A 57280-nucleotide genomic window follows, 5' to 3' on the forward strand; every position below is an offset into this window, starting at 1 on the left:
GAAGTCGTCGGCACCGGGCCCGAGCCGAAGGCCGGCCAGAAGGTGACCGTGCAGTACACCGGCTGGCTCGACGACGCCGGCAAGAAGGGCAAGAAGTTCGATTCCTCACGGGATCGCAACCAGCCCTTCACCTTCACCCTCGGCGCCGGCCAGGTCATCCAGGGCTGGGACCTCGGCGTCGCCACGATGAAGCAGGGCGGCAAGCGCACCCTGGTGATCCCGGCCGAGCTCGGCTACGGCGCCCGCGGCGCCGGCGGCATCATCCCGCCCGGCGCGACGCTGATCTTCGACGTCGAGCTTCTCGGCGCGAAGTAACGCGGACGGCTGCGCGAACGCGGGAGTTCGAGACGATGCTGTTCGCGCAGCTTCCCGACGACCTGTTCCGGCCGCTGGCCTCGCCGAGCCGGGCCTTCAACGCCGCGCTGCTGCTGCACCTGCACCGCAAGGTGATGGGCACCAGCCCCGACCCGGTGCGCAAGGCGGAGCTGCTGGCCGCCATCGGCGACTTCTCCGCCGACTGGGCGCTCGACCAGCAATCCGACGACGAGCTGGTGCCGGTCGATCCGATCGAGCGGCGCTCGGCGCTGTTCCGGCGCTTTCTCGAGACCGGCTGGCTGATCGAGCGGCGCGAGCGCTACGTGCCGGTGGTCGATTTCGACCCCGAGGCGCGGCTGCTGCTCGAGGAGCTGTCGCGGATGGAGCGCGGCGAGACCCGCTCCTACGGTGCCGCGATCCTCGACGTGCTCGGAAGCCTGGAGAGCGCGATCGCCAACCCGGCCGACCGCTCCGAGGCGCTCGGCAATGCGGCCCGCGCGGCGCAGGCCTTCCTCGGGCACGTCCGCGGGCTGGCCGGCGCGATGCGCAAGATCGAGGAGCGCATTCTCCACGAGGAGGATATGCGCGCCGCCTTCCGCCTCTACTTCGAGGACTTCGTCGAGCGCCACCTGATCAGCGACTACCGGACGCTGCACACGCGCTACAACCCGTTCCGCTTCCGCTCGGCGATCGTGCGCGAGGCGGGCCGCGCGCTGCGCGATCCGCTGCTGATCCGCGCGCTCGCCGAGGCGATCCTGCGCGAGGGAAGGGCGGCGGAACTCCGCGTCGCCGAGCGCGGCGTGCGCGCCGACCTCACCCAGATCCTGTCGATCTTCGAAGGGCTCGACCGGCACCTCGACGCCGTCGACGACGTGGTCGCGCGGATGGAGCGACGGATCGCGGCCGCCGTCCGCTACATGGACCGGCCGGATTCGGCGGGGATCGAGCGCACGGCGGCGGCCCTGCGCGCGGTCGGCGCCGCGGCGGCCGCACCGGACGTGGCACCGGCGATCTCGCTGCTGCGCCCGCCGATCGGGACGCCGCACCTCGCGATCCCGCGCGGGCGAAAAGTCCCGATCGAGACCGAGGCGCTGCCGGATTTCGAGATCGATCCCGCGATCGAGGCCTTCGTCGAGGCGAAGGCGGCCTATCGCCGGCGCACCACCGTGACGGCGGAGACGATGACCGCCTTCCTCGACCGCCACCTCGGGCCCGACGGCACCCTGCGCGGCTCGGCGATCGCGGTCGCCGACGTCGACGCCTTCGTCGTGTTCCAGCGCCTGCGCGAGATCGACGTGCTGTTCGAGGGCGCGCTCGGCACGCGCTACACGATCGCCCGCGTGGAGGGCCGGCTCGCGAACGGCTGGCTCGACTGCCCGGACTTCGTCATCCGCCGCATCTCGGGCGACCGGCATGCTTGAGCCGTTCCGCGCCATCGTCGACGGCGAGGAGCCGCCCCCGCCCGGCGCCCGCGCGCCCGACGTGGAGGAGCTGACCCGCGCGCTCGCGGTGCTGTTGAAGGGCCAGGTGATCTACGCCAACACTCCCGGCATCGGCCGCAGCTACGAGCTCGCGCGCCACTACGCCCCGTTCTTTACCGACTACTTCGCCTGCCTCGGCTACGCGCTGACCGTGTCGCACCGCGACCAGATGGTCTCGCTCACGCTGGCCCAGGACGGCCCGCGTCACGACATCGTCGCCGAGCGCCTGCGCAAGGACGAGACTCTGGTGCTGCTGGCGCTTCGCCTGATCTACGAGGAAGGCTTGCGCGATCACCGCGTCTCCACCGACGGGCTCGTCGAGTGCACCACCGACGACGTCACCGAGCGCATCCGCACCGCCGCCCGCAGCGATCCGCCCGAGGAGACGCGGCTGATCGAGATCCTGCGCCTGATCGCCCGCCGCGGCGGGCTGCGGCTCGGCGAGCGCGACAGGGCCGAGCGCGTCACCCCGGTGAGCGTGCTGCCCGGCATCCTGGTGCTCGCCTCGGACGCCTGGCTCGACCGCCTGCGGGCGTGGTCCGAGGCGGCCGAGGGCTGAGTCAGGGCTTCGCCGCGCGTGGCGCGGGCAGCAGCGTGCGTAAAGCCTCGAAATAGCGCCGACCGAGGATGCGCTGCGAGGCCGCGTCAAAATGGATCTTGTCGCCGGGGTTTCCGGTCAGCCCGTCGGCCGAGACGTCGACCGTCCGCGGCACCGTGTCGGCGAGGTGCGCGAGCGCGTCGAGGATCGCGGTCTGCGCGGGCGTCGGCTTCACCCATTCCGGCTCGAAGCCCCCCGTCACGAACGGCGCGTTCCGCGCGCCGCCGATGCGGGCGCGGAACGCGGCGACGGTGCGCGTGAGCCGCGCGGCGTAATCCGAGCCGGACAGCGCGCCGACGTCGGCCTCGCCCTGGTGCCAGAGGATCGCGGCGAGGCAGGCGTTCGGCGCGGCGGCGAGCGCCGCGCTGGTGCGCTTCACCGCAGCCTCGAACAGGTCGTCGCCGGGGTTCCAGCGGCCGTTGGCGAAGCCGGTGCCGCCGACGGCCGCGGGCACGAGCAGGATCCGGCGGCCCGGCGGCCGCGCGGCGATGTAGGCGCGGGCGAAGCTCAAGCCGAGGCCGACCCGCCCCGCGGCGGCCCCCGGATGCAGGAGCGGATCGATCGCGGCCACGATCCGGCCACGGCCGCCGGCCTGGCTCCACTGCCCGATGCGCGGATCGGGCGTCCCGTCGAGCGCGGCGTCGAAGCCCAGGCCGAACCCGACCATGTTCGACTGCCCGGCGAGCAGCACCACGTCGGTGCCCCGCCCCCGATCGGTCGGCCTGCAAACCCCCGCCGTCGCGGGCGACGCCAGCGCGAGGCCGACGAGGGCCGAAACGCCGAGCCTCCTGGCCCGGCGAGGACCCGTGCGCTGCGTTCTCAAGATCATGGCTGCCGTGCCCGCGCCCCCGGGATCGAGGGGCTTCCGGCCCCCCTCTACACCGAAAACCCGCGGCGCCGCCGCCGTCCGTGCTCTGCGCGCCCTTGCGTCTGCCCGCGCGGTTGGCCAACTGGGCGCCCCCGCCTCACCCGGATCGGACCCGCCCCCGGTGTACCGCCTCACCGACATCGCCCTTTCGAATTGGTACCTCATCCGGCGCGAGCAGATTCGGATTCGGGGCGCGGCGGCGCTCGTCGGGCCGACGGGGGCCGGCAAGTCGACGATCTTCGATGCGGTCGGCACCGTGCTGGCCGGCAACAATGCCAGCCGGCTGGCGCTGAACGCCTCGGCCTCGGGCCGCAGCGCACGCACCGTGCGCGACTACTGCCTCGGCTGGATCAGCGACCCGGCCGAGGGCGGGCGCCCGACGCGCGAGGCCTGCGAGACCGTCATCGCCCTGGTGTTCGAGAACGCCGAGAGCGGGCGCACGGTCTCCTTCGGGCTGGCGCTCGCCGCGCGGGCGACCGACCAGAAGGAGGAGGTGCTCTCCCGCTTCATCGCCACCGGGCACCGCTTCGAGATCGGCGACTACCTGCGCACCAATGCCGAGGGCAGCTTCACCGCGCCGTGGACCGAGATCGCCAAGGACCTGCGGCTGCGGGCCGAGCGCTTCGAGGAGTTCCGCTCCTCCGGCGAGCGCTTCACGGCGGAAGTGCTGGCGACCCTGCGCGAGGGTGCGCCGGCGCCGGACCCGCGCCACTTCCTGCGCACCTTCTCGAACGCGGTTGCGTTCAAGCCGATCTTCGATTCGAGCGCCTTCGTGCGCAGCTTCGTCCTCGACCCCGAGCCGCTCGACGTCGCGCGCGTCCGGCAATCGGTCGAGAATTGGCGCCGGCTGCTGGAGACGATCGAGGAGCTGGAGGTCAAGCTCGCGCGGCTGAAGCGTCTCGCCGGGCGCTACGAATCCTGGGCCGATGCGGTGCTCGCCTCCGGCATCCACGAGGCCCGGGCGGCCAGCGCCGAGCTGCGCCGCCGCTGCCACGATCTCGTGGCGGTGCGGGCCAAGCTCCGCGCCGGCGCCGAGCCGCTGCGGATCGCCCGCGAGAGCGTCGCCACGAGCCGCGGCTTCGTGCGCGACATCGACGGGGAGATCGCCGAGAAGAAGGCCCTCGTCGTCGGCGGCGCCACGGACGGGCGCCTGGCCGCCTCGACCATCGGCCTGTCGATGCTGGAGCGCGACCGGCGGGACCTGGCGGCCCGGGTCGCCGACCTCGTCGGCCTCGTCGGGCAGATGGGCAAGCTCCAGGCGGTCGCGCCGGTGCTGCGCCAGGTGGCGCCGCAGGCCGCGCGGCTCGCCGAGGCCTGCGCCCGCTCGGGGCTGCGCCGCGAGGCCCCGCCGGAGGAGACCCTGCGCCACGACGGGCCCCTCCCCGACCTGATCGAGGGCCTGCTGCGGCTGCCCGAGTTCGACGAGGCCCTGGACCGGGCCGCCGAGGACACGGCGCTGAAGGCCCGCGCGCAGGAGAGCGAGGCCGAGCGCTCGGCCCCTGCCCCGGCCGCAGGGCACGGCGCGCGGCTCTCCTCCGACACGGTCGCCTTCCGCGCCGAGCTGGCCCGGCGCAACATCGATGCCGTGCCGGTCTGCGAGCTCGCCGAGATCGTCGATCCGCATTGGGGGCCGGCGCTCGAGGGCCTGCTCGGCCGGGCGCGCGAAGCCCTCGTGGTCGCGCCCGACCGGCTCGAGGAGGCGCTCGGCGTGCTCCAGGGCAACCGCGACCGCTTCAGCCGCTGCATCCTGGTGAAGACGACCGACACCGCCGGCCAGCGGGCGCGCCGCTTCGACGACGGCCCGCTCTCGGTGATCGAGACCGACGACCCGCACGCCGCCGCCTTCCTCGGCGTGCGGCTCGGCGGCTACGATCTCGCCCGCGACGACGCCGAGCTGCGCCGGATGAGCCGCGCCGTGGCGCCGAGCGGGCGCACCACCGCCGGCATGGCCTACTCGGTGACCCGCTCGGTCGACCTGCTGATGACGCGCGGCCAGCGCGGCCCCACCGCCGAAGGCCGGCGCAACCACGAGGTCGCGGTGGCGGAGGCCAAGCGCCTGCGCGGCGAGGCCGTGGTCCTGCGCGAGGCCGCGCGGACGGCGGCGGCGATCCGCGCGCGCATCGCCCGCGGCGTCGAGGATTGCGACGCCCTGCGCGAGGAGATCGACGGGATCGAGGGCCGCAAGCGCACGCTCGCCACCGAGCGCGAGGCGATCGAGAAGCGCGACACCGCCGGCCTCGCCGAGGAGATCAAGGCGCTCACCGCCGAGCGCATCGCCTATCTGCGCGAGCTCTCCGAGGTGCTGGAACCGAAGCTCGACGGCCTGCTCGCCGAGGAGGCCGGGCTCAAGGCGCGGCTCGGGGCCGGGCGCGAGGCGGCGCGCGCCGCCTTCGCCGCCCGCCGCAGCGCCCTGCATAGGCTCGCCAGCGGGGATTGCCTGCGCATCCGCATGGTGCGCGGGCAGGTGTTCTCGGCCGCCCCCGTCCACGCGATCCGCGCGGAATTGGCCGGGCTGGAGGCGAAGGTGATCTCGGCTGCGGCATCGGCCGAGCGCAGCCTCGCGCAGGAGGCGGCCGAGAGCGCGCGCTCGCACGGCCGCGCGGCCGAGCGCGACCTCGCCGAGTATTGCGCCCAGTGGCGGATCGACAACCCGCTCGGCCGCGGCGACGGCAACCGCGGCGACCAGCCGGCGACCTTGGGCTATGCCTGGGTCCGGCGCGAGCACGACGAGGTCGAGGGGCACGAGCTGCGCCGCTACCGCGCCCAGGCCGAGCGGGCGACGGACGAGATGCGCCGCCTGATGACGGAGGACCTGCTGACGCGGCTCGCCGACAAGTTCGAGCGGGTGCGCGCGCGGCTCGACGCGCTCAACGAGCGGCTCTCGACCCAGCGCTTCACCGGCCAGACCTACGCCTTCGAGGCCGTGGTCGACCGCCGCTACGCCGCCGTCCACGCGCTGGCGACCGAGGTGGCGCGCTCGCCCGACGCGGCCCAGGCGCTGCTGCCGGACGACGGCGAGGGCCCGATGGCCGCTGCGCTTGCCGAGGTCACCGCCCTGATCTCCGGCGCCGAGGACGCGGCACGCCTGGCCGACTACCGCAACTACTTCGTCTACGAGATCGGGATGCGGGACGGGGCGGGAAACCGCACCACGATGTCGAGCCGGGCGCTGCGTGGATCGGGCGGCGAGGCGCAGGCACCGTTCTACGTGGCGATCGCGGCCTCGCTTGCCAGCGCCTACTATCCGGGCGACCGGCCGGGCGACGAGAATCCGGGCTTCGGCCTGTGCCTGCTCGACGAGGCGTTCTCGAAGCTCGACGTGCGCAACAGCCAGGCGCTGGTCGATCTCTACGCGGCGTGGGGGCTGCAGCTGCTCATCGCCGCCCCGGAGGACAAGCGCACCACGCTGACCGAGGTGATGGACACCATCGTCACCGTCTACAAGAGCCCGGATCTCGCCTCGGTGCGGATCGAGTCCGAGCACCCGCTGGAGGCGGCCAAGCGTGCGCTGCACGCGATCAATCCGGAGCGGTACGACGACGATCGCGATGCGGCCGAGTAGGCTGCGCGATCGCAATTAGGCACCGCCGGCGCGAGAACGATCGGGAGAACGTCCGGCCAGCGGTGCCAGCCAGACGAGAGGGGGGAACTCATCGAGCCGATTACACCCTAGGGTTTGCTCGGCCGATCGCCATTCACATTTGTGAAAGTGCCGACGACAAAACTCCGGCGCGTTGGACTTATGCACCGTCGCGCATTGTGGGCGGCCGGCGGTCGGCAGCGCGACCGCGCCGCCGCATCGGGCCGGGCGCGGTCGCGTCGCGGAAGCGCCGCCCGTCCGGGGGGCCGGCGCGACGTCTCAGTTCAGGTAGGTGCGGATCCAGTTCGGGGACAGGATCTCGCCCTCGTCCGTGATGATCCAGGGCTGCTTGGCCGGGTCGGTCAGCGCGCCGGCGGCGGCGGCGATCGCCTCGCGCAGGGTGCCGTAGCGCTTGGGCTGCGCCAGCGGCGAGCTTGCCGGCAGGGTGCGCCAGATCGTCAGATCGGCGGGTCGTTCGAGGGCCTCGGTTTCCATCTCACTCTTTTCCTTCCGAAACGGTATCGTCCGTTCAGGCGTCCACGGCCGGCACCAGGGCTGGCCGATCAGGAACGCAGCGTATTTGCCCAGACATCGAAGCATCTCTAAGGCAGCTTCACGATCATTGCGGCACCCTCGTCAGGAACCGGTCATGATTGCGTCGCAAATCGCCCGCGTCGGATTGCCGACCACCGGTGGCAGATCGGGCGCGAACACCTCAGGACTTCGTTTCGTCTTGTCGAAACTGTGGTCTTGAGGAATGACCATTCCGTTAGCGTCTCCGCCGCAGCGCGACGGTGCGGCGCCGCACCTTGACCATTCCCGTGCGAGAACGTTGAAGCGGGCAGGCTGAATGCCACGTTAAGGGTCGACGGATCGCGGGTCGGCCGCGTCGTCGTGCCCGTCGGTCGGAGATCGCGTCATCGTGCCGGATCGTTTCGCGCGCCTCGTGCTGGCCGCCATCCTGGTGCTGCTGGCGCTGTTCGTCGCACAGCCCTACGTCACCGCGTTCCTGTTCTCGCGGGAGGTCCCGCGCGCGGTGACCGCCCGCGGCGACCTCGCACCGGCGGAGGCGACCACCGTCGCGCTGTTCGAGCGGGCGAGCCCTTCGGTGGTGCACGTCTTCGCGCAAGGCGCGGCGCGCGGCGCCGACCTGATGAGCCTCGACGACGAATCCGAGCAGGGCCAGGAGGGCGGCCGGTCGGGCAACACCCAGACCGGAACCGGCTTCGTCTGGGATGCCGGCGGCCACGTCGTCACCAACAACCACGTCGTCCAGGCGGCGATCCAGTCGGGCGGGTCGATCTCGGTGCGCCTGTCCTCGGGCGAGGTGGTCTCCGCGACCGTGGTCGGCGCCGCGCCGGCCTACGACCTCGCGGTGCTGCGGCTCGGCCGGGTGGCGAAGGCGCCGCCGCCGCTCGCCATCGGCACCTCGGCCGACCTGAAGGTCGGGCAGTCCACCTTCGCCATCGGCAACCCGTTCGGGCTCGACCACACCCTCACCACCGGCGTGATCAGCGCGCTCCAGCGGCGCCTGCCGACGAGCGAGGGCCGCGAATTGTCCGGCGTGATCCAGACCGATGCGGCGATCAACCCCGGCAATTCCGGCGGGCCGCTGCTCGATTCCGCCGGCCGGCTGATCGGCGTCAACACCGCGATCTTCTCGCCGTCCGGGGCGAGCGCCGGCATCGGCTTCGCGGTGCCGGTGGACGTGGTCAACCGCGTGGTGCCCGATCTCATCCGCAACGGGCGCGTGCGCAACCCCGGCATCGGCATCATCGCCGGCCAGGAGGCGACCGCCGCCCGGCTCGGCATCGACGGCGTCGTGGTGCTCCGCGTCCTGCGCGGATCGCCGGCCGCCGGCGCGGGCCTGCGCGGGGTCGACCCGCAGACGGGGGCGATCGGCGACGTCGTCGTCGGCGTCGGCGACCGCCCGGTCCACCGCCTGGCCGACCTCACCGCGGCGCTCGAGGCGGCGGGTCTCGGCCAGCCCATCGACCTCGCGGTCGAGCGGGACGGGCGCACCCGCCGCGTGCGCATCACGACGGCGGACGTCGCGGAGAACCGGCCATGATCCCCACCCTCGCCGTGCTGATCGGCCTCGCCGCCGGCCTCTCGATCGCCGCCCCCCTCCCCGCGCCAGCCGCCGAGAAGCCGGCGCGCCCGCGGCTCTGTCCCGAGGACGCGCCGGAGGGCGTGCGCCTGCCGCCGCAGCCGGGCTGCGGATCGCGCGAGATCCCGACGCCGCGGCGCGATTCCGGGTTCCACGAGATCCTTCCGGGCACGGGCATCCGCATCAGCGGGCGCGCGAGTTCCAGCTTCGACACGCGGCGCTAGGCCGATGCTGCTCGTCCTCGGCTTCGCGGCGTGTTTCGGCCTGTGGTGGCTCGGCCGGAACGGCGGCCGGCTCGGGCCCAGGCTCACCCCGCGGTCGATCCGGCGTGCCGGCGCCTGGATCGCGATCGGGCTCGCCGCCATCCTGCTGCTGCGCGGCCAGCTCGGCCCGGCCCTGGTCGTCGGGCTCGGCGGCGTCTGGCTGCTCGAAGGGCCGGAGACGCTGGGTTCCCGGCTCAAGCGGCTGCTGGCGTCGATGAAGCCGTCGCCGAGACGGCACCGGACGGCGCGGGTGGATTTCGTCCTGCGCGACGACGGCAGCGTCGGCGACGGCATCCTGCGCGGCGGCCCGCTCGGCGGCCGGCGTCTCGAGAGCCTCGGGCTCGCCGACCTCCGCGCGGTGCTGGCGGTCTGCCGGACGCAGGACCCCGCGGCGGTGGTGCCGCTAGAGGCGTATCTCGACCGCCGGCACGCCGGCTGGCGTGTAGACGCTGAGCGCGATCGCGACGCGGGGCCGCGCCGTCCGGCGCAGCCAGGGACGATGACGCAGGACGAGGCCTATCAGATCCTGGGGCTTGAGCGCGGGGCGACCCCAGAGGCCGTCCGCACGGCTCACCGGACCTTGATGAAGCGCGCCCACCCCGACCAGGGGGGAAGCGCCGAAGGGGCGGCCCGCGTCAACGCGGCCCGCGACAGGCTGACGAACCGACATCGCTGAGACTCCACGCGCGTTGCCAGGGGTGCAGGACGACGTTCGCCGAGGGCGGCGTCCGCCGTCGGCGTCGATGGCGACCGGGACGGCGAAGGCCGCCGGTCGCTGAACGCCACGGTCGAACGGACCGCGGCGCGACGTGAGGGGGATCAGCTGCGGGTGGCGAAGCAGCTGAAGCCGCTGCGCTTCAGGGCGGAGCAGGCATCCTGCGCCGCGTCCTGCTCCTGGAAGCCGGAGAAGCGTGCGCGGTAGAGGGTGGCGCCGCTGTGCTCGACCTTCACCGTGTAGGGCGCGGCCTTCGAGAGGCTGCCGCCGCCCTTCGCCTTGGCGTCGGCCAGCATCGCCTTGGCCTTGCCCTCGTCGTCCATGGCGCCGAGCTGGATCACCCAGGCCGTCGGCACGATCTTCGGGCCGGCGATGGGCTTCGGCGCCTCGGCGCGCGCGATCGGGCCGTCGGCCGACGCGATGCGCTGATCGGATTTGCGTGCGCTGCCCGGGAACGCGGCCTGTCCCGTCGCGGGTGCGGCGTAGGCCTGCGCCGCCTTCGGCAGGGGCTGCGCGCCGGCCTTGAAGGCGCCGGCGCTGCCGGGGGTCGCGGTCGAGCGCCGCGGCGCGATGTCGAGGGGCTGGCCGGCATCGGTCGAGTTCGTGGTCTCGACCTCGTCGTCCTCGGCCGAAGCCAGCTGCGTCCGGGTCCGCGAGACCGCGTCGGCGACGACCGCCGGCCGGGCGCGCTCGGCGACCTCGACGGTCGGCGGCGCCTGGCGGGCGCCGGCATAGGCACGCGGCAGGCTGGCGCGGACGAGGTCGGCCATGATCCGGTCGCGGCTGGCGCCCGACTTGCCGCCGAGCACGATCGCGACGATCTGGCGGTCGTCGGACTTGGCCGCCGTCATCAGATTGAAGCCGGAATCGCGGGTGTAGCCGGTCTTGATGCCGTCGACGCCCTCGACGTTGCCGAGCAGGTGGTTGTGGTTGCCGATCGTCCGGCCGCGGAAGGCGAAGGACCGGGTCTGGAAGTAGCGGTAGTAGCGCGGGAAGCGGTCCTGGATCGCGCGCGCCAGAACGGTGAGGTCGCGGGCCGTCGTCACCTGCTCGGAATCGGGAAGGCCCGAGGCGTTGGCGTAGTGCGTGCGGCTCATGCCGAGCGCGTGCGCCTTGGCGGTCATCAGCTCGGCGAACCGCTCCTCGGAGCCGGCGATGTTCTCGCCGATGGCGCAGGCCACGTCGTTGGCCGACTTGGTGACGATCGCCTTGATCGCGTCCTCGACGGCGATGGTCTGCCCGGGCCGCAGGCCGAGCTTCGACGGCGCCTGGGCTGCGGCATGGGCCGAGATCGTCAGCTCGGAATCGAGGGCGAAGCGCCCCTTCTCCATCTGCTCGAACAGCATGTAGAGGGTCATCACCTTGGTGATCGAGGCCGGGTGCCGGATCGCGTCCTCGTTCACCGCGTGCAGCGTGCGGCCGGACTTCACGTCGACCACCATCGCGGCGTAGGGCGGATTGTAGCCGCCGCCGGGGCGGACGTGGCGCCCGTGGCGGCGCGCCTCGGCGGGAGACGCCAGCGCGGTCAGGACCGCGGCGGCGGCGAGCGCGGCCGAGATCGTGGGCACGGTCCGGGAGCGACGGGAAACGCTACGCATCACGACTCATTGCCCTCGACAGACCGGCCACGGCCGGTTTGCATCGCACCATTCAGCTCGGACATGCCCTGCGGCGTGGCCCGATCACGTCTGTCAAACACGCTACGGCGATGCAGTTACGGCGCGGTTAATGGAGCCGACGACATTCGAGGCATGACTTTCGCGGCGCAGCACGGATTGACGGCGGATGCTGCAGTGCACAAATGTGGCGGGCTGTAGTCGTTCGGGCCGGACGACGGCGGTACCCCGATTATTCGCGGGCGCGCGGTCGAGGCCGTGGCGCCGCAGGAGATCCTTCATGACCCCATCCTACGCCCCGGCCGCCGACGCGGTCCGCAACGGCCTCGACGGCGCGAAAGCCGGCGCCGCGGCGCTGAGCCAGAGCGTCGGCGCCGCCGCCCGCACCAGCCAGACCATCGGCATCGAGTGGATGGACTTCCTCAAGCAGGTCAGCGCCGAGGTCGCCGCGACCACGGAAAAGGTCGTGAAGGCCGGCAGCCCGGCCAAGGCGATCGAGATCCAGAGCGCGTTCGTGAAGACCTCCGGCGAGCTCTGGATGGCGCGCGCGGCGACCTTCCGCGACCTCTACGCCACGCTGGCCCAGGACATGGCGAAGCCGTTCACGACGCTGGCCGGCCGGTCCGCCACGGCGGCAGCGGCGCGGACCGCCGCCTGATCCGCTTGCGGGTGCGGCGGCCCGCTCCCGGACAGTTGCGCGCAGACGACTGGCGAAACCGAATCCCGCCGCCTAGATTGGCTCAGACGCGGCCGGGCCCGTCGCAGCGACGCGACAAGCCCCGGCCGGCACGAAGGAGCCGGTTCCATCACGATGACAGACGTCCCGATGCGGGGCACCGCTCATCCCCACGACTCGACAGGCCGGCCTTCGCTCGAGGCGGTGCGATTCACGACGACCGCCTCGGACCCCGGGGACCCGGGCGGCGACGATCGCTCGAATACGGCGATCATCACCCGTACCAAGCCGAAGACCAAGCGGCCGAGCCTGTATCGGGTGCTTTTGCTCAACGACGACTACACGCCACAGGATTTCGTCGTGCTGGTGGTCGAGCGTTTCTTCAACAAGACCCACGAAGACGCCTACCAGATCATGATGCACGTGCATCATAACGGCGTCGGAGAATGCGGGGTGTTCACCTACGAGGTCGCGGAGACCAAGGTGACGCAGGTCATGGACTTTGCGCGCAAACACCAACATCCTCTGCAGTGCGTTATGGAAAAAAAGTAGGCTCACGCAGCACAAAGGCTCGAGCATTGCCCAGCTTCTCACGCAGCCTTGAACAAGCTCTCCACCGCGCCCTGGCGCTGGCCGGCGAGCGCCGGCACGAATACGCCACGCTGGAGCATCTGCTCCTGGCGTTGGTCGACGACCAGGACGCCGCCGCCGTCATGCGGGCCTGCAACGTCGAGATCGACACGCTGAAGCGCAGCCTCGTCGAGTACGTCGACACCGAGCTTTCCAACCTCACCGGCGACGGACGCCAGGACGCCAAGCCCACGGCCGGCTTCCAGCGCGTGATCCAGCGCGCGGTGATCCACGTGCAGTCCTCGGGCCGCGAGGAGGTCACCGGCGCCAACGTGCTGGTGGCGATCTTCGCCGAGCGCGAGAGCCACGCCGCCTACTTCCTGCAGGAGCAGGACATGACCCGTTACGACGCGGTCAACTACATCAGCCACGGCATCGCCAAGCGCCCCGGCGCCTCCGAGGCGAAGCCGGTGCGCGGGGCAGACGACGAGGGCTCGAACGAGCGCCCGAGCGACGACGGCGAGAACCGCACGAAGAAGAAGGGCGACGCCCTCGACGCCTACTGCGTCAACCTCAACAAGAAGGCTCGCGACGGCAAGGTCGACCCGCTGATCGGCCGCGAGAGCGAGGTCCAGCGCACGATCCAGGTGCTGTGCCGCCGGCAGAAGAACAACCCGCTGCTGGTCGGCGATCCCGGCGTCGGCAAGACCGCGATAGCGGAAGGGCTCGCCCGCAAGATCGTGCAGAAGGAGGTGCCGGAGGTCCTGGCCGACGCCACCGTGTTCTCCCTCGACATGGGAACGCTGCTCGCCGGCACGCGCTACCGCGGCGACTTCGAGGAGCGCCTGAAGCAGGTGATGAAGGAGATCGAGGCGCACCCGAACGCGGTGCTCTTCATCGACGAGATCCACACCGTGATCGGCGCCGGCGCCACCTCCGGCGGCGCGATGGACGCCTCGAACCTGCTCAAGCCCGCGCTCGCCGCCGGGACCCTGCGCTGCATCGGCTCGACCACCTACAAGGAGTACCGCCAGTACTTCGAGAAGGACCGCGCCCTGGTGCGTCGCTTCCAGAAGATCGACGTCGCCGAGCCGTCGATCCCGGACGCGATCGAGATCGTGAAGGGCCTGCGGCCCTATTACGAGGAGTTCCACAAGCTCAAGTTCACCACCGAGGCCGTGAAGGCCGCGGTCGAGCTGTCCGCACGCTACATCAACGACCGCAAGCTGCCCGACAAGGCGATCGACGTGATCGACGAGACCGGCGCGTCGCAGATGCTGGTGCCGGAGGCGCGCCGCAAGCGCGTGATCGGCATCAAGGAGATCGAGGCGACGATCGCCACGATGGCGCGCATCCCCCCGAAGACCGTGTCGAAGGACGACGCGGTGGTGCTCCAGCACCTCACCGAGAACCTGAAGCGCGTCGTCTACGGCCAGCCCAACGCCATCGATGCGCTGACCTCGGCGATCAAGCTGGCGCGCGCCGGCCTGCGCGACCCGGACAAGCCGATCGGCTCCTACCTGTTCGCGGGACCGACCGGCGTCGGCAAGACCGAGGCCGCCAAGCAGCTGGCGTCGTCGCTCGGCGTCGAGATGCTGCGGTTCGACATGTCGGAATACATGGAGCGCCACACGGTCTCACGCCTGATCGGCGCACCGCCCGGCTATGTCGGCTTCGACCAGGGCGGCCTGCTCACCGACGGGATCGACCAGCACCCGCACTGCGTGCTGCTGCTCGACGAGATCGAGAAGGCGCACCCGGACCTGTTCAACATCCTGTTGCAGGTGATGGACCACGGCAAGCTCACCGACCACAACGGCAAGCAGGTCGATTTCCGCAACGTGATCATCATCATGACCACGAACGCGGGCGCGTCCGACCTCGCGAAGTCGGCCTACGGCTTCACCCAGGCCAAGCGCACGGGCGATGACGTCGAGGCGATCAACAAGCTGTTCGCGCCGGAATTCCGCAACCGGCTCGATGCCATCATCTCGTTCGGCCACCTGCCGAAGGAGGTCGTGGCCAAGGTCGTCGACAAGTTCGTGCTCCAGCTCGAGGCGCAGCTCGCCGATCGCAACGTCACGATCGAGCTGTCGGACGAGGCGCGCGCGTGGCTGGTCGAGCACGGCTACGACGATGCGATGGGCGCCCGCCCGATGGCGCGGCTGATCCAGTCGAGCATCAAGACGCAGCTCGCCGACGAGGTGCTGTTCGGCAAGCTGAAGAGCGGCGGCGCGGTCCGCGTCATCGTGCGCAAGCCCGAGGATGCGGAGGCGAAGGCCGGCGGCAAGGAGACGCTGGGCTTCGAGTTCCCAGCCGGCCCCGTGGTGCCGAAGCCCGAGGCGGACGTGACCAACGCGGTCAAGAAGCACAAGCGCGCCAAGCCCCGGGCCGCGGCCCGCAAGAAGACGCCCAAGGACGACAAGGGCGGCAATTCGGGTGGCGGCGGCGTCCGCACGGTGCCGAAAGTCCCCCTCGTCCGGGCTTGACGCCGGAGCGACGTGAGCCCGATCGACCTGGCCCCGGAGCGCGCCTCGCGCTCCGGGGCCTTGCGCATGACGGCGAATGCGGCTTTCAGGTTCGCGGACGATTGCACCATGGACGCGGCGGCCGACCGCCGCCGCGAAGGATCGAGCGGGCGTGACGATGAGCGAACTGCATGAGGGCCCCCTCCTGCCCGTCGATCAGCCCACGGCGGCGCCCGCCCGACCGAAGCCCGTCACCCGACGCGAGGAGCGCCGCCGCCGCCGGACCCGCCGCCGCCGCGGCGAGGAGATCCTGGCCTGGGTGCTGGTGCCGCTGATCTGCCTCGGGATCTACTGGGGCATCAATGCCGGCTTCGAGTTCATGGGAACCTCGCCGGGCCAGGTCTGGGACCAGCTGATGCAGGTCAAGGCGATGATGGAGAAGCGCGCCTGATCGCGCCGCTCCGGTCGCCGCACGCACTCGCGCGAACGGAGCCGTCATGTCCCTCACCCGTCGCGCCGCGCTGATCGGCGCCCTCCTCGCGGCTCCGGCCGTGAGGGCGGCCGGTCGCGACGGTCCGGTGATCGTCGTCGGCGCCGGCGCGGCCGGGCTCGCGGCCGCCGACATCCTGCGGCAGGCCGGGCGTCCCTTCACCGTGATCGAGGCGCGCGACCGCATCGGCGGTCGCGCCCATACCGAGTTCGGGCTCGGGCCGGACTGTCCCTTCGATGCCGGTGCCGAGTACGTTCACTGGGCCGAGCGCAATCCCTGGCGCGCCGTCGCCGAACGCGAGAACGTGCGGATCGCCGGGCAGGAAGGCTGGGCGCGGATCCTGTTCGTCGACGGGCGCCCGGCGACCGTGACCGAGCGCAACCGACGCCGCGCCGCCTTCTCCGGCCTCGACGCCGCCCTGAAGCCGGTGGACGGCCCCGACCGGTCGCTTGCCGAAGCCGCGGCCGCGGCCGGGCCGGACATGGCGCAGGCGGCGGCGGGCCTTGCCCGGCTGTCGCTCGGCGAGGAGCCCGAGCGCGTCTCGGTGCTCGACTACGACCGGCTGTGGTCCGGCACCGACCTGTGGCTCGACGGCTACGGCAGCCTGGTCCGGCGCCGCTTCGCGACGATGCCGGTCTCCCTCGGCACGGCCGCGACCGCCATCGATTGGACCGGCGAGGGCGTGCGGGTGACGACCCCCGGCGGCACGCTCGACGCCGCGGCGGTGATCCTCACCGTTCCGGTCGGCGTGCTGGCCGCGGGCACGATCCGCTTCACGCCGGACCTGCCGGCCCCGACGCGGGATGCGCTCGGCGGCCTCGGCATGGGCGCCTACAGCAAGGTCGGCCTCCGGCTCGATCCCGCCCGGATCGACCTGAAGGCGGTGGGGGACGCAGTGTCCGTGGCGCACCGCGGCGACCAGGACCGGACGATCTACTTCGAGGTCTCGCCGTTCGACCGACCGCTCGCGGTGGCCAACATCGGCGGCGACGGATCCCGTGCCCTGTGCGAGCTCGGCGAAGCGGCGGCCGTCGCCGAGGTCACGGACCGGCTGGTGGCGATCCTCGGCACGCAGGCGCGCGGCGCCGTGACGGCAGGCAAGCTTGCCGGCTGGTGGACCGATCCGCATGCGCGCGGCAGCTACGCGATCGCCCATCCCGGCCATGCCGACGCCCGGACCGCCCTGCAGGCGGCGATCGGCGACCGCATCTTCCTCGCCGGCGAAGCCTATGCCGGCGGCGGCGCCATGACGGTCGGCGGCGCGACCCTCGACGGCGAACGCGCCGCGCGGGCCGTCCTGCGGATGCTGGGCTGAGGGGGATCGGACGCGGATCTCGCGTGCGGATCGGGGTGCAGGCCCTTTCCCATGCGGGAGAGGGGGTCGTGACGTGCGACGCTCTCGCGAGAACCGTCGAGCCGCCCCCTATCCCAAGCGCAGGGCATGCACCGAGAACAACCTCTCGGGGTCGGTCCACACCGTGACCGGCGACCACCCGGCCTCCGCCGCCAAGGCGCGAAAACCGTCGAGCGTGTACTTGTAGCTGTTCTCGGTGTGGATCGTCTCGCCCTCGGCGAAGGCGAAGGCGTGTCCGGCCACCGTCACCGTCTGGTCGGCGCGGCTCACGAGATGCATCTCGATCCGCGAGGCCGCGCGGTTGAACACCGCCCGGTGCGCGAACGCGGCGGCGGCGAAGGTGCCGGACAGGTCGCGATCGATCCGGGTCAGCAGATTGAGGTTGAACGCAGCGGTCACGCCGGCCGCGTCGTCGTAGGCCGCCTCGAGCACCGCGGCGTCCTTGACGAGGTCGACGCCGACAACGAGCGTCGCGCCCTCCCCTAGCACGTCGCCGAACTGGCGCAGCAGGCGGGCGGCCTCCGCGGGCTCGAAGTTGCCGATGGTCGAGCCCGGGAAGAACCCGGCGCGCGGGGCGTCGCCGAGGTCGTGCGGAAGGGCGAAGGGCTGGGTGAAGTCGGCGGCGATCGGCGCGATGCGCAGGGCGGGATGATCACCCTGGAGCGCGGCCGCCTCGCTGCGCAGGAACGTCTCCGACACGTCGACCGGGACGTAGGCCGCGAGGTCCGGCATGTGCCGGAGCAGGCGACGGACCTTCACGGTCGAGCCGCTGCCGAACTCCACCAGCGCGGCGCCGCACGGCAGGGCGGCGGCGATCTCGGCGCCTCGCATGTCGAGGATGCCGAGCTCGGTCCGGGTCGGGTAGTATTCCGGCAGCCGCGTGATCTGCTCGAACAGGTCGGACCCGACGGCGTCGTAGAAGTACTTCGCCGGCAGGGTCTTCTGCGGCTTCGCGAACCCGGCCAGCACGTCTTCGAGGAACGCCCGGTCGTCGGGCAAGTGGGCGAGCGGCGTCGCGTCTGCGAAGACGGGCTTGATGGTCACGCGCGGTACTCCGGGATGCGACGTCAGGCGCGGGACTGCGCCAGGCGCAGGCCCGTGAATTGCCAGCGCTGATGCGGATAGAAGAAGTTGCGGTACGGCAGCCGCGCATGACCCTCCGGCGTCGCCACCGACGAGCCGCGCAGCACGAACTGGTTCGACATGAACTTGCCGTTGTACTCGCCGAGTGCGCCCGGCAGCGGGCGGTATCCCGGGTAGGCGGTGTAGGCGCTGCGGGTCCATTGCCAGACGAGGCCGAACGCGTCGTCGAGTCTGCCGTCGCGGGCGGCGACCTCCCATTCGAACTCGGTCGGCAGGTCGCGCCCGGCCCAGCGGGCGTAGGCATCCGCCTCGTAGTAGCTGACGTGGGTGACGGGCTGCGCCGGATCGATCGGGCGCCGGCCGCCGAGCGTCATGCAGGTCCAGCCCGGCTCGCCCGGCTGCCAGTAGCCCGGCGCCTCCCAGCCCTCGGCCTGCGCCGCGAGCCAGCCGTCGGACAACCACAGGTCGGGGCGGGTATAGCCGCCATCCTCCATGAAGCGCAGCCAGTCGCCGGTCGTGACGAGCGCCCGGTCGATCGACACGGGCAGGACCAGGCTGTCGTGCCGGGGATGCTCGTTGTCGAACGAGAACCCGTCGCCGGCATGGCCGACCTGATGGATGACGTGGGCCAGGTCGATCGTGCCAGAACGATTGGCCGCCTTCGGAAAACGCCATTCGGCGTCGTAGACTGGATGCAGCGGGTTCTGCGCGAAGGCGTGCAGGATGTCGGTGATCAGCAGTTCCTGGTGCTGCTGCTCGTGGAACAGCCCGATCTCGAGGATCGGCAGGATCGCCTCGAGCGCGCCCGCCGCGGCCTGCGCCAGCAACGTCTCGACCGCGCGGTCGATGTGCGCGCGGTAGCCGGCGATCTCCTCGGTGGTCGGCCGGGTGATCAGCCCGCGCATCACCCGCGGCTGACGTGGGCCGGCGGCGACATAGTACGAGTTGAAGAGGTAGTGCAGGCGCTCGTCATGGATGCGGTAGCCCGGCAGGTGCTCGCGCAGCAGGAACTGCTCGAAGAACCATGTCGTGTGCGCGCGATGCCACTTGGTCGGGCTGGCATCGGCCATCGATTGGACCTGCTGATCCTCCGGCGACAGCGGCGCGGCACGGCGCTCGGTCTCGGCACGGACGAAGCGGAAGGCGGCGATCCAGGCGTCCCGGTCCACCGGCCGGGCGGAGACGGGCGGCGGCGGGAAGGCCTGAGCGGGCGCGTCCGTCTCGCGAAGTGTCGCCGTCGCAGCCATGCTGGTCCTCCCGTCGTCCGTTGATCCGCCGGTCGCGGTTGATGGAGATATGGCCGAAGGCGCAGCCGACAACGGCAGCGCGACGATTCAGTTCGCAATAGGCTCACCGACGCCGGCCGACGCGCCGCAAGTCTGTGTAGAGCGGGGCCGCTCGACGCGGTTGATCGATCCCCGAGCCTTTTTGCAGCCGCAGTGAGATGGCCTTAACCCTCTCGTCTAAGACTGCGGGGCTCTGATGCTGGGGTACGCGTTCTGATGCGGATCGATCTGATGGCCGGAGCGAGCCTGTCGGCGGCGGCTTTGCGCGCGGCGCCCGAGCCCACCATCCTGGTGTTCGACTCGGGCCTCGGCGGCCTGACGGTGCTGGAGCAGGTGCGCCGAGCCCGGCCCGACGCGCGCTACGTCTACGCTGCGGACGACGCGGCCTTCCCCTACGGCCGGCTCTCGGAATCGGTCCTGGTCCAGCGCGTGCTCGACGTGATGGCGCGCCTGATCGCGACGCACCGGCCCGACCTCGTCGTCATCGCCTGCAACACCGCCTCGACGCTGGTGTTGCCGGCCCTGCGCCAGCGCTTCCCGACGCCGTTCGTCGGCGTGGTGCCGCCGATCAAGCCGGCGGCCGAGACCAGCCGCTCACGCCTCGTCACCCTGCTGGCGACCCCGGGCACCGTCGCGCGCTCCTACACGCGCGACCTGATCATGACCTATGCCGAGGCCTGCTCGGTGACCTCGGTCGGCTCGGCGAACCTCGCCAACTACGCCGAGGCGGAACTCGCCGGCACGCCGGTGGACGACGCGGCGATCGCCGCCGAGATCGCACCGTGCTTCGTCACGGCCGAGGACGGCCGGCGCACCGATGTCGTCTGCCTCGCCTGCACCCATTACCCGCTGCTGCGCACCCGCTTCGAGCGGCTCGCGCCCTGGCCCGTCACCTGGATCGATCCGGCGCCCGCCATCGCGCGCCGGGTGACGCAGCTCCTCGGCAGCACCCCGCGCGATGCGCGCTCGGACGAGGGCCCGGTGCTCGGCGCCTTCACCGGCGGCGCGACGCTCACGGATGCGCTGCGCGCCTCGCTCGACCGGCGCGGCATCCCGTCGATCGGCGTCGACCCGATGCCGCTGACGCTGCAGTAGCGCCGCGCCGTCCGGCCGGCGAGACCGGCGGGGCGCGCGACCGCAAGAAATCCGTCGATCAGTGCTGGGCCGCCACGGCGCCGGGCCGCGGTCGCTCGGCGAGCGGTCGCCGGCGCAGCCCCGCCGCCTTGCAGGCCGCGAAGGCGAAGGCGGCGCCGAGCCCGAGCAGCGCGAGATCGAACCCGTAGAACGCCGCGTCGCCGGCCCGCAGGCTCGCGAGCAGGTGGCGCCCGGTGGCGAGCCCGCCGACGACCGGCACGGCGGCGAGCAGCGCGGCCGCGGTCGCGAGCATCGCGGTCCATCCGGTTCGCGGCGGCAGGGCCAGCGGCACCAGCGTGGCCAGGATCCAGGCGCCGAAGAAGACCGTCACCTCGGCCTCCTTGCGCTCCGCCATCCCGAGCGGGAGCAGGCGGTTGGCCAGGAAGTAGCCGGCGATGGCGATCGGCAGCCCGGCGATGGTGCCGACGTTGAGCGTCTGCACCAGCCGCATCCCGAGATGCGCCCGCGTCGCGGTGCCGGGCTTGGGCACCCGCGCCACCGTCCAGAGGATCAGCCCGGTCGCCACCATGGCCGCGCCCATCGCGCCGCTGAGGAAGAACAGCACGCGCAGGGCCGGCCCGGCGAAATGCGCCTCGTGCAGGCCGACCATCGCGGTGAAGGTGCCGGCGGCGGGCTTCATCGCGCCCAAGGTCTCGATCACCGCGCCGCTGGTGCCGTCGAACGCCACCTGCGGATGGCGGTGCCTCAGGCCATGCGGCTCCTCGAACACCGCCACGACCGTCGCGTTGGCGTCGCCCGGGTTCTGCACGGTGATCCGCTCCAGCGGCTCGGCGTTCATCGCGAGCGCGCGCTCGACCATCGGGCCGAACGGGGCGAGCGGCGCGGGGCGTCCGGCGGGCGGGCGGGCGGCGGTGATCTGGCCGGATTCGGCGAAGAAGGCCTGCGCGTCGCCGCGATAGGCGGTGGTGACGCCCCAGGGCATGTACATCAGCGCCAGCGTCACGATCCCCGTATAGGTGATCATCAGGTGGAACGGCAGCGCCAGCACCCCGGTCACGTTGTGCGCGTCGAGCCAGCCGCGCTGCGCCGACTTGGCGTGACGGCGGAAGGTGAACAGGTCGACGAAGATCCGCCGGTGGGTGACGATTCCGGAGACCAGCGCGACGAGCATGATCATCGCGCAGATTCCGACGATCCAGCGGCCCCAGAGCGGCGCCATGCTGAGCTCGAAGTGGAAGCGGTAGAGGAAGTCGCCGCCGCGGGTGTCGCGGACGGCGACCGCGGCGCCGGTCGCGGGATCGAGCATCGCCTGGCCCGGCGGGGTGCCGGGCTTGCGGCGCCAGAACAGGTCGAGGGTCGGCCGGTCCGGGCTCGGCAGGGTGATGAACCAGCTGCGCGCGCCCTTCGCCTGCGCCTCGAGATGGGCGCGGGCGAGGTCGGCGGCGTGCCCGAGGGCGGCCGGGCTCAGCGGAGCCCCGGCCCTCAGTTCCGGCCGCATCCATTGCGAGATCTCCGAGCGGTAGTAGCTCGCCGTGCCGGTGACGAAGACGGAGAACAGCACCCAGCCGACGACGAGGCCGGACCAGGCGTGCAGCCACGCCATCGATTGCCGGAAGCCGTTGCGCATGGTTTCGCGTCCTACCAGCGGTAGCGGAGCGTGGCGTAGACCGTGCGCGGCAGCCCGTAATAGCAGCTGGTGTAGCCGTTGCAGCCGCTGACGTAGGTGTCGTCGAGCAGGTTGTTGGCGTTCAGCTGCATCGAGAAGCCGGCCAATGTCGGGTCGAAGTTCTTCAGGTCGTAGGAGACCACGGCGTCGACCAGCACGCTTTCCGGCACCTTGAAGGTGTTGGCCGCGTCGCCCCAGGACGGGCCGAGATAGCGGACGCCGCCGCCGACCTCGAGGCCGAGCATCGGCCCGTCGAGGAAGCGGTAGGTCGCCAGAAGCGAGGCGGTCGAATCCGGCACCAGCACCGGGCGGCGCCCCTGCAGCGGCACCGTCTGGCCGGGCGCGAGGTCGTTGGCGGTCCGGCCGTCGTCGCGGACGTTGCGGATGTCGAGGAGCGAGAAGCCGCCGATCAGGGTCACGCCTTCGGTGAGGTTCGCCCGCGCCTCGAACTCGACGCCCTGCACGCCGACCTCGCCGGTCTGCAGCACGAAGCCGGTGGGGCGGCCGAGCGTGGTGTCGGCCGTCGTCCGGTTCGACTGGCGGATGTCGAAGAATGCGGCGGTGAGGAGGATGTCGGTGCCCGGCGGCTGGTACTTGATGCCGGCCTCGTACTGGTCGCTGAGTTGCGGGTCGGGCACGCGCCCGACGGTGCCGAAGGCGGTGTCGAACACCCGGCCGGCGACGATCGGCTCGAAGGCCTGGCTGTAGGACACGTACGGCGCGACGCCGGACTGGAACAGGTAGAGCAGGCTCGCCCGGCCCGTGAAGGCGTCGGAGGCCGCGTCCTGCAGCGTCAGCGTGCTTCCCGTCGCGGTGAACGACCGGGTCGGGCCGGTCTGGCGGGCGACGTCGTAGCGGCCGCCCAAAGTCAGGATCAGGCCGTCGACCTTCATCTGGTCCTGGAAGTAGACGCCGGTCTGCTGCGCGTCGACGCGCGAGGTCGTGTTGATGGCCGGGAACGGGATGTTCATTTCGTAGTTCGGCGCGAGCGCGTTTAGGTCCGGCGCGTTCGGGAACGGCGTCCCGCTGGCGCGCGTGCTGAAGGTGCGGTGGTCGACGCCGAGGAGCGCCGTGTGGGCGATGGGGCCGGTGTCGAAGTTGGCCACGACGTTCGAATCCATCGTGTAGGCTTCGGCCGCGACGATGTTGCCGATGACGGCGCGCGGCAGCAGCGGGCCGGTGGCGAACGGGCCGTTGCGGGGGCTGAACGCGCTGTAGACGCTGCGGTAATCGCCCTGCGTCCGCAGGTAGCGCCCGGCCGAGTGGAAGCGCAGGTTCTCGTTGAAGCGGTGGTCGAAGAGGTACTCGATCGACGCTTGGGTCCGGTCCGAGCGCTCGATGTTGCGGTCGCCGTCGTAGAAGTTCACCGGCAGTCGCCCGATCACGCCGCTGCCGAAGTTGCGCGGAAACACGGTGCCCACCGCCGGGAAGCCGCCGTAGAAGCCGGAGAACGGATCGCGCTGGTAGTTGCCGATGATCGTCAGCTGGGTGTCGGTGGAGGGCCGCCAGGTGACGCTCGGGTTGATCAGGGCGCGCTCGACCCGCGTCGTGTCCACCGGGCCGTCCCCGTTCCAGCCCGCGCCGACGAGGCGGTAGGCGAACTGGTCGGCGAGCCAGGGCACCTCGGACTGGATCGGGCCGCCGACGTCGATGCCGCCGCGCACCTCGTTGAAGCCGCCGCCCTGGACGAAGACCTCGCCGTGGCGGACGAATTGCGGGACCTTCGAGACGAGGTTGACGATGCCGCCCGGCCCCGACTGCCCGTAGAGCACCGAGGCGGGCCCCTTGATCACGTCGACCCGCTCGAGGCGGTAAGGATCGATCGTCGCGTTGGCGTCGCGGCTGGCGATCAGCGCCATGCCGTCGAGGAAGACCGGCGCGTTGAAGCCGCGGATCAGGAACTGCTCGAGCCGGGTCGAGCCGGCGCCGCCGCGCTGCTCGGTGGTGACGCCGGGCGTGTAACGCAGGGCCTGGTTGATGGTGAGCGCGTTCTGATCCTCGATCTGCTTGCGCCCGATCACCGAGATCGACTGCGCCGTCTCGACGATCGGCGTGTCGGTCTTGGTGGCGACGGTGCTGCGGCTGGCGACGTAGCCGGGCACGGCACCGGACGCGCCGCCGGGACCGTAGAGCGATCCGCCGAGGCTGCGGGCGGCGCCCTCGCCGGTGACGCTCAGCTCGCCGAGCTCGATGTCGGTCGTCTGCGCGGGCTGGGCCGAGGCGGAGGACGCGACCGAAATCGCGCATGTCGTCGACAGAACAGCGACGATCAGAGCGCTGCGGCACCGACGTGCGGACGCGGACCGCACGTCGGACGGACAGTAATGAATCATCTTGCCGACCCTAGACGCGACACGAAACAGCAGAGACCCGCCGCGTGGACTTGCGCATCACGGCGGCGTGATCGGGTTATCGGTAAGTTCTCGCGGCAACACAATTTCTATCTTATGGAAACATTCTAGGGTAACTTCGAAACGTTCCAGGCTGGAACGGGGTGTCGGGCGGCGGCCAGCATCACGCCCCTAGGGGAACAGCCCGTTTCGGCACCGTTTCCATGGAGGAGACCAGCGGCACCGCGCCACAACTCACGATGAAAACCGAGCGGCCGTTGTGACCGATCGGTAACACCCCACGGTTGCGACGCCGCGAAGGATCGTGTCAGGCCGGGACCGTCATCCGGCTCGGATCGACCCAGGCGCCGAGCGTCTCGGTCCGGTCCTGCGACAGGATCTCGGGGGGCACGTCGGAGACCGGCACCGCTTCGGGGCGTTCGGCGCCGAAGGCCGCGAGCGCCGCGCGGGTCTCCGGATCGTGGCAGGCGCGGTCGAACGCGGCGCGGTCGAGGCAGGCGAGGCGCCCCGCCTCGAAACGGGCATAGACCCGGCCCGAGCCGGCCTCGGCGAAGCGGACCGAGCGCAGCCGCCGGGCGCATTGGCGCAGGAAGCCGGTGTTCCGTTCCGGCGCCAGGGCTGCGGCGTCGGGATAGACCTCCGCCGGCGAGAGCGCGTCGATGTTGATCTTGGTGTAGCGCGCGATGTCGATGAGGCAGCCGGCATCGAGCACGGTGAGGTCGCCGTTCTCGCCGAAGGCGACCGTGCGCGGGCGCTCGCCCTGCGGCACGCTGTTGTCGAGGAACTCGTAATGCACCTGCTTGCCGGCCTTGGCCGCCCAGGTGAAGAACAGCTCCGGCATCCCGGTGAACGCCTCGACGTTGTGGGCGAGAAGATCGTCCACCGCCTTGTAGCGGCCGAAGATCCGCCCGCGGATCCAGGCGCGCTCGACGGTGGCGTCGGGCGGCGTGATCATGAACAGCATGAAGACGCGGTGGCCGAAGCGGGTCAGCAACTGGCTGCCGTCCTGCGTGCGCGAATCCGCGTTGAAGCTGTCGAACCGGAACCGGTCGATCAGCAGGTGCGACATCCGCCCCTCGCGGGCCTTGCGCGCCATGTAGCGATCGAGCTTGCGGTCGACGATCTCGACCTCGTGGCCCGTGAGCGTGCCGGCATAGCCGATCGCATCGCCGATCGAATCGTAGTCGAGCAGGAACTTGCGCCAGATGTCGGGGGTGATCACCGCGAAATCCGACCAGGATTCGCCGAGCCGCCGGGCCAGCGCCCGCTGGAGCGGACGCATCGTGCTCTTGCCCGAGGCGGAGGCGCCCTTGACGTTCATCACGATCGGCGCGGCCTGCGCACGGACCGGAACGTAGCCCTCCCGCGCCACGGCCTCGGCGAACCACGGCTCGATCAGGCAGCCGATCCGGCGGCTGCCCTCGTCGTTGGCGACGAGCGTCGTCGCGAGGTTCGCAAGCAGGGCGCGGTCGCCGACGAGCTTGCCGCGATGCCGGACGATCCCCGACGCGACCTTGTGCAGGGCGGCGCTCGCCGCAAGCTCGAGCGCGTTTTCGCTGGCCGCGGCGCGGACGCACCATGCGGCGCAATGGGCGAGCGCGCGCTCCTCCGGGGATCGCGCGTCGTCGGCGACGGGGGCCGGCGGCGCCGCGAGGCCGAGCACGTGCCGCCAGGTTCTCGGCGGAGGGGGCGGCGGCGCGGGCGGCGCGAAAGCCGCGTCGAGTTCCGCGGCGATCCGGGCGCGCGCCTCGTCCGCCACGGCGCGAAGGGTCTCGGCGATCCGGTCCGCATGCGGCGCGATCGCGGTCGCGAGGATGTGGGCGACGATCGCGCGGAAGTTGACGCCGAGATCGCCGTAGGTCTCGCCGACGGGGACCGAGAGGTCGGCCATCACCCGGATCAGCAGCTCGTGTACGACGAGGCGATCCGGCCGGAAGGCGACGATCTCCGGCATCGGCAGGCCCGAGAAGGCGGAAAGCTCCATCGCCTCGGCGAGGGGCGTCGCGACGTTCTCGGGGCGGTACAGGGTCGTCAGCGGCAGGAAACGCCGCGGCAGCGTCGATTCGATGCCGGGATTCCACGGCCCGCGCCCGACGAGGCCGTCGTCCGGCAGGGCGTAGCCGGCCGGTGCCGCTGAAGCGCTCATCGCATCACGACGCAGGTCCGGCTCAGGCCGCCTCGGCCGGGGCCCGGAACAGGCTGGCGCAGCCGGAGCCGCGATGCATGCTCAGGATCGAGGCCCGGTCGATCTCGGGATGCGCCGCGAGCACGTGCCGGACGCAGTCCACGACCTTCTCGTACTGGGCCGCCTCGTAGTTCCGCTCGAGCGGGCTCACGGCGATGTAGGTCTCGACCACCAGCACGCGCTCGGCGCGCTCCTGCGTGACCTCGACGGCGATCCAGGACGACTTGATGAGGCGGGAACTCGAAAGCATGGGCGTACCTCCGTTGGTCTTCGCTCGTTGATCGAGCGTCGTTTGACCGGGAGGATGAACCCGTATCCTGCCCGTGCCAAGTGCCTTGCTGGAAAGGCAGGTGGGCAGCCGCGAACGTCGTCGGCCTGCGCGATGAATGCTGCGACGAGGGCCGCCAGATCAATCGAGCTCGCCGGCGGCCGAGATCGCCTGATCGAAGCCCGCCTGGTCGCCCAGCCATACGATCATCGATAACACGAGGCCGAGGCCGACGAGGTAGAGGATCGCGAACGCATCCCCGTTGCCCCGGCGCGTCGACAGCGCCAGCCAGGCGAACGGGAGCGATTGGATCGCCAAGGCGGCGGGAACATTCATCGTGTCGATCCGTCGGACGATGCAAGATGCCCTGCGCCGCCTGTACCGACAACAACAATCGGCCCGCGTGAATGCGGAATTCGATCGGTTTCAGGATCGATATCTTGCGGTTGCACAAGTCGAGGCGGATCGTAAATTTGGTCGGCTCGCCCGATCGGTGGGCCCGGCATAGCGGAAATCGGGGCAACCGACGCCTTCGTTTGGCATATTGCATGCCATTCCATCTTCGGTCATCTTGCCGGCAACGGTCGACAAGGCCGACGTTAGGCAAGGCAACAGGGATGGAGCGTCGCAATGCCCCTCGGGCGTGATGAGGGCCTTCGGGCGGCCGCGGCCGGACCTGCGCGCTCGGACGCCCCGCATCGGGTCGGCGCATGCGTGACCCTGCGGCAAGCCGGGCTTGGCCGGCACCGGACTTTTATTGACTTGACGATGCGCGAGCGCACCCGCCAGGCATGAGGCCTGACGGGATCGCGGCGCGACACCTTCGAAGCCGGGCGGCATCGCCGGCATCCCGATCCACCGGACTCGAGAAGATCAGAGACAGACCATGAGCAAGGCCCTGGAAGGCGTCAAAATCCTGGACTTCACCCACGTCCAGTCCGGCCCGACCTGCACGCAGCTGCTCGCGTGGTTCGGCGCCGACGTGATCAAGGTCGAGCGTCCCGGCGCCGGCGACGCGACCCGCGCCCAGCTCCAGGACCTGCCCGACGTGGACAGCCTGTATTTCACCATGCTGAACCACAACAAGCGCTCGATCACGCTCGATTCGAAGACGCCGAAGGGCAAGGAGGTGCTCTGGCGCCTGGTGAAGGAGTGCGACGTGCTCGTCGAGAACTTCGCCCCCGGCGCGCTCGCCCGCATGGGCCTGACCTGGGAGAAGATCCATGAGGCCAACCCGCGCATGATCCTCGCCTCGGTCAAGGGCTTCGGGCCCGGCCGCTACGAGGAATGCAAGGTCTACGAGAACGTCGCGCAATGCGCCGGCGGCTCGGCCTCCACCACCGGCTTCCGCGACGGCATCCCGATGGTGACCGGCGCCCAGATCGGCGATTCCGGCACCGGCCTGCATCTCGCGCTGGGCATCGTCACCGCCCTGTTCCACCGCACGGTCACCGGGCTCGGGCAGAAGGTCGACTGCGCGATGCAGGACAGCGTGCTCAACCTGTGCCGGGTCAAGCTGCGCGACCAGCAGCGCCTCGATCACGGCCCGCTCACCGAGTACAGCCAGTTCGGCGAGGGCATCCCGTTCGGCGACTCGACCCCGCGCGCCGGCAACGATTCCGGCGGCGGCCAGCCCGGCCGCATCCTCAAGTGCAAGGGCTGGGAGCACGATCCCAACGCGTACCTGTACTTCATCACCCAGGCCGCGGTCTGGGCGCCGATCTGCGACATCATCGGAGAGCCGGGCTGGAAGACCGATCCGGGCTACGCCACGCCCAAGGCGCGGCTGCCCCACCTGAACGAGATCTTCACGCGCATCGAAGCCTGGACGATGAAGCACGACAAGTTCGAGGCGATGGACATCCTCAACGAGTACGACATCCCCTGCGGCCCGATCCTGTCGATGAAGGAGATCGCCGCCGACGAGTCGCTGCGCAAGACCGGCACGATCGTCGAGGTCGAGCACCCGACGCGCGGCACCTACCTGACCGTCGGAAACCCGATCAAGCTGTCGGCGAGCCCGAGCGAGGTGACGCGCTCGCCGCTGCTGGGCGAGCACACCGACGAGATTCTGCGCAGCGTCCTCAAGTACACCGATGCCGAGGTCGACGAGATCGCCCATTCGGGCGCCGTCGGCCGGATCGAGAAGATCGCGGCGGAGTAGGCCCGCGGATCGCATCCGACCATCGCGGCGGAAGCGGGCCAACCCGCCTCCGCCCGTCATCCCCGGGGCTGCGTCGCAGAGCCCGGGATGACGGCGAGCATCCCGTGGCGGCCGAGGTCGCCCGTGCATCCGGCATCCTCCTGGACGAACGGGTCGAAGCGGACCATCCCACCGAAACGACGAGGATCCCATGCGCATCGCCTTCATCGGTCAGCAGGATTTCGGCAAGGCGGTGCTGGAGGCCTTCCTGAAGCGCGGCGACACGGTGGCCGGCGTGTTCTGCGCGCCCGAGAAGGAGGGCGCTAAGCCCGACGTGCTCAAGACCGCGGCGCTCGAGCAGGGGCTGCAGGTGTTCCAGTTCCCGAGCCTGAAGAGCTCCGAGGCGGAGGCCGCGATGCGCGGGCTCGACGCGGAGATTGGCGTCATGGCCTACGTGCTGCAGTTCGCGCCGCAGGACTTCGTCACCATCCCGAAGCACGGCACGATCCAGTACCATCCCTCGCTGCTGCCGCGGTATCGCGGGCCGTCCTCGATCAACTGGCCGATCGCGAAGGGCGACACGAAGACCGGGCTGACGATCTTCCGCCCGACCGACGGCCTCGACGAGGGCCCGATCCTCCTGCAGAAGACCTGCGACATCGGCGCCGACGACACCCTCGGCGACGTCTACTTCAACAGCCTTTTCCCGATGGGCGTCGCGGCGATGCTGGAGGCGGCCGACCTCGTCGTCGCCGGCCGGCACATCGAGATCGACCAGGACGAGGATGCCGCGAGCTACGAGGGCTGGTTCCGCGCCCGCGAGGCGGCGATCAACTGGGGCGCCCACGCCAACCAGATCTACGACCTGATCCGCGCCGCCAACCCCGCGCCCGGCGCCTGGACCACGGTGAACGGCGCCAAGCTGCAGATCTTCGATGCCCGCCTGCACCCGGTGCGGACGCTCGGCGGCGTGAAGGGCAAGGTCGGCGAGGTGATCGCGATCGGCGACGACTCGATCCGCGTCACCGCGCAGGGCGGCCAGATCGAGATCTTCAAGGTGAAGCCCGAGGGCGGCAAAAAGGTCTCGGCGGTGGAGTTCGCGCAAGGCGCCGGCGTGAGCGTCGGCACGATCCTGGGCGGCTGAGCCTCGGAACGTGGACCCGAGCGTGCTGGCGATCGGCCGACGCGTCGATCGCGTCAGGCCGTCGGCCGAGGCCCGTAGCTCCTGAACTTCTCGATGTTGCGCGCGATCTCGTCGTCGGGCAGCACCACCGGCGTGCCGACCTGCAGCGCGATCGCGTATTGCCGACAAAGGGTCTCGATCTCGACCGCGAGCCACAACGCCTTGGCGAGGTCGGGGCCGGTGGCGATCATGCCGTGGTTGGCGAGCAGGCAGCCGTTGCGGTTCTCCAGCGCTTCGAGCGCTAGGCGCGAGAGCTCCTCGGTGCCGAAGGTGGCGTAGCCCGAGCAGCGGATCGTCGGACCGCCCACGGCCGCGATCATGTAATGCACCGCCGGGATCGTCTGGCGGCACATGGCGAAGGCGGTGCCGTGGTCGGGATGCGCGTGCACCACCGCGTTCACCGCCGGCTTGTCCTGCAGGATGTCGCGATGGAAGCGCCATTCCGAGGACGGGCTCAGGGGATGGTCGAAGCTGCCGTCCATGCGGAGGAAGACCACGTCCTCCGGGGCCATCCGCCCGCTCGGGATGCCCGACGGCGTGATCAGCAGGCCGTCGCGCCAGCGCAGCGAGACGTTGCCCGAGGTTCCGCGGTTGAGGCCCTGCGCATCGAGGCCGCGCGCGGCCTCCACCACCGACGCCCGCGCCCTGGTCTCGTCGGCGTCCATCCGCAATCCTCCGGTTCCCCTCCCCCCGATATGCGCGAAGGCCCGGCACCGTAAAGACGGTGCCGGGCCTCGTCGCGTTCGGACCTGTCGGTGGGGTGGTGCCCTCAGGCGGCCACGACCCCGCGGGTGGTGGTGGCCTCGGGCGCGGCGAGCATCGCGTTGGCGACCACGCGCTTGCGCCAGGGCTTCAGCACCGCGATCGCGAGGATCGAGGCCAGGATGTTGGCGCCGGCGGCCATCAGGAACACGCCGTCCCAGCTGCCGGAGCTCTGCTGCAGGTAGTTCGCCGCCGGCACCAGCAGGGCCGCCGTGCCCTTGGCGGTGTAGAGCAGGCCGGCATTGGTCGCCGCGAACTTCGAGCCGAAGGTGTCGGTGCAGGTCGAGGGGAAGAGCGAGTAGATCTCGCCCCAGGCGAAGAACACGAAGCCCGAGAGCAGCACGAACCACAGCGGATCGTGGCCCCAGAGGTAGAGCATGTAGATGCCGAACCCTTCCATTGCGAAGGCGATGAACATCGTGTTCTCGCGGCCGATCTTGTCCGAGACCCAGCCGAAGAACGGCCGCGTCAGCCCGTTGAGCACCCGGTCGATGGTCGCAGCGAAGGTGATCGCCACCATGGTCACGCCGAGGATCGTCACCGGGATCTTGTCGACGCCGATGTCGGCGGCGATCGGCTTCAGGTTGGCGGTGATCATCAGGCCGCCGGCGCCGACGATGACGAACATGAAGTACATCAGCCAGAAGATCGGTTGCCTTGCGACTTCGCCGGGCGCGTAGTTGCGCCGGGTCTGGATCACGTTGGCGTTCACGGCGGCCTCCGGCACCTGACCCTTCTTCGGCGAGACCAGGAAGAACGCCAGCAGGCAGACGACGAGGCCCTGGCCGAGGCCGAACCACAGGAAGGCGGCCTGGAAACCGTTCTCGGCGATCATCCACTGGATCGGGGCGACGGTGAAGGCCGAGCCGGCGCCGAAGCCCGCGGCGGTGATGCCCGCGGCCAGGCCCCGCTTGTCCGGGAACCACTTGAGCGCGCTGCCGACGCAGGTGCCGTAGACCGCGCCCGCGCCGATGCCGGCGATGACCTGACCGAGATAGAACATGTTGAGCGAGGTGGCGTAGGAGTTGATCACCCAGCCGATCCCGCAGAGCAGGCCGCCGAACAGCACGACCACGCGCGGGCCGTACTTGTCGACGAACCAGCCCTCGACCGGCACCAGCCAGGTCTCGAACAGCACGAACAGCGTGAACGCCCACTGGATGGCGGCCCGGTCGAAGCCGAACTTCTTCTGGATGTCGGGCACGAAGAACGTCCAGCCGTACTGGAGGTTCGCGATCATCACCATGCAGATCACGCCCAGCGCGAGCTGCATCCATCGATATCCGTCGGACACCCGTCCGATCGCCGGCCGTTCTTCGTGCATCATGTCATCCTCCCAGAGGTCTCGCGTAAGGCCGGTTGTCCGGCACGTGGCGTGTCGTCTGCGTTGACCGCAGCGTCGTCGTGTGGCGGCCGGCGTCCGAGCCGGCCGTCAGACGGCGCGCCGCAACGCCGACGCCCTTCAATCCTCGATGTCGTCGCGCGAACACCGTCGTTCACGCGCGAACCGCAATGTCGGCATGATCCTGATGCCGCGTTCCGGCTTCCGATGCAGCTTCAATTGCACGGCTCATCTCGGAAAAACTTTTGGCACCGCAACAAGAAAAAGTCAGCGCCTCAGCCGGCCGATCTCTGGTCTACGGTATGCCAGAAATATCGTGCGTCATCCTCGCGGAACCTGTCAACGAGAGTGGAATAAAAATACAGAAATTTCGCCGGGATTACCGAGTAGGATCGGACGTGCACGCGGTCGGGCGGTGCTTTGACGATCCTGACGCCGAGCCGCCTTGGTCCCGCCCACGACGCGCCGAGCGGTGCCTGTGTGGAGCGCACGGGTGCCATCTAGGCTGGCGCCGAGGTTTGGGTTACTTCGGCGGTCGGTCGCGCGTCGAACACAAACCGAAGAACGCGGACCGACGGGTACGGCATGTCGAACTCCGAGTCGCTCAGCATCAAGCCGATCGTGGTCAGTTCGAGCCTGCGGACCTTGGCCTACGAGGCGTTGAAGACCTTCATCACCAACATGGACATCTACGGGCGCCCCGACGAGGTCCGTCTCGACGAGCGCAAGCTGTCGCAGGATCTGGGCGTCAGCCGGACGCCGGTGCGCGAGGCGCTGACGGTGCTGGAGCAGGAGGGCTTCGTCCGCTCCGAGGCCCGGCGTGGCGTGTTCGTGATCAAGAAGACCAAGAAAGAGATCGTCGGGATGATCCATGCCTGGGCGGCGCTCGAGAGCATGGCCGCCCGGCTCGCCTGCACCCGCGCCTCGGACGCCGAGCTGCGCTCGCTGCGCGAGGCCTTCCCCGAATTCTACGACGGCCGCCCGGCCGAGCACATCGACGAGTACTCCGACGCCAACATCCGCTTCCATCAGAAGATCATCTCGCTCGGGCAATGCGCGATGATCTCGGAGCTGTCGAGCAACCTGCTGATGCACGTGCGCGGCATCCGCAACACCGCCTTGCGCCAGGGCGACCGGGCAGAGAAGTCGATTCGCGAGCACGTCGCCATCATCGACGCGCTGGAGGCGCGCGACGTCGAGCTCGCCGAGCGGCTGGTTCGCGACCACGGCATCGGCCTCGCCGACCACGTCGACGCCTACGGCGCCTATCTCGACTGACCTCAAGGATCGTTCGGAGGCTCCGAGCCGGATCGGTGGAACATATCCGCCGAGCCTGAGCGCATGCGTGATTCGCATATTTGGCATGTGGCGTTTGGTATACCAGAATGCAGCGCAGCATGAGATCTATTGCGTCGCAACACGCAACCGGATCCCGCCATGCTGACCTCGTTCCTCGCCGTCTTCGCCGCCCTCGCCAGCGTGCAGGTGCTGCTCGTCGTGAAGCTTGCCGATTTCCTCACCGACGGCGCCGAGGCGCGCGGCGCCCGCCCGATCGACGCCGACGTCCACGGCGCGACGGTCGCCTGAATCGACGACGGGCGCATCCCGTGCGCCGGCGACCTGCGCACTCTGCCCGCTTACGGACGAGGTGAACGCCGACGCCGAATCGGGCATTAGCGTGGAGTCGCCGAAATATCCGGAAACGGTTCACTCACGAAGTTCGGTTTATCGTCAACGAAGCGTTGACGACGACAACCGAGGATTTCCGGCATTGGCTCAGGGCGCCCAGTTCCCGGCCGCGGAGGACGCCTTCGTCCTCCTGATCACCGATCATGCCGACCTGCGGCGCCCGCTGGCGCGCGGGATCGATCTGGTGATGCCGTGCCGCACGGCGGCCGCCTGGCCGCTCGGCGGCGGACGCCCCGCCCTGGTGGTGCTCGATCTCGCACCGCCGATCGCCGACGCCATCCTCGCCAAGACGCCCTGGATCCCGACGCTGGTGCTGCGCCGCGGCGGCCCGCAGCGTACCTCCTCCTCGCCGATCGTGAGAAGCCTGCCCGCGACGGCCGCGCGCGAGACGATCCTCGCCGGCGTCTTCGCGATGATCGAGGTCGGGGCGAACCGGACGCGGCGTCTCGAGGCGCGCAGCGCGGCCGCCACCGGGATCGTCACGGAGATCTTCGATTCGGCGGCGCTCGGAGCCGGGTTCCAGCAGGCTGAGATCGACTGCGGCACCGACCTCGTCCTCGCGGCGGTGTCCGAGGCCGGGATCGGCGACTGGCTCGCCACCGTCTGGCGGCACGATGCCGGCGTCTACCAGCATACGCTCGGCGTGGCCGGCTACGCCGCAGCGTTCGGCGCGCTGGTCGGCCTGTCGCGTGCCGACCAGCATCGCCTCACCAAGGCCGCACTGCTGCACGACATCGGCAAGGCGCGCATCCCGGTCGAGATCCTGAACAAGCCCGGCCGGCTGACGCCGGAGGAGATGCGCCTGATGCGGCGGCACCCGGAGATCGGCGCCGGGCTGCTGGTCGCGCAGGGCGGTTTCGAGCCGGAGATCGTCGAGGTGGTGCGCCACCATCACGAGAAGATGGACGGCACCGGATATCCGGCCGGCCTGCAGGACGGCGCGATCACCGATCTCGTGCGCATCGTCGCGATCTGCGACGTGTTCTCGGCCCTCACCGAGCGCAGGACCTACCGCGATCCGATCGCGGCGCCCGAGGCGCTGGCGACGATGGACAGGATGAAGGGCCATCTCGACGGCGCGCTGATGCGGGCCTTCGCGCCCGTGGCGCTCGGCCGGGCGATGGCCGCCGCCTGATCAGGCCCGCCGGCGCCGCCGGCCGGAATCCCGCCGGGCCGCCATCAGGGCGAAGACGACGCCGAGGCCTCCGACCACCGCGTACAGCGCGACGAACGCCCGCCCGATCCCGTCGGTGCCGAACACCCGGTCGTTCAGGAGGCCGAGCAGCGCCGGCCCTGCGCCCAGAGCCACGAGGGTCACGAAGGCGATGAACACGCCGCTGACCCGGCCCCGCAACGCGACCGGCGTCAGGAACTGGATGCCGGCCAACCCCGGGGGGCTGCAGAAGCCGAGGGCGACGACGAGGGCGGCGAACCCCGCCAGGGACGGCCCGAGGCCCGGCGCCAGAGCCATCGTCGCGGTGGCGGGGAGCGCGAAGAGGAGGCCGAGGCCCAGCATCAGCGGCGCGGCCCGCGGATTGGTGCGCCGAACCCGGTCGAGCACGATCCCGCCGACGACGTGCCCGATCGGTGCGGTGACCAGAACCACGAGACCGAGGACCAGGCCGCTCTCGGCCGGCGTGACGCCGTGGGTGCGCACGTAGAAGGTCGGCGCCCAAGCCGTCAGCGTCTGGCCCATCAGGATCGCGGCGGTCGCCGCCGCGGCATGCGGCAGGTAGGCGCCGCGCCGGCGGATCATCCATCCGACGACGCGCGACCATTTCGGGCGGGCGACCGGCACGACGGGCTGCGAAGGTTCGGCGATGCACCAGATGAGGGCCAACAGCACGAGGTTCGGCAGGGCCGCCAGCACGAACAGGGCCTGCCAGGGTGCCAGCGTGCCGAACCCGGGGATCGCGATCCCGGCGCATCCCGAGAGCCAGCCGAGGGTCGCGCCGCCGACGAGGAAGGCGAGACTTCGCCCGAGCGTCCCGCCGGCGGTCAGGAGCGAGATGCCGCGCCCGAGCTGCGCGCGCTCGATCCTGACCGCCAGGAGGGACAGGGCCGCCGGGGTGATCCCCGACTGCCCGAGCCCGAGGAGCAGGCGGCTCGCGAACAGCGCGGCGAAGGAACCGGACAGCCCGCAGGCGATCGTCGCGATCGTCCAGGTGACGAGGGATGCCAGCAGCACCATCCGCCGGTGCCCGCGATCGGCGACCGCGCCGAACCCGGGCAGCGCCCCTGCGTAGAGCAGCGCGAAGGCGGAGCCCTGGAGCAGGCCGATCTCGGCGTCGCTCAGCATCAGGTCGTGCTTGAGCGGCGTGGCGATGACCGTGATCAGGAAGCGGTCGCTGAAGGCGAAGAGCTGCGTCGAGGCCAGGAGCAGCATCAGCGGCCGGCCCGAACGTCCTGCGCTGCGATCCGCGGTCGGCAAGGGGGCGGGCGAACGGACGGATCTGTGCGGGACGCCCGGATCAGTAGAGTTCACAAAGCCACGCGGCGAGCTGCGACCGGTCTTCGGCGGTCCTCGCCCGGGAGGCGCGCGCCCGCTGCAGATCGGCACGGAACTGGCCCGGCGGTTGCCCGAATGCCGCGTGAAACGCGCGGTTGCAATGACTTTCGCTGCCGAAGCCGCAGGCGAAGGCCAGGGCCGCGATCGAGCGGGTCTCGGTCGGCCGCCTCAGGCAGGCGCGCAGGCTCTCGAGCCGCCGAAGCCGCAGGACGTTCGCGACGCCGCCCTCGCCCGAGAACGAGCGATACAGGATGCTGCGGGAGACGCCGATCCCGCGCGCGATCGTCTCGGCGTCGAGGGCCGGGTCCGACAGGCGCGCGGCGATGAAGGTCTCGGCGCGCTCGCGCCTGAGACGCATCGACTGCTCGTCCATGTCCGCGTCGAGGCCGGCGACCGACCGGTCGCCCAGCGCCCCCGCCAGCAGTATCGCGAGCGCACGCCCCGCCCCGGCCGCGGCCTGCGGGTCGACCGCGGCACCCCTGCGCGCGAGCGAGACCATCAGGTCCGCGAGCAATCCGGCGGATGCTTCCGGAAGCACCGCGCCATGGAAGGCACGGAACGCGCGCAGCGGACCCTCGACCTGATCGCGCGCGAGCGCGATGGTGACGACGTGCGCGTGCTCGGCCCGGCTCGATTGCGGTCGCGTCGTATCGAACAGCAGGATCTCGCCCGGCGCGACCCGCCCCTCGTCGCCGGGCACACCGCCCCACAGCGTGCCGGCGAGCAGGAGATGGAGGTTGACGTGATCGAAGCCGTCGCGGCGCACCCGCGTCGCGTCGCGGCTGTGCACCAAGCCGTGCAGGAACCGGTCGAACACCACCATGCGCGGGAAGCGATGGGCCTGGAAGCGGGCGTAGAACCGCTCGCCCGCCAAGGCCACGTTGGAGCCGTGGGCATAGAGATCGTGATAGGCGCCGAACCCGTCGGGGGCGTCAGGCTCCTGCGCAGCGAAGGTGAAGGATTGCAGCGTCACGGTTCGGCCGGCGATGACGTTCGACGCGCGGGCCGACTCCTTGTTCATTATTCATCGTGCGAAGGCGCATGCAAGCTGCGGCCGAGCCGCGGCCATGCGGGAACGAGGATCGATCGTCCCCGATCGACAGCGCCGAATACCGGGTGATCGCTTCCGTCACGGGCCGGCAAGGTGCCGAGCCGCCCGCGTCTGCTCGGCCCCGGCCGTCGGGACCCCACGCAAGCTGAGCCCCGGGGTGCGTTGGATCGGCGCATCGACGGCTACCGTCACGGTGCTAGCGTCGTCGCCGCGCGCCGTAGGGCAGCGGCTCTCGGAGGATCGCGATGACCGGCGTGTTCTTTCTGTACTTCACCGCGTGCATGGCGAGCGCTCCCGAGACCTGCGAGGCGCGCCGCATGCCGCTCGACGTCGCCACGCCGCGCGCCTGCCAGCACGTCGCGCAGCCGCAGCTCGCCCGCTGGGTCGTCGAGCATCCGGAATACCGGATCACCGGCTGGCGCTGCGGGGCGCCGCTGCGCGATCCGGGCACACGGATCTGAGGCTGGGCGTGGCGTCGCGGGCACAGGCGTCCGCCCTTGCGTCGTGCGGGCGTCCGCGCGCCCCGGTTTCGCCGCATCGGCCGGGCCAAGGCGACGGCCCGTACCGCCAGCGAACCCTTTTCCGATGACCCACCGCGCCAGCCGCCACCGCAACGCCTTCGCCGGCCTGGGCCTCCTCGCCCTCGCGCTCTCCGCCTGCGGGACGCCGACGATCCTCGAGAGTCCGGGCCCGGTGAGCCCCGTGATCCTCGACGAGACCGCTGCCGCCGCCGCGATCTCGCGCTACCGGGCGCAGCACGGGCTCGGACCGGTGACGGTCGACGCGGGGCTGGCCACGGCGGCGGCGTTCCAGGCCGGCAACAACGCCCGCACCGGCCAGCTCAGCCACGAAGCCGGCGGCAGCTTCACGTCGCGGATGGCGTCGGCCGGGCTCGGCCGCACCTGGTCGGCCGAGAACCTCAGCGCCGGCTCCGAGACCTTCGATCAGGTGCTGGCCCGCTGGAAGGCCTCGCCCGAGCACAACAAGAACATGCTGATCCCGCAGATCCGCCGGATCGGCATCGCCCGCGTCGACGCGCCCGGCACCCGCTACAAGCGCTTCTGGGCGCTCGTGATGGCCGGCGGCTGAGGCCGGATCACTCGCTCGTGTTCGGCTCGACGACGTTGCCGGTGCCGCCGTCGGCATCGTCGCGGCTGCTGCCGAACGGGTAGCCGGCATCCTGGCCGCAATAGAGCCGCCATCCGCCGCGGGAATTGACGACGATCGCCGTCGACCCGAACAGGCCGCCGCCGCCGGTGAAGACGTTGCCGGTGATCACGTTGTCCGACGGGCTCTGGTGGCGGACCGTCCCGCCCTCCCCGCAATTGCGGTAGAGCCGCACGCCGCCCTGCCCGTGCTGGGCGATGCGGTTTCCGGTGATGCGGTTGCGCGCCGAGCCGTCGACGGCGATGGCCTCGCGCCCGATCGCGACGTCGATGGTGTTGTCGGCGATCACGTTGTCTGCGCTCTCGGCGTCGAGGTAGATCGCGTCCGCGCCCGAGCGCCCGTTCAGGGTCGAGCCCTGGAGGGTGAAACGGGTGACCCCGGGAGCGAGGTAGATCGGGATGTGCCCGAGCGCGGTGATCGTCGAATCGCGGATCGCGACCTGCGTCGGCGCGGCGGCCTGTGCCCGCTCGGTATGGCCGAGGCTGTGCGAGGACGCCTTCACCGCGAGCCCCTGGCCGTTGAGGCCCATGCCCCAGACGCGAATGTGGCCGAGGATGCGGCAGTTGCGCAGGGTCACGCCGCTCGGCCGCGACCAGATCCCCCCCGCTACGGTCGGCGCGCGCGAGCGGATCTCGACCGCGAGCTCCGCGAGCGTCGGCGCCGGCTCGGCCCGGCCGATCGTCGCGCCGCCGCAGTCGATCTCGGTGCTCGAGGCCTCCGCCCCCTCGATCACGACCCGGCGCAGGACGTGGTCGCCGGGGCTCAAGCCGATCGAGCACGCGAGGCTGACGGTCTCGTCGCCGGGGCTCGGAGGCGACAGCAGGCGGGCGCGCGTCGCGGCATCGCAGGGCCGGGCGGATGCAGGTTCGACGAGGGCGGGCGGGGCCGGCGGCAGGCTGACGATCATCGCCGGGAGATGACGGGCGACGACGGCATTTTCAGGATAAGGCCGCGCAGGTCCGAGATGCCGGCCCCGGCGGTTCCGCTCGCGGGCGAAGGGTTCTAGACCTCCGGTGCGCCGAGGTCCGATCCGGCGCTGGAGCCGAAGGTTGGCAGACCCCGTCCCGAGCATGCCGAAGCAGACCGCGAAGCGGACGGTCGTGCGCCTGCGCCGCCGCCGGGTCACGGGCGGGCGCGGGAGCCTCGGCCGGCCCGGCTCCGACCTGACGCGGCTGCCGGTGGCCCTCGACCCGCGGGGCCTGAGCCTCGTCGAGGGCGTGCGCGCGGCCTTCGCCTTCGCGATCGTGCTGCTGGCCAACGAATGGATTCAGTGGCCGCCGCTCCTGACGATGGCGCTCGCAGCCAACCTCACCTGCTTCTGCGACACCGGCGGCCCGATCCGCATCCGCCTGCGCGTGCTCACCGCCTTCTCGGTGCTCGGCGCCCTGATCTGGGGCGTGTTCGGGCTGATCCAGCCCTACGGCCCGCTCGTGGTCGTGCCGGCCGCCTGCGCGGTGATCTTCGCCTGCGCCTACGCCCGCGTCTGGAGCGTGCAGGCCCAGGCCGCGGGCAACGTGCTCGTGGTGGTGCTCTGCATCGCCATGGACCGACCCTTGAGCCCGCAGGAAGCCGCGATCATCGCCGCGATGTTCCTCGCGGGCGGGCTGTGGGCGACCGTGCTGGCGCTGGTGCTGTGGCGGCTGCACCCCTACCGCGCGGCCCATCGCGCCATCGCCGAGGTCTGGCACGCGCTCGCGCGGCTGACCGGCGATCTCGAGAAGCTCGCGGCCGCGCCCGAGACGGTGGCCGCCGCCTTCGACGGCCATGCCCGCGCCCACCGCCGCGGCGTCCGCGCCGGCATCGAATCCGCACGTGCGCTCCTCCTCGACCTCGCGCGCTCCCGCGAGCGCGTCTCCGAGCGCACGGCACAGGCGCTGCTGCGCCTGGAGACGGCCGAGCAGCTGTTCTCCGGCCTGATCGGCATCGCCGAGCTGATCGAGAGCGCGCCCGAGCCGCACCGGCGCGCCGCCGCCAAGCTGTTCCTGCGGCGCCTGCGCCCGCTGCTGATCGCCATCGCCCGGGCGATCCGCGACGACGTCGACCTCGATCTGCCGCGCCTGGAGCCGGCGATCGCCCGCGCCACGGAAGGGCTGGAGGCGACGCCGATCCTCGCGCGCCTGGCCGAGCGCATCATCGAGCGCGTCCGGATCGGGGCCAAGCTCTCGACGCCGGAGGGCTACCGCCCCGGCGGGGCGCTCTCCGACGGCGGCAGCCTCGACTGGCGCACGCGGTTCTTCGGGCCGCTGCGCACCAACTTCACCCTCGCCTCGGCCAACCTCCGCCACGCGGTGCGTGCCAGCGCGGTCTGCGCCCCGGCGCTCGCGGCGACGCTGATCTGGGCCGGCCCGTTCTCGCATTGGCTGGTGATGACCGTGGTCCTCACCATGCAGCCGTTCTACTCGGCGACGTGGCAGCGGGCGCTGGAGCGGATCGGCGGCACCGTGCTCGGCGGCCTCGTCGGCGCGCTGCTGGCGCAGATGGCGACGACGCCGCTGATGCAGATCGCGTTGATCCTGCCGTTGAGCATCGTCGGCTTCGCCGCGCGGCAGGTCAGCTACGGCGTCTTCGTCGCCTGCCTGACCCCGCTGATCGTGCTGCTGATCGAGGTGATCACGCCCGGCCATTCCTCCTGGGAGGTGGTCGGCATGCGTGCGCTGTTCACCATCCTCGGCGGGCTGATCGCCGTGGTCAGCTGCCTGCTGCTGTGGCCGATCTGGGAGCCGGACCAAGTCCGCAAGGAACTGCGCCGCGCGCTCGCGAGCCATGCCGCCTTCGCGGAAGCCGCCTTCGCGGAGACGCCGCTTTCGGAGCGCGAGGCGAAGCTCTCGACCTGTGCCCGGAGCGCCGGCCTCGCGCTCAACGACCTCGAAGCCGCCCTGTCGCGCGCCCTGCAGCAGCCGCGCGCCGGTCACCACCCGGAGGTCGAGGCGGCGATGGTCGCCGACGCCACGCTCCGGCGGATCAGCGCCCGTCTCACCGTGCTCCGCCATGCCGGCGCGCCGGCGGGCGCGGAGGACGGCCCGTGGAAGGCCTGGATCGCGGCGACGCTCGCGGCGCTGGCCGAGCACCGCTATCCGTTGCCGGACCGCCCCGATGAGGCGCGCAGCCCGCAGCTTCAGCGCCTCGTCGCCCAGGTCGACCTGCTCACCGGCACCCTGCGGCCGGGGCAGGTGCGGGAGACGCCGGTGGGCGCGGCCGCGTGACCCGCGCCCGACCGGCTCAGTTCAGCGCCTGCGGCTCGGCCTCCTGAAGGAAGGCTGCGACCTCGCGGAAGAACTGCATGCGGTTCTTCTCCATCATCACCGTATGCGTGCCCTCGCCGAGCTCGACGAAGCGCTTGTAGGGGGCGTTCGTCAGCTGGGTGAAGTATTCCTGCGCCTGGTAGCTCGGCAGGTCGGCGTCCCATTCCGCGTGGATGATCAGGGTCGGGACGCGGATTTCGCCCGGGTCGTAGAGCGGCTTTCCCGCCTGCCAGTAGGTCTGCGAGTCGGCGACGACGCCGTTCGGCGCGCGCAGCACCGGCGGCGACGAGGCCGCGCCGGCCGCGTCGGTGGCCCAGGTCGCATCCGCCCATTGCTCGAACCAGCCCGCCGGGATCAGGTCGGCGCGCTTGTCCCCGGCGACGCCCTTTAGCCAGCGGTCCCGGGCGCTGTCGCGGGTGACGGTGCGGTAGGCGCCGAGCGGCCCGGAGGTGCCGAGGTTCGGCGGCGCCTTGGCGATCCATTGCGGCGCGTAGAGCACGAGGCGGTTGACCCGGTCGTTGTGGGTCGTGGTGTAGAGCCCCATCGTCGAGGTGCCCCAGGACCATCCCATCAGGTCGAGTTTTTCGACGCCGCGCCGCTTCAGGATGAAGTCGACGGCGACGCCCACGGCCTTCGCCGCGTCGGCGGTGCGCATGAAGGGCGGGTTGTCCGCGGCCGGCCGGTCCATCTGCTTCGGGCGGCTCGAGAACCCGTAGCCGGGCAGGTCCACGAGGTAGACGTCGAAGCCGAGCCCGGCCAGGTAGTCCATCATCGACAGGCCGGCGAGCGGCAGGTCGAACGCCGTCGAGGCCGGGTAGGTCGCCCCATGGACGTAGAGCAGGATCCGGTCGGCGGCGAAGCGCGCCTGCCCCGCCGGGTGCTTGTTGCGGACGTAGAGCTCGATCCCGTCCTCGCCCGTCGGCACGCGGAACTCCTCGCGCGCGATGGCGGGTGCCGCCGGCTCGCGCGCCAAGGCCGGCGTCGCCGCCAGACCGAGGCCGAGGGCGGCGAGGCCGCGGAAGACGTCCCGGCGCGGCACGGCGCCGAGGTCCAGGTCCGCCGCGTTTCGGCCTTCGGCCGGCGGTTTCGGCTTCGATGGTGCGGGCATCGTTCTCTCCCATGCGGATCTGGCGTCCGATGCAGGAGATGAATCATTCTCGCGGCGCCCAGGCAACGGAGATCGCAGCGCAGCGCGGACGATCATCGGCGATCGTCGCCCGACGATCGGCCATCCCTATCGCGCTCACGGAAAAAACACGCTGCCGCGTCCGCGCGCATCGCGCCGTTTCCCGTATATCGGCGCGGGACATCGAGAGCGGACACGACCTTTGGAAGACGCGTTGATCCGGTGGCTGCAGTCCACCGCACATCTGAGGGCCGACGTCGCGGCCGTGATCGGCACCGTGCTGGCGCTCGGCGTCACCCTGCACGCGCTGCTGCGCAAGCGCCGGGTCAGCGTCGCGGTCGGCTGGATCGGGCTCGCCTGGCTGTCGCCGGTGTTCGGGACGTCCCTGTACCTGCTGTTCGGGATCAACCGGGTCGAGCGCCGCGCGCGCAAGTTCCAGTCGAAGCCCTCCGCGGCGCCCGGCGCGCCGAGCACCGAGGACGCCATCGTCCCCGAGGTGATGTGGCCGCTGGACAGGGCGGTGCGCCGCATCTCCGGCCTGCCGGCGCTGGCCGGCAACACGATCCGCCTGTTCCGCAACGGCGACGCGGCCTATCCGGCGATGCTGGCGGCGATCGGCGCGGCGCGAACCAGCATCGCCCTGTCCAGCTACATCTTCCGCGACGATCCCACCGGACGGACCTTCTGCGCGGCGTTGAAGGAAGCGCAGGACCGCGGCGTCGCGGTGCGGGTGATCATCGACGGCATCGGCGGCGGCTACTTCCGCGCCGCGGCCTTCCGGCGCCTGCGGGCCGCGGGCGTGCCGGCCGCCCTGTTCATGCATTCGGGCCTGCCCTGGCGCATGCCGTTCCTGAACCTGCGCACCCACAAGAAGCTGCTGATCCTCGACGGGCGCGAGGCCTTCACCGGCGGCCTCAACATCTCGCAGCCGAACCGCCTGCGGACGCGCCCGGACCACCCGATCCGCGACACCCATTTCCACGTCGCCGGCCCGGTGGTCGAGCAGCTGATGCTGGCCTTCTCGGCCGATTGGGCCTTCGCCGACGGCGGTGCGCTCGAAGGGCCGGACTGGTTCCCCGACCTCCAACCGGTCGGGGAATCGATCGCGCGGGTCGTCGTCTCCGGGCCCGACGCGGACGTGGAGAAGATCGAGTTCGTGATCCTGCAGGCCCTGGCCTGCGCGCGCAGCTCGGTCCGCGTCGTCACCCCCTACTTCCTGCCGGACGAGGTGGTGATGAACGCCCTCATCCTCGCCAGCCAGCGCGGGATCACGGTGGACATCGTCATCCCGCGGATCAGCGACCATCACTTCATCGATTGGGCGACGCGGGCGCACATCGCGCCGCTGCTGCGCAACGGCGTGCGGATCTGGCTCGACGAGCCGCCCTTCGACCATTCCAAGGCGACGGTGGTGGACGGGGCCTGGTGCTTCGTCGGCAGCGCGAACTGGGACATGCGCAGCTTCCGGCTGAACTTCGAGCTCAACGTCGAGATCCACGACGCGGATCTCGCCGCGCAGCTCGAGAGCTTCATCCGCGCCAAGATGGAGACGCCGCTGACCCTGGACGCGATCAACGCGCGGGTCTTGCCCGTCCGTTTGCGCGACGCAGGCGTGCGACTGCTGCTGCCATACCTCTGAAGCGCAGGCGCGGCGCCTCGCCGGGCGGGGCCGGGCTGAGATGGACGACGATCGGGCGGTGGTCTGAGGGTCCGCGCGGCAGCACCGCGTGCTCGCGGCAGACGAGGCCGCGCACCAGGCAGCGGTCGAGGCGCAGCGGCACCATCTCGACCATCGCGTGCGTCGGCCGGCGCGGGCCGACGTCGCGGAATCCCGGCACCAGCGCCGGCCCGACGATGTTGTAGTCGCCGAGGATCGCCGAGCGCTCCGGCAGCATCCCGACGATCCGGCGCAGCTGGCGCCGGTTCAGCATCTGGCCGTGCGACAGGTGCACGTTGGCCACGCCGAAATCGCCGAAATCGAGCACCTGGCAGACCCGGTGCACGACCGCGCCGGACGGCAGCTTGACGACGGTCGGCGTCTTCGCCCACGGGGTCGGGCACCACATCGCCAGGCCGTGGATGCGCCCCGGCAGCGGCACCCAGGCATAGGATCCGCCGACGCGGTCGGTGATCCCGGCGATCTCGCGGGTCGCCTCCTGCATCAGCAGCAGGTCCGGCCGTTCCTGCTCGATCAGGGCGACGACGTCCTCGACCGCCGCGCCCGTGCGCCGCAGCAGGTTCCAGCTGACGACCTTGCGCGACACCGCCGCGGCATCCGCCTGGCGGATCGGCGCCGGCGCGACCGAGTCGAGGCCGAGGGACGCCGGCGAAACCTGGATCGTTGCCATGCGGGCCGTTCGTGCTCCTGACGGCGCTCGCCTGACAGCCCCGGGCAGGCGCGAGACCGGGACGGGGTGCGGGGGTATCACGCCCGCGTCCCAACGCGCGACCGATGATCCCGTTGCCCTGTTGACGCAACCACCCTCGACCCTTGAGCCTCGCGGCGCGAGCGCCCAGAACCCATCTCGATCCGTTCGGACCTGCCGCGGGGCAGCGCTCCGGATCCCGAGGACCCAGATCACGGGGACCATGACGCGTTTCACGTTCATCCACGCCGCCGACCTGCATCTCGGCAGCCCGCTCGCCGGGCTCTCGGCGCGGAACGCCGAGATCGCCCAGCGCTTCGCCTCCGCCGGCAGGCGCGCGTTCGAGGACCTGGTCGGCCATGCGATCGAGGCGCGCGTCGCGTTCCTGATCGTCGCCGGCGACGTCTACGACGGCGACTGGGCCGACCACTCGATCGGCCTGTTCTTCGCCCGCCAGGTCGCGCGGCTCGACCGGGCCGGCATCCCGGTGGTGCTGGTGCGCGGCAACCACGACGCCGAGAGCGTGATCACCAAGGCGATCACCCTGCCGGACGCGGTGCGCACCTTCTCGACAAAGAAGCCCGAGACCCTTCGCCTCGACCACCTGAAGGTCGCGCTTCACGGGCAGAGCTTTCCCAACCGGGCGGTCGACGAGAACCTGTCGCTGGCCTATCCGGCAGCCGTGCCGGGCTGGTTCAACGTCGGCGTGCTGCACACCTCCTGCACCGGGCACGCCCAGCACGCGACCTACGCGCCCTGCTCCGTCGCCGACCTGCGCGCGCGCGGATACGACTACTGGGCGCTCGGCCACATCCACGAATATGCCGAGCTGTCGCAGGATCCCTGGATCCTGTTCCCGGGCAACCTCCAGGGTCGCAGCATCCGTGAATGCGGCCCCAAGGGCGCCGTTGTGGTGGAGGTCGGCGACGGGCAGGTCACGGCGGTGCGCCGCCTGATCGTCGATCATGCGCGCTTCCACAGCCTCACGGTGGCGGTCGACGCGGCCGAGAGCGAAAGCGAGGCGGTGGCCCTGGTCGAGGCGGCTCTGCGCCCGCTGGTGGCCTTGGCCGAGGGCCGCCTGCTCGCGGTCCGCGTGCACCTCACCGGCGTCACCGCCGCCCACGACCGGCTCGCCGCCGACCGCGAGAACCTCACCGCCGAGATCCAGGCCGCCGCCGACCGCGTCCACGAGGACATCTGGCTGGAGAAGCTGAGGATCGACACAGCCCGCCCGAGCAGCGGCCCGCGGGAGAACGTCGTCGACGCCATCGACCCGGCGACGCTCCTCGCCGAGATCGACCACGACCCGGAGTTTCGCGCGCGCGCGACCGCCGCGCTCGCCGAGATCGCCGCCAAGATGCCGGCGGCCGAGGACGGCGACCTCGCCGCCGACCTCGACACCCTCTGCGCCGAGGCCGAGGCGATGATCCTCGGCCGCCTGACCAAGCGCGCATGCTGAGCCGCGCGACTTCACCGGACGCTCGCCGAAGCCCGGCGGTGCGGAGACACCCATGCGCCTGCTGAGCCTCGACCTCGAACGCTACGGCCCCTTCACCGGCCGCCGGGTCGACTTCCGCGCCGATGCGCGCCTGCACGTCGTCCTCGGCGCCAACGAGGCGGGAAAATCCTCGGCGCTCGCCGCGGTGACCGACCTGCTCTTCGGCATCGGGACACGGACCGCCTACGCCTTCCTTCATGAGATGCCGCAGCTGCGGATCGGCGCCGAGATCGGCAGCGCCGACGGACGGACGCTCTGCTTCCGCCGCCGCAAGGGCAACCGCAACACCCTGGTCGACGCCGACGACGCGCCCCTGCCGGAGACCGTGCTCGCGCCCTTCCTCGGCGGCCTGACCCGCGAGGTGTTCTGCCGCGCCTTCGGCCTCGACGCGAACAGCCTGCGCGAGGGTGCCAGGGAGATGCTGCTCGCCGAGGGCGAGCTCGGCGCCAGCCTGTTCGCGGCGGCCTCGGGCCTGCGCGGCTACAGCGACCTTCAGAAGAGCCTCGAGGCCGAGTCCGACCGGATCTACGGGCCGCGCAAGCGCCAGGACCGCAGCTTCTACCAGGCGTTCGACCGCTACGAGGACGCCCGGAAGGCGATCCGCGACACCGGCCTGCGCGCCGGAGACTGGCGCGACCTCAACGACAGCATCGCCACCGCCGGGAACGCGCTCGACGCGATCAAGGCCGAGCGGATGCGGATCGCGGCCGAGCAGGCGCGCCTCACCCGCCTCCGGCGCGTCGGCCCGCTGCTCGCCGAGATCGACGGGCTCGCAGCGCGGGACGACGCCGAACCGGGGCTGGTCGAGGTTCCCGACGCCTGGGTCGACCGCCTCGGAGAGGCATGCGCCGCGTTGCGCGCCCGGCAGGCGGACGCCGCGCGCATCGATGCGGCGGCGGACGCGGCCCGGGCGGCCTTCGCCGCCGTCGCCGTCGATGCCGGGCTCATCGGGCGTGCCGAGGAGATCCTGGAAGGTTTTCGCGGGATCGACCGCTTCGACAAGAACGGGGTCGACCTGCCCCGCATCCAGGGCGAGGCGGACCAGTTCGACGCCGAGCTCGCCCGGCTCGCCGTGCGGGTCGGCCTCCCCGACGTGGAGGCGCTGACGCGGCGCCAGCCCTCGGACGCCGTCCGCGCCCGGGTCGAAACCCTGATCCGCGATGGGCAGGAGGACGCCGCCGCCATCGCCCGGCTGGAGCGCGACCTCGCCGCGGCGCGTACCGAGCACGAGGGCCTGCTGCGCGACGTGGCCGAAGGCGGCACGCCGGTCGATCCGACCCCCTTCCGCGAGACGTTACGCCCGCTGGCGGCGATCCGCGGCGTGATCGCCGAGCGCGACGCCCTCGATGCCACGGTGCGGCGGGCCGAGCAGGTGCTGCGCGGGCAAGCGGCCCGTCTGTCGCCACCGGTGGCCGACGTCGCGGCCCTCGCCGCCGCGCCGCTGCCGACGGTCGAGACGGTGGCGCGCTTCCGGGCCTTGATCGACGGCAAGGAGCGCGAGCGCGTGCTGGCGGTCGAGCGCCGCGACGCCGCCCGGCGCCAGGTCGCGACGCGGCGGGGGCGCCTGCGCGAGCGCGAGGCCGGCCGGCCGATCGCGACGCTCTCCGACCTGTCTGCGCTTCGGGCCGAGCGCGACGCCGCCTTCGCGCCACTCCGCGAAGCCCTGAGCGAGGGGGTCCGGCAAGCGCCGGGGAGTATCGCCGCCTACGAGCGCCTGGCGCAGGCCGCAGACCGGCTCGCCGACGATCTCGCCGCCGACGCCGCCCGCGTCGCGGAGCACGCCGCCGACCGGCTGCGCCTCGACGCCGAGCTCGCCGAGGCCGAGACCGCCGACGAGATCCTGAGGGAGATCGAAGCCGAGGTCGCGGAAGGCCATGCCGCCTGGGTCGACCTGTGGCGCCCCGCCGGCATCGCGCCCTCGACCCCGGCGGAGATGACGGCGTGGCTCGGTGAGGCCGAGACCCTGATCGAGGGCAAGGGCGATCTCGACGAGCGGCACATCGATCGCGCGCTCCGCACCGAGCGGATCGAGGCGGCACGGGCGCCGTTGCTGGATCTTGCCGAAAGGATGGGACTGACCGACCTCGCCGGCCTCGACGTCGGCCTGATCCTCGGCCGCCTGGAAGAGCGCGTTGCGGCGATCGCGTCGCGATGGGAGGCGACCCGCGAGGCGAACGCGCGGATCGGCGCCGCCGCGATCGGCATCGCGCGGTCCACGACGGCGCTCGCCGACGCGAAGGCGAAGCAGGCGGCCTGGCGCAATGCCTGGGACGACGCGGTGCGGGCGATCGGGCTCGACGGCGCGGCCGGGACCGAGATGGCGACGAGCGCCCTCGCCGCCTGGCAGGCGGTGCCGAATGCGCTCGCCGAGCGCGAGAACCGCCGCGCGCGCGTCGCCGGCATCCGCCGCGACATGGAGGCCTACCACGCCGCCGTCACGCCGCTGATCGCGGCGCTCGCCCCCGACCTCGCCCACATCCAGCCGAGCGCCGCGATCCGCAGCCTGCAGACGCGGCTGCAGGAGGCGCAGGCGAGCGAGACCCGCCGGCGCGAGCTCGCGAAGCGGCGCGACGAGGCGGAGCGGGAGGCCGGAGCGGCGATGCGCGCGCGCGACGACTCGCTCGGCCATCTCGCGGGTCTTCTGGCCGACACGGTGCCGGACCTCGGCGCCGACGCGCAGGACGCGGTCGAGGCGCTGCACGGCCGCCTCGTCGCCCGGCGCGCGTTGCGGGCGGAAGCGCTCGCGCGGCGCGTCGAGCTGGCACGCGCCGCAGACGGCGTTCCCGAAGACGCGCTGCGTGCCGACCTCGCCACCATCGACGCCGATGCGATCGAGGCGCGGCTGCGCAGCCTGGCGATGGAGGACGAGGACCTCGACCAGCGCGGCAAGACGGCCTTCGCCGAGCGCGATCGCAGCGAGCGCCGGCGCGAGGCGCTGGAGGGCGGGACCGGGGCCGAGCTGGCATTGGCGCAGAAGAAGGCGGCCGAGGCCGAGCTTCACGCGAGCGCCCGGCAATGGGCCGTGCTCAAGCTCGCGAGCCTGATGCTCGGCACCGCCATCGCCCGCCAGCGGACGGGGCAGCAGGACCCGCTGCTGACCCGGGCCGGCGCGATCATGGCGGCCCTGACGGGGGGCGGGTTCTCCGGCCTCGCGCAGGATTACGACGAGGCCGACAAGGCGCTGATCGTCGCCCGCCGCGCCGGTGGCGAGACCGTCCACGTCCAGGGCCTCAGCGAGGGCACCCGCGACCAGCTCTACCTCGCGCTGCGGCTGGCCTACCTGGAGGATTACGCCGGCAAGTCCGAGCCGGCGCCCTTCATCGGCGACGACCTGTTCTCGACCTTCGACGACGCGCGGACCGGCCACGGCCTCGAAGCGCTCGCTGCGATCGGCGGCACCGTGCAGCCGATCCTGTTCACCCACCACCGCCACGTCGCCGAACTCGCGCAGGCGCGTCTCGGCTCGGCGGTGGACATCATCCCGCTCTAGAGCAATTCGCGTGATCCCTGGATCACGGGAATTGCTCTATCTTATTGTAAGATCGCGTTTCCTTCACGCGAGCCGGGATCCACTTCGCATGAAAATGCTCTAGCCGATCCGTAGCGCGTTTCGAGGTGGGCGAGGTAGGCCTCGGTTCCGAGCGGGCGGCCGGTCGCCTGCTCGAGCAGCGCATCGGTGGGCAGGCGGCTGCCTTGCTCGTGGACGTGGCGACGCAGCCAGCCGCGCAGCGGCGCGAAATCGCCCGCGGCGAGGCCCGGCAGGATCCCCGGCTCGTCGCGCTTGGCCGCGGTGAAGAGCTGGGCGGCGGCCATCGCGCCGAGCGTGTAGGTCGGGAAGTAGCCCCAGGCGCCGCTCGGCCAGTGGATGTCCTGCAGGCAGCCGAGGCGGTCGTTCGGAACTTCGAGCCCGAGCAGGTTGCGCATGCCGTCGTTGAACGCGCCCGGCAGGTCGGCCACTGCGAGGTCGCCGGCGATGAGGGCCGATTCGAGGTCGTAGCGGAGCAGGACGTGCGCCGGGTAGGTCGCCTCGTCGGCGTCGACCCGGATGAAGCCGGGCTCGACCCGGGTGTGCAGGCGGTGAAGGTTCTCGGGCGTGAAGGCGGCCCCGTCGCGCCCGAATTCCGTACGGACCAGGGGCGCCAGGAACGCGAAGAATTCGCGGCTGCGGCAGGCCTGCATCTCGACGATGAGCGATTGGCTCTCGTGCAGGCTCATGCCGCGGGCCTTGCCGACCGGCTGGTTGCGCCACGCGGCCGGGCGGCCCTGCTCGTAGAGCGCGTGGCCGGTCTCGTGCAGCACCCCCATCAGCGCACGCCCGAAATCGGCGGCGTCGTAGCGCGTGGTGATCCGCACGTCGTCGGTGGCGCCCCCGCAGAACGGGTGCAGGCTGATGTCGAGGCGCCCGCGCGCGAAGTCGAAGCCGAGCGCACGCATCAAGGCCAGCCCGATCCGCCGCTGCGCCTCAACCGGGAACGGGCCGTCGAGCGGCAGCGGCGCGGGCTCGCGCGCCTGCCGCTCGCGTGCCTCGGCCACCAGCCCGGGAAGCCGGGTGCGCAGATCGGCGAAGAGCGGATCGATGGTCGCGCGCCGCATGCCCGGATCGTACTCGTCGAGCAGCGCGTCGTAGGTGCCGAGCCCGAGGGCCGCCCCCTTGATCGCCCCGATCTCGCGCTGGAGTCGCAGCACCTCGGCCAAGTGCGGCAGCAGCATCCTGAAATCCGACTGCGCGCGGGCCTCGCGCCAGACCATCTCCGCCTTCGAGATCGCCCGCGAGCTCGCCTCGACGAGGTCGCCCGGCACCGCCGCGGCATGGGCGTGGAGGCGGCGCATCTCGGCGAGGTTCGCAGCCCGCCACGGGTCGAGGGCGGTCTCGTCGGCAGCCGACAGCGCGTCGGCGGTCTCGGGCGCCGTCAGGATCTCGTGGGCGATGCCGCGCAGGACCGCGAGCTGGTCGGCGCGGCCGTCGGCGGCACCGTCCGGCATCAGGGTCTGCGAGTCCCAGCCGAGGATGCCGGCGGCGGCGCCGATCGCGTCGAGGCGGGCGAAGCGGCGTTCGAGGCTGGAATAGACGTTCACGATGCGAAGGCCCCGCGGTGACGATCCGGCCGCGAACGGCCGGGATGGGTGCTCTCGTCATAGGCGGCCGTCGGCGCTGCGAACACCCCGACCGGGGCCGAAGACGCTCGCGAGCCCATATCGGCGAGCCCGACCGCGCCTTCCGAGCCGAAAACCCCATATGGTCGCGATGCGCCGCAGGCGTCGCCGACACCGGAGCCGTTTCGTGGATCGCCGCGCCTTCGTCGCCGCAGCCCTGGCCTGCACTGGCCTCGTCGGAGGATCGGCGGCAAGCACCGCGCCCGAACCCGCGGCGATCCCGGACGGTCGCCCGGTGCGGATCGCCATGCTGCTATTTCCGGGCATGACGGCGCTCGACGTCGTCGGGCCGCAGGAGATCCTCGCGGGCCTCGCACCGGGAAACCTGCATCTCGTCGCACGGGCGGCAGGTCCCGTGGCGAGCGACACCGGGCTCGCCCTCCTCGCCACCGCCGACTTCGAGACCTGCCCGCGCGACCTCGACGTGCTGTTCGTTCCCGGCGGGGACGGCACGCCCGACCAGATGCGCGACGCTGCGACCCTCGCCTTCCTGCGCGATCGCGCCGACCGGGCCGCCTGGGTCGCCAGCGTCTGCACCGGGTCGCTGATCCTTGGAGCAGCGGGATTGCTCTCGGGGTACCGCGCGACCTCGCACTGGTGCGTGCGCGACACCGTGCTGCCGCTGCTCGGCGCGGTGCCGGTCGACGAACGCGTGGTGTTCGATCGCAACCGCGCCACCGCGGCCGGCATCTCGGCCGGGCTCGATTTCGCCCTGGCGCTCGCGGCCAAGCTCCGCGGCGAGGCCTATGCCCGCACCAGCCAGCTCGTGGCGGAATACGCGCCGCGCCCGCCCTTCGATGCCGGAAGCCCGTCCGCGGCCGGCCCCGCGATCACCCGCGCGGCGGACGCGATCCTCGCGCCGCTCGTCGCGGGCGCACTGGCTGCGAGCCGCAACCGGTGAACCGCCCCGCAGCGCACGCCTCCGTGAACGGGCGCGCCGGAACGGCAACCACGGGTAAGCATTCTGGCAGGTGAAGCCGTCGCGAGGCGACGGCCGCCATCCTGGACCACTACGCCGGACCTGCCATGATCCTCGGAATGCTCGTCTCGGCCGTCATCGCGGCGCTCGGCCTGCTCGTGGCGCTCGGCCGGATCGGCCATCCGATCGACGGGCAGGTGCTCACCAATTTCGGCTGGGGCGGCGTGATCATCGGCGTCGCGCTGTTCGGCTTCTTCGCCTACCTGATGCGCGGGCGCCGACGCCCGGTGGCGTGAGCCGTGACGGTGTCAGGCGATGCGGATCAGCGGCTCGCGACGCAGTGCCGGCGTCGCGCCGACCTCGACGCGCTGGCGCTCGCGGGCGATGTAGGCCGTCGGCATGATCGCCTGCATGTCCGCCTCGACCGCGCGCAGGGTCGCGTCGGAGTGGCATGGATGCAGGTGGATGATCGCCAGCGCCTTCACGCGGGCGGCCTGCGCCAGCTCGACGCCCTTCTGCCAGGTCGAGTGGCCCCAGCCTCGGCAGGTCGGGTATTCGCAGTCGGTGAACATGCCGTCGTAGACGATCAGGTCTGCATCCTCGACGAAGCGCATCAGGGCGGCGTCCGGCCAGGGATCGGTGTGCTCGATGTCGCTGATGATGCAGAGCCGTTTCCCGTCATGCTCGAACCGATAGCCGACAGAGCCCTGGGGATGGTTGAGCAGGATCGTGTCGACGGTCGCGCCGTCGGAGAAGGTCAGGGTCTCGCCGGCACGGAAGCCGTGATGCTTGAGCGTGCAGGGCAGGACGTCGAGTGTAACCGGGAAGAGCGGCGGCGCGTATAACCGACCGAGCGTGTCCTCGGCCGACTGCCCGTCGAGGTTCCCGCACCAGGTGTGGACGGTCCGCTCGGGATCGAACACCGCCGGCTTGAAGAACGGCAGTCCGCCGGTGTGGTCGAGATGGAGGTGGCTGAAGAGAAGATCGACGTCCTTCGGCAGGTCCTGCCGGTTGTGCTGGCCGCACGCGTAGAGTCCGGAGCCCGCATCGACGACGAACAGGCGCTCGCCGCAGCGCACCTCCATGCACGGGGTGTTGCCGCCGAACTCGGCGTATTCCGGGCCGCTCACCGGCGTCGAACCACGCACGCCCCAGAAGCGCAGCGTGAGACCGCCGTCCGATACTGGACTTCTCGACATCGTCATCACGGGTCGTTTTCGTTCGGATGGTCCGATCGCCTTCGATCTGGAACCGTTCTCCGCTTCGCCGTCAATGCGACCGAGGCGGTGGGCGGACGGTGGTTTTCTCATCGCCGCTCTCTGACAGGGGTTGAGATGGGTGGCCGCCGCACGCTGCGATGTGCGAGCCCGCACATGGGATAAGTCTCATCCACGCCTCGCGTTTCGGAGATCACGGGCGTTCGGCGAGGGCGAGCGGACCGGTCGGAGCCCGAACGGGCACCGTCGGATCGCCGGCGCCGGACGCCCGGACGAGCCGCGGAAGCCGGTCCCGGTAGCGGGAAAGGAGGCCGTCGAAGCGATCGGCCTCGCGCTCGTAGGACGGCACGAAGCCGGCCATATGGGTCGGGGACAGGGGCGAGCCCGGCGCCGCCCAGGCAGCCCAGGTCGCCTCGGGCACCGGTGGCGCGCGCCGACGGGCGGGGATGACGATCGTCTCCAACCCGGCATAGGCCAGCGCCTCGGGGCGGCTGACCTCGCCGAGCGACGTGCCCTTGGCGGCGAGCGCCGCCCAGAAAGCGTGTTGGCCGCCGTCGGAATAGCTGGTGCGGATCGCGGCCGCCCCATCGTCGACGAAGGCGGCGATGCGGGCCTCCTCCGCCGCTCGGCGGGTGACGACGGCGGCTTCCTTGGCCGGGTCCTTCGACGGCGCGAAGACGTAGCGGCCGCCCTCGACGCCGACCTGCAGCTCGTCGCCGGTCGCCTCGAACCGGTCCGCGCCCGCCTTGAGCTCGCGCCAGAACCCGATGTTCGGATCGGTGCGATAGCGCGCCATGTTCTCCGCGGTCATCCGGAACGGATAGGCCTGGAACTGGAACGCCGCCTGCCCGCCCTTCAGCGCGTCGCGGGCGATCGCGTAGATCTCGCCGACGGTGTGGTCCATCATCGCGAAGCAGCCCATCGACGAGCACACGCCGTGCACCATCACCGCCGAGCCGGTTCCGCCATGCGCCCGGTCGTAGGCATTCGGGTAGCCGACGTCGAAGGACAGGTAGTAGTGCGAGTTCGGGTTCATCTGGCGCTGCGGCACCATGTAGAAGCCCTCCGGCGTCTGCCGGTCGCCGTTCTTGCGCTTGGGACCGAGCTGGCCGGACCACCGGCAGATCGGGAAGGTCTTGAGGTAAACGAAGCGGCCGCCGGCGGCCTTCTTCCACACCTCGATCTCGGAATCCTTCTTATAGGCCCGGAACAGCACCGGCGCCTGCGGGCTCGTGCCCTTGGCCGCCATCAGCGCGAGGGTGGCGGCGGGGATCGGCGCCTCGGCCTTGGCGTTCTGCGCCGACGCGTCGCCCGCGAACAGCAGGGCGAGCACGACGGCGAAGCCGGTCTGGACCAGACCTTTCAGACGGTGGGCGGGAGGCATCGCGGGGCCGGGGCGGGAGGGTCGCGCGACGCCGCGGCCGACACGGCCGCGCACGGGACGGGCACGCGGCCCGAACCTGTGCGGCCAATACGGCGTCCGTATGGCTTCATGCCGGCTCGAGCGCGCGGGCGGGCTTCGCCGGCACTGGAACCACGGTGCTGTTCTCCACGGCGATCACCGAATCGAACGGGTCGAGGACGTCGAGGTCGGCGGCGTCGGGGACGCAGACGATGAGGCCGCGGCCGGCCCGGGCCGCGCGCAGGCGGGTGATCCGCGCCGCGATCTCGGCGGGCTTGCGCTCGTCGAGCAGGATCGCGACGACCACGATGTCGGGCTGGCGGATCAGGCAGCGGGCGAGGTCGATCGCAATCCGGGTCTCGACCGGGATCGCGCCCTCGCCGAGCACCGAGCCGGTGCCCGCGCTTCCGGGCTCGACCCGGCTGTCGAGGCCGAGCCGATAGACCGACGCTTCCAGGCCCTCCTCGGTCAGCACACGCCGGACGATCGCCCGCACCCGCGGCTCCGCCCCGGCCTCTCCGAGGCTGACGCGGCCGAACAGCAGGTTCTCCTCGACGCTGGCCGCCGGGTTGATCCGCGTGGGATCGTGGAACTCGACCGCGGCGGCGAGATGCGCCGGCAGCATCCGCGCGAAGGAGTGGCGGGCGGCGACGAGCCGCTCCTCGAACGCGGCGTCGATCAGCCCGAAGCGGTGGCGGGTTTCGCTGTAGCGCAACGCCAACCCGATGAGCCGCTCGCGGTCGCGCTGGCCCGCCGGGCCGCGACGCAGCGCGACCGCATTCGGCTGGCGCACCACCAGATCCTCGAAGTAGCCGCGCTCGTCGGCCGGAAAGAGGGAGAACGCGTCGAACAGCGGATGGTCGTTGGGAAGATCGGCGAAGATCTCGACGGTGCTGCGCGCGACCGCGAGGCCGATCTCCGTGAGCGGGCGGACGAGGTCTTCCGCCTCCAGCACGGCGCGCATGTAGGGATGGCGAGCGAGGCGCTTGGGCGCGAAGGACTGGCCCACGGGCTCGCCGAACAGGATGTTCTCGCCGACCGTGGCCTGATGGTTGTAGCGGGCGGGATCGAACGGCTCGACCAGGCGCTCCGCCCCTTCCGCCATCAGCATCGTCCGCATCGTGGCGCGGGCGGCCACCAGGGCGCGGGCGAAGTCGGGGGCGGCGACCGGATCGACCCGGGCGAGGAGGCCGCGGGAATAGGCGAAGGCATCGAGCCCGGTGATCCGCAGGATCTCGACGAAGGCGGGCTGATCGGGAGCGGCCGCGGGATCGGCGCCGTAGAGGATGTTGGCGCGGAGCGTCCCCTCGACCAGGATCGCCTCGCCGGCGGCGAACGCGATGCGGCGGGCGCGATCCGCGGCGTCGAACGCGCCGAGATCGTGCCCGGCATAGGTGACGTTGCCCGCCGTCGGCGCGACCTGGCCCGCGAGGATCGCCGCGAGCACCCGGGCGCCGCTGCCGCGGATGCCT

The 57280-nt window shown here is 71.4% G+C and carries 48 protein-coding genes (2 of these 48 cut by a window edge); 26 read left to right on the forward strand and 22 right to left on the reverse strand.

The genetic code is table 11. From position 1 onward, the window contains the following. The 3 genes in view from MKK55_RS02140 to MKK55_RS02150 are tightly spaced (at most 35 nt apart) and all read left to right on the forward strand, a layout consistent with a single transcriptional unit that may run on beyond the window. On the forward strand, positions 1-315 hold the 3' portion of the coding sequence (locus MKK55_RS02140; protein WP_147728502.1) for an FKBP-type peptidyl-prolyl cis-trans isomerase. It extends 105 nt beyond the left edge of the window; only the last 315 of its 420 coding nucleotides appear in the window; its start codon lies beyond the left edge, outside the window; its stop codon occupies positions 313-315. A gap of 35 nt (positions 316-350) precedes the next feature. Beyond that, entirely contained in the window at positions 351-1736 is a 1386-nt protein-coding gene (locus tag MKK55_RS02145) for a Wadjet anti-phage system protein JetA family protein (RefSeq protein ID WP_243933036.1), read from the forward strand. After that, positions 1729-2355: a DUF4194 domain-containing protein gene (locus MKK55_RS02150; RefSeq protein WP_243933037.1), complete on the forward strand. Its 627-nt coding sequence runs from the start codon at positions 1729-1731 to the stop codon at positions 2353-2355. The genes MKK55_RS02145 and MKK55_RS02150 overlap by 8 nt, the downstream gene beginning before the upstream one ends. 1 nt (position 2356) lies before the next feature. Here the strand turns inward: MKK55_RS02150 and MKK55_RS02155 are convergent, their stop codons facing one another. Further along, on the reverse strand, positions 2357-3223 hold the full coding sequence (locus MKK55_RS02155) for a sialate O-acetylesterase (protein WP_243933038.1): 867 nt from the start codon (positions 3221-3223) through the stop codon (positions 2357-2359). A gap of 160 nt (positions 3224-3383) precedes the next feature. On the opposite strand from MKK55_RS02155, the gene MKK55_RS02160 reads away from it, so the two are divergent. Beyond that, positions 3384-6824, forward strand: coding sequence for an SbcC/MukB-like Walker B domain-containing protein (locus MKK55_RS02160; protein WP_243933039.1), 3441 nt, complete (start codon positions 3384-3386; stop codon positions 6822-6824). A gap of 297 nt (positions 6825-7121) precedes the next feature. On the opposite strand, the gene MKK55_RS02165 is transcribed toward MKK55_RS02160, so the two are convergent. Then, the gene (locus MKK55_RS02165) at positions 7122-7337 is read right to left on the reverse strand and encodes a hypothetical protein (protein ID WP_147729791.1); all 216 of its coding nucleotides are present in this window, start codon (positions 7335-7337) and stop codon (positions 7122-7124) included. 427 nt (positions 7338-7764) lie between these two features. Here MKK55_RS02165 and MKK55_RS02170 point away from each other — a divergent pair, with 427 nt between their 5' ends. Genes MKK55_RS02170 through MKK55_RS02180 form a run of 3 tightly spaced genes read left to right on the forward strand, consistent with a single transcriptional unit; the run spans position 7765 to position 9891 of the window. Further along, positions 7765-8913: a S1C family serine protease gene (locus MKK55_RS02170; protein ID WP_147858609.1), complete on the forward strand. Its 1149-nt coding sequence runs from the start codon at positions 7765-7767 to the stop codon at positions 8911-8913. Next, positions 8910-9176 carry a hypothetical protein gene (locus tag MKK55_RS02175; protein WP_243933040.1) on the forward strand — a complete coding sequence of 89 codons (267 nt, stop codon included), beginning with the start codon at positions 8910-8912 and terminating at the stop codon, positions 9174-9176. Before MKK55_RS02170 ends, MKK55_RS02175 begins: the two co-directional genes overlap by 4 nt. A 4-nt stretch (positions 9177-9180) precedes the next feature. Beyond that, positions 9181-9891, forward strand: coding sequence for a J domain-containing protein (locus tag MKK55_RS02180; RefSeq protein WP_243933041.1), 711 nt, complete (start codon positions 9181-9183; stop codon positions 9889-9891). A gap of 143 nt (positions 9892-10034) precedes the next feature. Here MKK55_RS02180 and MKK55_RS02185 read toward each other — a convergent pair whose 3' ends face one another. After that, positions 10035-11528 (reverse strand): SPOR domain-containing protein, encoded by a 1494-nt coding sequence (locus MKK55_RS02185; protein ID WP_243933042.1) that lies wholly within the window; start codon positions 11526-11528, stop codon positions 10035-10037. 102 nt (positions 11529-11630) lie between these two features. Beyond that, the gene (locus MKK55_RS02190; protein ID WP_243933043.1) at positions 11631-11828 is read right to left on the reverse strand and encodes a hypothetical protein; all 198 of its coding nucleotides are present in this window, start codon (positions 11826-11828) and stop codon (positions 11631-11633) included. Between MKK55_RS02190 and MKK55_RS02195 the strand changes: the two genes are divergently transcribed. The 5 genes from MKK55_RS02195 to MKK55_RS02215 all read left to right on the forward strand — a co-directional run bounded on the left by MKK55_RS02195 (position 11827) and on the right by MKK55_RS02215 (position 17065). Beyond that, positions 11827-12204: a phasin family protein gene (locus tag MKK55_RS02195; RefSeq protein ID WP_243933044.1), complete on the forward strand. Its 378-nt coding sequence runs from the start codon at positions 11827-11829 to the stop codon at positions 12202-12204. The two genes, MKK55_RS02190 and MKK55_RS02195, sit on opposite strands and share 2 nt — an antisense overlap. A 153-nt stretch (positions 12205-12357) precedes the next feature. Further along, a complete protein-coding gene (clpS, locus tag MKK55_RS02200) occupies positions 12358-12774 on the forward strand; it encodes an ATP-dependent Clp protease adapter ClpS (RefSeq protein WP_243933045.1) in 417 nt (138 codons plus the stop codon). Positions 12775-12800: 26 nt separating this feature from the next. Continuing rightward, a complete protein-coding gene (clpA, locus tag MKK55_RS02205) occupies positions 12801-15281 on the forward strand; it encodes an ATP-dependent Clp protease ATP-binding subunit ClpA (RefSeq protein WP_243933046.1) in 2481 nt (826 codons plus the stop codon). A 157-nt stretch (positions 15282-15438) separates the two neighbouring features. After that, the gene (locus MKK55_RS02210) at positions 15439-15711 is read left to right on the forward strand and encodes a hypothetical protein (protein WP_147727263.1); all 273 of its coding nucleotides are present in this window, start codon (positions 15439-15441) and stop codon (positions 15709-15711) included. A 46-nt stretch (positions 15712-15757) separates the two neighbouring features. Next, positions 15758-17065, forward strand: a complete 1308-nt coding sequence (locus MKK55_RS02215; protein WP_243933047.1) for a flavin monoamine oxidase family protein — start codon at positions 15758-15760, stop codon at positions 17063-17065. Positions 17066-17173: 108 nt separating this feature from the next. Here MKK55_RS02215 and egtD read toward each other — a convergent pair whose 3' ends face one another. Both egtD and egtB read right to left on the reverse strand, forming a co-directional pair. Next, entirely contained in the window at positions 17174-18148 is a 975-nt protein-coding gene (gene egtD, locus MKK55_RS02220; protein WP_243933049.1) for an L-histidine N(alpha)-methyltransferase, read from the reverse strand. Positions 18149-18171: 23 nt separating this feature from the next. Next, a complete protein-coding gene (gene egtB / locus MKK55_RS02225; protein ID WP_243933051.1) occupies positions 18172-19434 on the reverse strand; it encodes an ergothioneine biosynthesis protein EgtB in 1263 nt (420 codons plus the stop codon). A gap of 255 nt (positions 19435-19689) precedes the next feature. Here egtB and murI point away from each other — a divergent pair, with 255 nt between their 5' ends. Further along, positions 19690-20568, forward strand: coding sequence for a glutamate racemase (gene murI / locus MKK55_RS02230; protein ID WP_243933053.1), 879 nt, complete (start codon positions 19690-19692; stop codon positions 20566-20568). A 58-nt stretch (positions 20569-20626) separates the two neighbouring features. Here the strand turns inward: murI and MKK55_RS02235 are convergent, their stop codons facing one another. The 5 genes from MKK55_RS02235 to MKK55_RS02255 all read right to left on the reverse strand — a co-directional run bounded on the left by MKK55_RS02235 (position 20627) and on the right by MKK55_RS02255 (position 27374). Further along, positions 20627-22195 carry a PepSY-associated TM helix domain-containing protein gene (locus MKK55_RS02235; protein ID WP_243933055.1) on the reverse strand — a complete coding sequence of 523 codons (1569 nt, stop codon included), beginning with the start codon at positions 22193-22195 and terminating at the stop codon, positions 20627-20629. An 11-nt stretch (positions 22196-22206) separates the two neighbouring features. Further along, positions 22207-24567 (reverse strand): TonB-dependent siderophore receptor, encoded by a 2361-nt coding sequence (locus MKK55_RS02240; protein WP_243933056.1) that lies wholly within the window; start codon positions 24565-24567, stop codon positions 22207-22209. Between the two features lie 325 nt (positions 24568-24892). After that, positions 24893-26731 carry a zeta toxin family protein gene (locus MKK55_RS02245; RefSeq protein WP_243933057.1) on the reverse strand — a complete coding sequence of 613 codons (1839 nt, stop codon included), beginning with the start codon at positions 26729-26731 and terminating at the stop codon, positions 24893-24895. A gap of 22 nt (positions 26732-26753) precedes the next feature. Then, positions 26754-27020, reverse strand: a complete 267-nt coding sequence (locus tag MKK55_RS02250) for a hypothetical protein (RefSeq protein ID WP_147726388.1) — start codon at positions 27018-27020, stop codon at positions 26754-26756. A gap of 159 nt (positions 27021-27179) precedes the next feature. After that, positions 27180-27374, reverse strand: coding sequence for a hypothetical protein (locus tag MKK55_RS02255; RefSeq protein WP_147726389.1), 195 nt, complete (start codon positions 27372-27374; stop codon positions 27180-27182). A gap of 550 nt (positions 27375-27924) precedes the next feature. Between MKK55_RS02255 and frc the strand changes: the two genes are divergently transcribed. Both frc and MKK55_RS02265 read left to right on the forward strand, forming a co-directional pair. Further along, positions 27925-29202: a formyl-CoA transferase gene (gene frc / locus MKK55_RS02260; RefSeq protein WP_147726390.1), complete on the forward strand. Its 1278-nt coding sequence runs from the start codon at positions 27925-27927 to the stop codon at positions 29200-29202. 190 nt (positions 29203-29392) lie between these two features. Continuing rightward, on the forward strand, positions 29393-30325 hold the full coding sequence (locus MKK55_RS02265) for a methionyl-tRNA formyltransferase (protein WP_243933058.1): 933 nt from the start codon (positions 29393-29395) through the stop codon (positions 30323-30325). 53 nt (positions 30326-30378) lie between these two features. Here MKK55_RS02265 and MKK55_RS02270 read toward each other — a convergent pair whose 3' ends face one another. Both MKK55_RS02270 and oxlT read right to left on the reverse strand, forming a co-directional pair. Beyond that, the gene (locus MKK55_RS02270; RefSeq protein ID WP_243933059.1) at positions 30379-31029 is read right to left on the reverse strand and encodes a class II aldolase/adducin family protein; all 651 of its coding nucleotides are present in this window, start codon (positions 31027-31029) and stop codon (positions 30379-30381) included. Positions 31030-31133: 104 nt separating this feature from the next. Further along, the gene (gene oxlT / locus MKK55_RS02275) at positions 31134-32399 is read right to left on the reverse strand and encodes an oxalate/formate MFS antiporter (RefSeq protein WP_243933060.1); all 1266 of its coding nucleotides are present in this window, start codon (positions 32397-32399) and stop codon (positions 31134-31136) included. Positions 32400-33053: 654 nt separating this feature from the next. On the opposite strand from oxlT, the gene MKK55_RS02280 reads away from it, so the two are divergent. The 3 genes from MKK55_RS02280 to MKK55_RS02290 all read left to right on the forward strand — a co-directional run bounded on the left by MKK55_RS02280 (position 33054) and on the right by MKK55_RS02290 (position 35292). Next, entirely contained in the window at positions 33054-33746 is a 693-nt protein-coding gene (locus MKK55_RS02280) for a GntR family transcriptional regulator (RefSeq protein ID WP_147726394.1), read from the forward strand. Positions 33747-33905: 159 nt separating this feature from the next. Then, positions 33906-34055 (forward strand): hypothetical protein, encoded by a 150-nt coding sequence (locus MKK55_RS02285; protein ID WP_243933061.1) that lies wholly within the window; start codon positions 33906-33908, stop codon positions 34053-34055. A gap of 184 nt (positions 34056-34239) precedes the next feature. Beyond that, entirely contained in the window at positions 34240-35292 is a 1053-nt protein-coding gene (locus tag MKK55_RS02290) for an HD-GYP domain-containing protein (RefSeq protein WP_243933062.1), read from the forward strand. Here MKK55_RS02290 and MKK55_RS02295 read toward each other — a convergent pair whose 3' ends face one another. Both MKK55_RS02295 and MKK55_RS02300 read right to left on the reverse strand, forming a co-directional pair. Next, complete coding sequence (locus tag MKK55_RS02295; protein ID WP_243933064.1) at positions 35293-36543, reverse strand: MFS transporter; 1251 nt, start codon at positions 36541-36543, stop codon at positions 35293-35295. Positions 36544-36628: 85 nt separating this feature from the next. After that, positions 36629-37687, reverse strand: a complete 1059-nt coding sequence (locus MKK55_RS02300; protein WP_243933066.1) for a helix-turn-helix domain-containing protein — start codon at positions 37685-37687, stop codon at positions 36629-36631. 275 nt (positions 37688-37962) lie between these two features. On the opposite strand from MKK55_RS02300, the gene MKK55_RS02305 reads away from it, so the two are divergent. Next, on the forward strand, positions 37963-38178 hold the full coding sequence (locus MKK55_RS02305) for a hypothetical protein (RefSeq protein ID WP_147842420.1): 216 nt from the start codon (positions 37963-37965) through the stop codon (positions 38176-38178). Between the two features lie 124 nt (positions 38179-38302). Continuing rightward, a complete protein-coding gene (locus MKK55_RS02310; RefSeq protein ID WP_243933068.1) occupies positions 38303-38806 on the forward strand; it encodes a CAP domain-containing protein in 504 nt (167 codons plus the stop codon). 7 nt (positions 38807-38813) lie between these two features. Here MKK55_RS02310 and MKK55_RS02315 read toward each other — a convergent pair whose 3' ends face one another. Then, on the reverse strand, positions 38814-39791 hold the full coding sequence (locus tag MKK55_RS02315; protein WP_243933070.1) for a right-handed parallel beta-helix repeat-containing protein: 978 nt from the start codon (positions 39789-39791) through the stop codon (positions 38814-38816). A 163-nt stretch (positions 39792-39954) separates the two neighbouring features. Between MKK55_RS02315 and MKK55_RS02320 the strand changes: the two genes are divergently transcribed. Then, positions 39955-42087 carry an FUSC family protein gene (locus MKK55_RS02320; RefSeq protein WP_243933108.1) on the forward strand — a complete coding sequence of 711 codons (2133 nt, stop codon included), beginning with the start codon at positions 39955-39957 and terminating at the stop codon, positions 42085-42087. 16 nt (positions 42088-42103) lie between these two features. Here the strand turns inward: MKK55_RS02320 and MKK55_RS02325 are convergent, their stop codons facing one another. Next, positions 42104-43234: an alpha/beta hydrolase gene (locus MKK55_RS02325; protein WP_243933072.1), complete on the reverse strand. Its 1131-nt coding sequence runs from the start codon at positions 43232-43234 to the stop codon at positions 42104-42106. A gap of 220 nt (positions 43235-43454) precedes the next feature. On the opposite strand from MKK55_RS02325, the gene MKK55_RS02330 reads away from it, so the two are divergent. After that, a complete protein-coding gene (locus MKK55_RS02330; RefSeq protein ID WP_243933074.1) occupies positions 43455-44891 on the forward strand; it encodes a phospholipase D-like domain-containing protein in 1437 nt (478 codons plus the stop codon). On the opposite strand, the gene MKK55_RS02335 is transcribed toward MKK55_RS02330, so the two are convergent. Then, positions 44824-45600 carry an endonuclease/exonuclease/phosphatase family protein gene (locus MKK55_RS02335; RefSeq protein WP_147727785.1) on the reverse strand — a complete coding sequence of 259 codons (777 nt, stop codon included), beginning with the start codon at positions 45598-45600 and terminating at the stop codon, positions 44824-44826. The two genes, MKK55_RS02330 and MKK55_RS02335, sit on opposite strands and share 68 nt — an antisense overlap. Positions 45601-45841: 241 nt before the next feature. Here MKK55_RS02335 and MKK55_RS02340 point away from each other — a divergent pair, with 241 nt between their 5' ends. Then, positions 45842-47077 (forward strand): exonuclease SbcCD subunit D, encoded by a 1236-nt coding sequence (locus MKK55_RS02340; RefSeq protein WP_243933076.1) that lies wholly within the window; start codon positions 45842-45844, stop codon positions 47075-47077. 52 nt (positions 47078-47129) lie between these two features. Then, the gene (locus MKK55_RS02345) at positions 47130-50606 is read left to right on the forward strand and encodes an ATP-binding protein (RefSeq protein WP_243933078.1); all 3477 of its coding nucleotides are present in this window, start codon (positions 47130-47132) and stop codon (positions 50604-50606) included. Between the two features lie 41 nt (positions 50607-50647). Here the strand turns inward: MKK55_RS02345 and MKK55_RS02350 are convergent, their stop codons facing one another. After that, positions 50648-52192 (reverse strand): carboxypeptidase M32, encoded by a 1545-nt coding sequence (locus MKK55_RS02350; protein ID WP_243933080.1) that lies wholly within the window; start codon positions 52190-52192, stop codon positions 50648-50650. Positions 52193-52517: 325 nt separating this feature from the next. On the opposite strand from MKK55_RS02350, the gene MKK55_RS02355 reads away from it, so the two are divergent. Together MKK55_RS02355 and MKK55_RS02360 are read left to right on the forward strand one after the other, a co-directional pair. Then, positions 52518-53171 (forward strand): DJ-1/PfpI family protein, encoded by a 654-nt coding sequence (locus MKK55_RS02355; protein WP_243933109.1) that lies wholly within the window; start codon positions 52518-52520, stop codon positions 53169-53171. 125 nt (positions 53172-53296) lie between these two features. After that, entirely contained in the window at positions 53297-53485 is a 189-nt protein-coding gene (locus tag MKK55_RS02360) for a hypothetical protein (RefSeq protein WP_243933081.1), read from the forward strand. A gap of 12 nt (positions 53486-53497) precedes the next feature. On the opposite strand, the gene MKK55_RS02365 is transcribed toward MKK55_RS02360, so the two are convergent. The 3 genes from MKK55_RS02365 to MKK55_RS02375 form a co-directional block, all read right to left on the reverse strand. Next, positions 53498-54394: an MBL fold metallo-hydrolase gene (locus MKK55_RS02365; RefSeq protein ID WP_243933082.1), complete on the reverse strand. Its 897-nt coding sequence runs from the start codon at positions 54392-54394 to the stop codon at positions 53498-53500. A 205-nt stretch (positions 54395-54599) separates the two neighbouring features. Next, positions 54600-55790, reverse strand: coding sequence for a murein L,D-transpeptidase family protein (locus MKK55_RS02370; RefSeq protein WP_243933083.1), 1191 nt, complete (start codon positions 55788-55790; stop codon positions 54600-54602). Positions 55791-55896: 106 nt separating this feature from the next. Beyond that, positions 55897-57280: the 3' portion of an ABC transporter ATP-binding protein gene (locus MKK55_RS02375; protein WP_243933084.1), read on the reverse strand. It continues 1190 nt past the right edge of the window; only the last 1384 of its 2574 coding nucleotides appear in the window; its start codon lies off the right edge, out of view — the gene reads right to left on this strand; the stop codon is at positions 55897-55899.

Origin of the sequence: Methylobacterium sp. J-059 (assembly GCF_022829485.1) — a bacterium.
Taxonomy (GTDB): domain Bacteria; phylum Pseudomonadota; class Alphaproteobacteria; order Rhizobiales; family Beijerinckiaceae; genus Methylobacterium.

Coding starts and splice junctions, on each gene's coding strand:
- murI (WP_243933053.1), top strand. CDS start 19,690: ATGCGGATCGATCTGATGGCCGGAGCGAGCCTGTCGGCGGCGGCTTTG.
- MKK55_RS02300 (WP_243933066.1), bottom strand. CDS start 37,687: ATGAACAAGGAGTCGGCCCGCGCGTCGAACGTCATCGCCGGCCGAACC.
- MKK55_RS02165 (WP_147729791.1), bottom strand. CDS start 7,337: ATGGAAACCGAGGCCCTCGAACGACCCGCCGATCTGACGATCTGGCGC.
- MKK55_RS02320 (WP_243933108.1), top strand. CDS start 39,955: ATGCCGAAGCAGACCGCGAAGCGGACGGTCGTGCGCCTGCGCCGCCGC.
- MKK55_RS02295 (WP_243933064.1), bottom strand. CDS start 36,543: ATGCTGCTCCTGGCCTCGACGCAGCTCTTCGCCTTCAGCGACCGCTTC.
- MKK55_RS02360 (WP_243933081.1), top strand. CDS start 53,297: ATGATCCTCGGAATGCTCGTCTCGGCCGTCATCGCGGCGCTCGGCCTG.
- MKK55_RS02180 (WP_243933041.1), top strand. CDS start 9,181: ATGCTGCTCGTCCTCGGCTTCGCGGCGTGTTTCGGCCTGTGGTGGCTC.
- MKK55_RS02365 (WP_243933082.1), bottom strand. CDS start 54,394: ATGACGATGTCGAGAAGTCCAGTATCGGACGGCGGTCTCACGCTGCGC.
- MKK55_RS02250 (WP_147726388.1), bottom strand. CDS start 27,020: ATGCTTTCGAGTTCCCGCCTCATCAAGTCGTCCTGGATCGCCGTCGAG.
- MKK55_RS02340 (WP_243933076.1), top strand. CDS start 45,842: ATGACGCGTTTCACGTTCATCCACGCCGCCGACCTGCATCTCGGCAGC.
- egtB (WP_243933051.1), bottom strand. CDS start 19,434: ATGGCTGCGACGGCGACACTTCGCGAGACGGACGCGCCCGCTCAGGCC.
- MKK55_RS02185 (WP_243933042.1), bottom strand. CDS start 11,528: ATGCGTAGCGTTTCCCGTCGCTCCCGGACCGTGCCCACGATCTCGGCC.
- MKK55_RS02305 (WP_147842420.1), top strand. CDS start 37,963: ATGACCGGCGTGTTCTTTCTGTACTTCACCGCGTGCATGGCGAGCGCT.
- clpS (WP_243933045.1), top strand. CDS start 12,358: ATGACAGACGTCCCGATGCGGGGCACCGCTCATCCCCACGACTCGACA.
- MKK55_RS02155 (WP_243933038.1), bottom strand. CDS start 3,223: ATGATCTTGAGAACGCAGCGCACGGGTCCTCGCCGGGCCAGGAGGCTC.
- MKK55_RS02265 (WP_243933058.1), top strand. CDS start 29,393: ATGCGCATCGCCTTCATCGGTCAGCAGGATTTCGGCAAGGCGGTGCTG.
- MKK55_RS02255 (WP_147726389.1), bottom strand. CDS start 27,374: ATGAATGTTCCCGCCGCCTTGGCGATCCAATCGCTCCCGTTCGCCTGG.
- MKK55_RS02145 (WP_243933036.1), top strand. CDS start 351: ATGCTGTTCGCGCAGCTTCCCGACGACCTGTTCCGGCCGCTGGCCTCG.
- MKK55_RS02345 (WP_243933078.1), top strand. CDS start 47,130: ATGCGCCTGCTGAGCCTCGACCTCGAACGCTACGGCCCCTTCACCGGC.
- MKK55_RS02215 (WP_243933047.1), top strand. CDS start 15,758: ATGTCCCTCACCCGTCGCGCCGCGCTGATCGGCGCCCTCCTCGCGGCT.
- MKK55_RS02285 (WP_243933061.1), top strand. CDS start 33,906: ATGCTGACCTCGTTCCTCGCCGTCTTCGCCGCCCTCGCCAGCGTGCAG.
- MKK55_RS02195 (WP_243933044.1), top strand. CDS start 11,827: ATGACCCCATCCTACGCCCCGGCCGCCGACGCGGTCCGCAACGGCCTC.
- MKK55_RS02315 (WP_243933070.1), bottom strand. CDS start 39,791: ATGATCGTCAGCCTGCCGCCGGCCCCGCCCGCCCTCGTCGAACCTGCA.
- MKK55_RS02280 (WP_147726394.1), top strand. CDS start 33,054: ATGTCGAACTCCGAGTCGCTCAGCATCAAGCCGATCGTGGTCAGTTCG.
- MKK55_RS02235 (WP_243933055.1), bottom strand. CDS start 22,195: ATGCGCAACGGCTTCCGGCAATCGATGGCGTGGCTGCACGCCTGGTCC.
- MKK55_RS02240 (WP_243933056.1), bottom strand. CDS start 24,567: ATGATTCATTACTGTCCGTCCGACGTGCGGTCCGCGTCCGCACGTCGG.
- MKK55_RS02335 (WP_147727785.1), bottom strand. CDS start 45,600: ATGGCAACGATCCAGGTTTCGCCGGCGTCCCTCGGCCTCGACTCGGTC.
- MKK55_RS02245 (WP_243933057.1), bottom strand. CDS start 26,731: ATGAGCGCTTCAGCGGCACCGGCCGGCTACGCCCTGCCGGACGACGGC.
- MKK55_RS02210 (WP_147727263.1), top strand. CDS start 15,439: ATGAGCGAACTGCATGAGGGCCCCCTCCTGCCCGTCGATCAGCCCACG.
- oxlT (WP_243933060.1), bottom strand. CDS start 32,399: ATGCAGCTCGCGCTGGGCGTGATCTGCATGGTGATGATCGCGAACCTC.
- MKK55_RS02150 (WP_243933037.1), top strand. CDS start 1,729: ATGCTTGAGCCGTTCCGCGCCATCGTCGACGGCGAGGAGCCGCCCCCG.
- MKK55_RS02190 (WP_243933043.1), bottom strand. CDS start 11,828: ATGAAGGATCTCCTGCGGCGCCACGGCCTCGACCGCGCGCCCGCGAAT.
- MKK55_RS02270 (WP_243933059.1), bottom strand. CDS start 31,029: ATGGACGCCGACGAGACCAGGGCGCGGGCGTCGGTGGTGGAGGCCGCG.
- MKK55_RS02310 (WP_243933068.1), top strand. CDS start 38,303: ATGACCCACCGCGCCAGCCGCCACCGCAACGCCTTCGCCGGCCTGGGC.
- MKK55_RS02370 (WP_243933083.1), bottom strand. CDS start 55,790: ATGCCTCCCGCCCACCGTCTGAAAGGTCTGGTCCAGACCGGCTTCGCC.
- frc (WP_147726390.1), top strand. CDS start 27,925: ATGAGCAAGGCCCTGGAAGGCGTCAAAATCCTGGACTTCACCCACGTC.
- MKK55_RS02355 (WP_243933109.1), top strand. CDS start 52,518: ATGCTGCTATTTCCGGGCATGACGGCGCTCGACGTCGTCGGGCCGCAG.
- MKK55_RS02325 (WP_243933072.1), bottom strand. CDS start 43,234: ATGCCCGCACCATCGAAGCCGAAACCGCCGGCCGAAGGCCGAAACGCG.
- MKK55_RS02175 (WP_243933040.1), top strand. CDS start 8,910: ATGATCCCCACCCTCGCCGTGCTGATCGGCCTCGCCGCCGGCCTCTCG.